This is a genomic window from Kribbella caucasensis (assembly GCF_004361855.1).
Taxonomy (GTDB): domain Bacteria; phylum Actinomycetota; class Actinomycetes; order Propionibacteriales; family Kribbellaceae; genus Kribbella; species Kribbella caucasensis.
Map to the genome: position 1 here is coordinate 1 of NZ_SNWQ01000013.1, position 55,917 is coordinate 55,917.

Annotated in this window: 59 protein-coding genes and 1 riboswitch (1 of these 60 only partly in view); of the genes, 37 read left to right on the forward strand and 22 right to left on the reverse strand. The window is 68.5% G+C overall.

Going from position 1 to position 55,917, the window contains the following annotated elements; translation table 11 throughout:
• The coding region (locus tag EV643_RS25025) for a DUF222 domain-containing protein (protein WP_133802585.1) at positions 1-734 on the reverse strand (734 nt) is incomplete at its 3' end.
• Positions 735-1,070: 336 nt separating this feature from the next.
• On the opposite strand from EV643_RS25025, the gene EV643_RS25030 reads away from it, so the two are divergent.
• The gene (locus EV643_RS25030) at positions 1,071-2,060 is read left to right on the forward strand and encodes an NAD(P)-dependent alcohol dehydrogenase (RefSeq protein WP_133802586.1); all 990 of its coding nucleotides are present in this window, start codon (positions 1,071-1,073) and stop codon (positions 2,058-2,060) included.
• Positions 2,061-2,087: 27 nt separating this feature from the next.
• On the opposite strand, the gene EV643_RS25035 is transcribed toward EV643_RS25030, so the two are convergent.
• Positions 2,088-3,281: an RNA polymerase sigma factor gene (locus EV643_RS25035; RefSeq protein ID WP_133802587.1), complete on the reverse strand. Its 1,194-nt coding sequence runs from the start codon at positions 3,279-3,281 to the stop codon at positions 2,088-2,090.
• A complete protein-coding gene (locus EV643_RS25040) occupies positions 3,278-3,655 on the reverse strand; it encodes a YciI family protein (protein WP_133802588.1) in 378 nt (125 codons plus the stop codon). Before EV643_RS25040 ends, EV643_RS25035 begins: the two co-directional genes overlap by 4 nt.
• Before the next feature lie 189 nt (positions 3,656-3,844).
• Between EV643_RS25040 and EV643_RS25045 the strand changes: the two genes are divergently transcribed.
• From EV643_RS25045 to EV643_RS25145, 21 genes are all read left to right on the forward strand, one after another.
• Positions 3,845-4,195, forward strand: a complete 351-nt coding sequence (locus EV643_RS25045) for an ArsR/SmtB family transcription factor (protein ID WP_133802589.1) — start codon at positions 3,845-3,847, stop codon at positions 4,193-4,195.
• Positions 4,192-4,647 carry an SRPBCC family protein gene (locus tag EV643_RS25050; protein WP_133802590.1) on the forward strand — a complete coding sequence of 152 codons (456 nt, stop codon included), beginning with the start codon at positions 4,192-4,194 and terminating at the stop codon, positions 4,645-4,647. The genes EV643_RS25045 and EV643_RS25050 overlap by 4 nt, the downstream gene beginning before the upstream one ends.
• Before the next feature lie 178 nt (positions 4,648-4,825).
• The gene (gene clsA, locus EV643_RS25055) at positions 4,826-5,422 is read left to right on the forward strand and encodes a cardiolipin synthase ClsA (RefSeq protein WP_133802591.1); all 597 of its coding nucleotides are present in this window, start codon (positions 4,826-4,828) and stop codon (positions 5,420-5,422) included.
• Positions 5,423-5,425: 3 nt separating this feature from the next.
• On the forward strand, positions 5,426-6,259 hold the full coding sequence (locus EV643_RS25060) for a DUF881 domain-containing protein (RefSeq protein WP_238165781.1): 834 nt from the start codon (positions 5,426-5,428) through the stop codon (positions 6,257-6,259).
• Positions 6,256-6,588, forward strand: a complete 333-nt coding sequence (locus EV643_RS25065; protein ID WP_133802592.1) for a small basic family protein — start codon at positions 6,256-6,258, stop codon at positions 6,586-6,588. The genes EV643_RS25060 and EV643_RS25065 overlap by 4 nt, the downstream gene beginning before the upstream one ends.
• A gap of 1 nt (position 6,589) precedes the next feature.
• Entirely contained in the window at positions 6,590-7,510 is a 921-nt protein-coding gene (locus EV643_RS25070; RefSeq protein WP_133802593.1) for a DUF881 domain-containing protein, read from the forward strand.
• Positions 7,511-7,583: 73 nt separating this feature from the next.
• Complete coding sequence (gene gcvH / locus EV643_RS25075; protein WP_133802594.1) at positions 7,584-7,967, forward strand: glycine cleavage system protein GcvH; 384 nt, start codon at positions 7,584-7,586, stop codon at positions 7,965-7,967.
• A 127-nt stretch (positions 7,968-8,094) separates the two neighbouring features.
• The gene (locus EV643_RS25080) at positions 8,095-8,616 is read left to right on the forward strand and encodes a zinc-ribbon and FHA domain-containing protein (RefSeq protein WP_133802595.1); all 522 of its coding nucleotides are present in this window, start codon (positions 8,095-8,097) and stop codon (positions 8,614-8,616) included.
• A complete protein-coding gene (gene ftsR / locus EV643_RS25085; RefSeq protein ID WP_133802596.1) occupies positions 8,603-9,286 on the forward strand; it encodes a transcriptional regulator FtsR in 684 nt (227 codons plus the stop codon). The genes EV643_RS25080 and ftsR overlap by 14 nt, the downstream gene beginning before the upstream one ends.
• A gap of 40 nt (positions 9,287-9,326) precedes the next feature.
• The gene (locus tag EV643_RS25090) at positions 9,327-9,818 is read left to right on the forward strand and encodes a bifunctional nuclease family protein (RefSeq protein WP_133802597.1); all 492 of its coding nucleotides are present in this window, start codon (positions 9,327-9,329) and stop codon (positions 9,816-9,818) included.
• Positions 9,819-10,000: 182 nt separating this feature from the next.
• Positions 10,001-10,621, forward strand: coding sequence for a MerR family transcriptional regulator (locus EV643_RS25095; RefSeq protein ID WP_133802598.1), 621 nt, complete (start codon positions 10,001-10,003; stop codon positions 10,619-10,621).
• 69 nt (positions 10,622-10,690) lie between these two features.
• Positions 10,691-11,587: a dihydrodipicolinate synthase family protein gene (locus EV643_RS25100; protein ID WP_238165782.1), complete on the forward strand. Its 897-nt coding sequence runs from the start codon at positions 10,691-10,693 to the stop codon at positions 11,585-11,587.
• Between the two features lie 16 nt (positions 11,588-11,603).
• Positions 11,604-11,697, forward strand: a riboswitch (glycine riboswitch).
• Positions 11,698-11,783: 86 nt separating this feature from the next.
• The gene (gcvP, locus tag EV643_RS25105) at positions 11,784-14,636 is read left to right on the forward strand and encodes an aminomethyl-transferring glycine dehydrogenase (RefSeq protein ID WP_133802600.1); all 2,853 of its coding nucleotides are present in this window, start codon (positions 11,784-11,786) and stop codon (positions 14,634-14,636) included.
• The gene (locus tag EV643_RS25110; protein ID WP_133802601.1) at positions 14,633-15,931 is read left to right on the forward strand and encodes a serine hydrolase domain-containing protein; all 1,299 of its coding nucleotides are present in this window, start codon (positions 14,633-14,635) and stop codon (positions 15,929-15,931) included. The genes gcvP and EV643_RS25110 overlap by 4 nt, the downstream gene beginning before the upstream one ends.
• A 208-nt stretch (positions 15,932-16,139) precedes the next feature.
• Positions 16,140-17,654, forward strand: coding sequence for a pyridoxal phosphate-dependent decarboxylase family protein (locus tag EV643_RS25115; RefSeq protein ID WP_133802602.1), 1,515 nt, complete (start codon positions 16,140-16,142; stop codon positions 17,652-17,654).
• The gene (locus EV643_RS46740) at positions 17,651-19,297 is read left to right on the forward strand and encodes an IucA/IucC family protein (RefSeq protein ID WP_133802603.1); all 1,647 of its coding nucleotides are present in this window, start codon (positions 17,651-17,653) and stop codon (positions 19,295-19,297) included. Before EV643_RS25115 ends, EV643_RS46740 begins: the two co-directional genes overlap by 4 nt.
• 17 nt (positions 19,298-19,314) lie before the next feature.
• The gene (locus EV643_RS25125; RefSeq protein WP_238165783.1) at positions 19,315-19,839 is read left to right on the forward strand and encodes a GNAT family N-acetyltransferase; all 525 of its coding nucleotides are present in this window, start codon (positions 19,315-19,317) and stop codon (positions 19,837-19,839) included.
• Position 19,840: 1 nt separating this feature from the next.
• A complete protein-coding gene (locus EV643_RS25130) occupies positions 19,841-21,136 on the forward strand; it encodes a lysine N(6)-hydroxylase/L-ornithine N(5)-oxygenase family protein (RefSeq protein ID WP_133802605.1) in 1,296 nt (431 codons plus the stop codon).
• Positions 21,133-22,881, forward strand: coding sequence for an IucA/IucC family protein (locus EV643_RS25135; protein WP_133802606.1), 1,749 nt, complete (start codon positions 21,133-21,135; stop codon positions 22,879-22,881). The genes EV643_RS25130 and EV643_RS25135 overlap by 4 nt, the downstream gene beginning before the upstream one ends.
• A 259-nt stretch (positions 22,882-23,140) precedes the next feature.
• Positions 23,141-23,680 (forward strand): hypothetical protein, encoded by a 540-nt coding sequence (locus EV643_RS25140; RefSeq protein ID WP_133802607.1) that lies wholly within the window; start codon positions 23,141-23,143, stop codon positions 23,678-23,680.
• A 66-nt stretch (positions 23,681-23,746) separates the two neighbouring features.
• A complete protein-coding gene (locus EV643_RS25145) occupies positions 23,747-24,682 on the forward strand; it encodes a Mom family adenine methylcarbamoylation protein (RefSeq protein WP_133802608.1) in 936 nt (311 codons plus the stop codon).
• A gap of 45 nt (positions 24,683-24,727) precedes the next feature.
• Here the strand turns inward: EV643_RS25145 and EV643_RS44275 are convergent, their stop codons facing one another.
• The 4 genes from EV643_RS44275 to EV643_RS25160 form a co-directional block, all read right to left on the reverse strand.
• Positions 24,728-24,886 carry a hypothetical protein gene (locus EV643_RS44275; RefSeq protein WP_166665570.1) on the reverse strand — a complete coding sequence of 53 codons (159 nt, stop codon included), beginning with the start codon at positions 24,884-24,886 and terminating at the stop codon, positions 24,728-24,730.
• Between the two features lie 232 nt (positions 24,887-25,118).
• Positions 25,119-26,618, reverse strand: a complete 1,500-nt coding sequence (locus EV643_RS25150) for a carbohydrate kinase family protein (protein WP_133802609.1) — start codon at positions 26,616-26,618, stop codon at positions 25,119-25,121.
• Between the two features lie 111 nt (positions 26,619-26,729).
• A complete protein-coding gene (locus tag EV643_RS25155) occupies positions 26,730-28,274 on the reverse strand; it encodes a PfkB family carbohydrate kinase (RefSeq protein WP_133802610.1) in 1,545 nt (514 codons plus the stop codon).
• Between the two features lie 93 nt (positions 28,275-28,367).
• Complete coding sequence (locus EV643_RS25160; protein WP_133802611.1) at positions 28,368-30,200, reverse strand: SCO7613 C-terminal domain-containing membrane protein; 1,833 nt, start codon at positions 30,198-30,200, stop codon at positions 28,368-28,370.
• 468 nt (positions 30,201-30,668) lie between these two features.
• Here EV643_RS25160 and EV643_RS25165 point away from each other — a divergent pair, with 468 nt between their 5' ends.
• Entirely contained in the window at positions 30,669-31,334 is a 666-nt protein-coding gene (locus tag EV643_RS25165) for a class I SAM-dependent methyltransferase (RefSeq protein ID WP_133802612.1), read from the forward strand.
• Between the two features lie 113 nt (positions 31,335-31,447).
• On the forward strand, positions 31,448-31,858 hold the full coding sequence (locus EV643_RS25170; RefSeq protein ID WP_133802613.1) for a DUF805 domain-containing protein: 411 nt from the start codon (positions 31,448-31,450) through the stop codon (positions 31,856-31,858).
• A 95-nt stretch (positions 31,859-31,953) separates the two neighbouring features.
• Here EV643_RS25170 and EV643_RS25175 read toward each other — a convergent pair whose 3' ends face one another.
• From EV643_RS25175 to EV643_RS25200, 6 genes are all read right to left on the reverse strand, one after another.
• Positions 31,954-33,363, reverse strand: coding sequence for a metallopeptidase TldD-related protein (locus EV643_RS25175; protein ID WP_133802614.1), 1,410 nt, complete (start codon positions 33,361-33,363; stop codon positions 31,954-31,956).
• Positions 33,360-34,877, reverse strand: a complete 1,518-nt coding sequence (locus EV643_RS25180; protein ID WP_133802615.1) for a TldD/PmbA family protein — start codon at positions 34,875-34,877, stop codon at positions 33,360-33,362. The genes EV643_RS25175 and EV643_RS25180 overlap by 4 nt, the downstream gene beginning before the upstream one ends.
• A gap of 71 nt (positions 34,878-34,948) precedes the next feature.
• Positions 34,949-36,145: an RNA polymerase sigma factor gene (locus tag EV643_RS25185; RefSeq protein ID WP_133802616.1), complete on the reverse strand. Its 1,197-nt coding sequence runs from the start codon at positions 36,143-36,145 to the stop codon at positions 34,949-34,951.
• Complete coding sequence (locus EV643_RS25190) at positions 36,142-36,516, reverse strand: YciI family protein (protein WP_238165784.1); 375 nt, start codon at positions 36,514-36,516, stop codon at positions 36,142-36,144. Before EV643_RS25190 ends, EV643_RS25185 begins: the two co-directional genes overlap by 4 nt.
• Positions 36,517-36,547: 31 nt before the next feature.
• The gene (locus tag EV643_RS25195; RefSeq protein WP_133802617.1) at positions 36,548-36,946 is read right to left on the reverse strand and encodes a VOC family protein; all 399 of its coding nucleotides are present in this window, start codon (positions 36,944-36,946) and stop codon (positions 36,548-36,550) included.
• 32 nt (positions 36,947-36,978) lie between these two features.
• Positions 36,979-37,734 (reverse strand): MerR family transcriptional regulator, encoded by a 756-nt coding sequence (locus EV643_RS25200; RefSeq protein WP_133802618.1) that lies wholly within the window; start codon positions 37,732-37,734, stop codon positions 36,979-36,981.
• Between the two features lie 49 nt (positions 37,735-37,783).
• Between EV643_RS25200 and EV643_RS25205 the strand changes: the two genes are divergently transcribed.
• The 4 genes from EV643_RS25205 to EV643_RS25220 all read left to right on the forward strand — a co-directional run bounded on the left by EV643_RS25205 (position 37,784) and on the right by EV643_RS25220 (position 40,305).
• Positions 37,784-38,071 (forward strand): hypothetical protein, encoded by a 288-nt coding sequence (locus tag EV643_RS25205; protein WP_238165785.1) that lies wholly within the window; start codon positions 37,784-37,786, stop codon positions 38,069-38,071.
• A gap of 146 nt (positions 38,072-38,217) precedes the next feature.
• Positions 38,218-38,688, forward strand: coding sequence for an RNA polymerase sigma factor (locus EV643_RS25210; RefSeq protein WP_238165786.1), 471 nt, complete (start codon positions 38,218-38,220; stop codon positions 38,686-38,688).
• Entirely contained in the window at positions 38,685-39,380 is a 696-nt protein-coding gene (locus EV643_RS25215; RefSeq protein WP_133802619.1) for a hypothetical protein, read from the forward strand. The genes EV643_RS25210 and EV643_RS25215 overlap by 4 nt, the downstream gene beginning before the upstream one ends.
• 100 nt (positions 39,381-39,480) lie before the next feature.
• A complete protein-coding gene (locus EV643_RS25220; RefSeq protein WP_133802620.1) occupies positions 39,481-40,305 on the forward strand; it encodes an SAM-dependent methyltransferase in 825 nt (274 codons plus the stop codon).
• Positions 40,306-40,339: 34 nt separating this feature from the next.
• Here EV643_RS25220 and EV643_RS25225 read toward each other — a convergent pair whose 3' ends face one another.
• Together EV643_RS25225 and EV643_RS25230 are read right to left on the reverse strand one after the other, a co-directional pair.
• Positions 40,340-41,062 (reverse strand): class I SAM-dependent DNA methyltransferase, encoded by a 723-nt coding sequence (locus EV643_RS25225; RefSeq protein WP_166665571.1) that lies wholly within the window; start codon positions 41,060-41,062, stop codon positions 40,340-40,342.
• Positions 41,063-41,110: 48 nt separating this feature from the next.
• The gene (locus tag EV643_RS25230; protein WP_133802622.1) at positions 41,111-41,632 is read right to left on the reverse strand and encodes a GNAT family N-acetyltransferase; all 522 of its coding nucleotides are present in this window, start codon (positions 41,630-41,632) and stop codon (positions 41,111-41,113) included.
• 102 nt (positions 41,633-41,734) lie between these two features.
• On the opposite strand from EV643_RS25230, the gene EV643_RS25235 reads away from it, so the two are divergent.
• The 3 genes from EV643_RS25235 to EV643_RS25245 all read left to right on the forward strand — a co-directional run bounded on the left by EV643_RS25235 (position 41,735) and on the right by EV643_RS25245 (position 43,909).
• Complete coding sequence (locus EV643_RS25235; protein WP_133802623.1) at positions 41,735-42,478, forward strand: hypothetical protein; 744 nt, start codon at positions 41,735-41,737, stop codon at positions 42,476-42,478.
• The gene (locus tag EV643_RS25240; protein ID WP_133802624.1) at positions 42,361-42,843 is read left to right on the forward strand and encodes a substrate-binding domain-containing protein; all 483 of its coding nucleotides are present in this window, start codon (positions 42,361-42,363) and stop codon (positions 42,841-42,843) included. Before EV643_RS25235 ends, EV643_RS25240 begins: the two co-directional genes overlap by 118 nt.
• Positions 42,844-42,916: 73 nt before the next feature.
• On the forward strand, positions 42,917-43,909 hold the full coding sequence (locus EV643_RS25245; RefSeq protein WP_238165787.1) for an ABC transporter ATP-binding protein: 993 nt from the start codon (positions 42,917-42,919) through the stop codon (positions 43,907-43,909).
• Between the two features lies 1 nt (position 43,910).
• On the opposite strand, the gene EV643_RS25250 is transcribed toward EV643_RS25245, so the two are convergent.
• Complete coding sequence (locus EV643_RS25250; RefSeq protein ID WP_133802626.1) at positions 43,911-44,408, reverse strand: phosphatase domain-containing protein; 498 nt, start codon at positions 44,406-44,408, stop codon at positions 43,911-43,913.
• Positions 44,409-44,789: 381 nt separating this feature from the next.
• Here EV643_RS25250 and EV643_RS25255 point away from each other — a divergent pair, with 381 nt between their 5' ends.
• Both EV643_RS25255 and EV643_RS25260 read left to right on the forward strand, forming a co-directional pair.
• On the forward strand, positions 44,790-45,920 hold the full coding sequence (locus tag EV643_RS25255) for a metallophosphoesterase family protein (protein ID WP_133802627.1): 1,131 nt from the start codon (positions 44,790-44,792) through the stop codon (positions 45,918-45,920).
• On the forward strand, positions 45,917-48,694 hold the full coding sequence (locus EV643_RS25260; protein ID WP_133802628.1) for an AAA family ATPase: 2,778 nt from the start codon (positions 45,917-45,919) through the stop codon (positions 48,692-48,694). The genes EV643_RS25255 and EV643_RS25260 overlap by 4 nt, the downstream gene beginning before the upstream one ends.
• A gap of 25 nt (positions 48,695-48,719) precedes the next feature.
• On the opposite strand, the gene fdhD is transcribed toward EV643_RS25260, so the two are convergent.
• From fdhD to EV643_RS46990, 3 genes are read right to left on the reverse strand one after another with little or no spacing between them, the layout of a single operon-like run.
• Positions 48,720-49,547 carry a formate dehydrogenase accessory sulfurtransferase FdhD gene (gene fdhD, locus EV643_RS25265; RefSeq protein WP_133802629.1) on the reverse strand — a complete coding sequence of 276 codons (828 nt, stop codon included), beginning with the start codon at positions 49,545-49,547 and terminating at the stop codon, positions 48,720-48,722.
• 28 nt (positions 49,548-49,575) lie between these two features.
• The gene (locus EV643_RS25270; RefSeq protein ID WP_370452365.1) at positions 49,576-50,148 is read right to left on the reverse strand and encodes a phosphotransferase; all 573 of its coding nucleotides are present in this window, start codon (positions 50,146-50,148) and stop codon (positions 49,576-49,578) included.
• Positions 50,118-50,573, reverse strand: a complete 456-nt coding sequence (locus tag EV643_RS46990; protein WP_370452357.1) for a hypothetical protein — start codon at positions 50,571-50,573, stop codon at positions 50,118-50,120. Before EV643_RS46990 ends, EV643_RS25270 begins: the two co-directional genes overlap by 31 nt.
• 312 nt (positions 50,574-50,885) lie before the next feature.
• Between EV643_RS46990 and EV643_RS25275 the strand changes: the two genes are divergently transcribed.
• Complete coding sequence (locus EV643_RS25275; protein ID WP_238165789.1) at positions 50,886-51,503, forward strand: trimeric intracellular cation channel family protein; 618 nt, start codon at positions 50,886-50,888, stop codon at positions 51,501-51,503.
• 8 nt (positions 51,504-51,511) lie between these two features.
• On the opposite strand, the gene EV643_RS25280 is transcribed toward EV643_RS25275, so the two are convergent.
• The gene (locus tag EV643_RS25280) at positions 51,512-52,711 is read right to left on the reverse strand and encodes an MFS transporter (RefSeq protein ID WP_133802630.1); all 1,200 of its coding nucleotides are present in this window, start codon (positions 52,709-52,711) and stop codon (positions 51,512-51,514) included.
• Between the two features lie 46 nt (positions 52,712-52,757).
• On the opposite strand from EV643_RS25280, the gene EV643_RS25285 reads away from it, so the two are divergent.
• The 3 genes from EV643_RS25285 (at position 52,758) to EV643_RS25295 (ending at position 55,242) form a co-directional block, all read left to right on the forward strand.
• A complete protein-coding gene (locus EV643_RS25285) occupies positions 52,758-53,879 on the forward strand; it encodes a ferrochelatase (RefSeq protein ID WP_133802631.1) in 1,122 nt (373 codons plus the stop codon).
• The gene (locus EV643_RS25290) at positions 53,876-54,676 is read left to right on the forward strand and encodes an inositol monophosphatase family protein (RefSeq protein ID WP_133802632.1); all 801 of its coding nucleotides are present in this window, start codon (positions 53,876-53,878) and stop codon (positions 54,674-54,676) included. Before EV643_RS25285 ends, EV643_RS25290 begins: the two co-directional genes overlap by 4 nt.
• A gap of 266 nt (positions 54,677-54,942) precedes the next feature.
• A complete protein-coding gene (locus EV643_RS25295) occupies positions 54,943-55,242 on the forward strand; it encodes a DUF4193 domain-containing protein (protein WP_132196133.1) in 300 nt (99 codons plus the stop codon).
• A gap of 85 nt (positions 55,243-55,327) precedes the next feature.
• On the opposite strand, the gene EV643_RS25300 is transcribed toward EV643_RS25295, so the two are convergent.
• Together EV643_RS25300 and EV643_RS25305 are read right to left on the reverse strand one after the other, a co-directional pair.
• Complete coding sequence (locus EV643_RS25300; RefSeq protein WP_133802633.1) at positions 55,328-55,627, reverse strand: DUF4235 domain-containing protein; 300 nt, start codon at positions 55,625-55,627, stop codon at positions 55,328-55,330.
• A 31-nt stretch (positions 55,628-55,658) separates the two neighbouring features.
• Positions 55,659-55,917 carry the 3' portion of a DUF3093 domain-containing protein gene (locus EV643_RS25305; protein ID WP_133802634.1) on the reverse strand. The gene runs 197 nt beyond the window's last position, so 259 of the gene's 456 nt are visible here — the last part of the coding sequence; its start codon lies off the right edge, out of view — the gene reads right to left on this strand; its stop codon occupies positions 55,659-55,661.

A 55,917-nucleotide genomic window follows, 5' to 3' on the forward strand; every position in this document is an offset into this window, starting at 1 on the left:
GTCTGACCGGGCGCGCGTTTCAGCACATGCGCCTCGACCGCGCGGGCCGCGGCCTGGGCCAGCGGGCGGGTCGCGATCGAGATCGCGACCGCCTTGGACACACCGATCGCGCCACACCGCAACGCCGACAGGGTCGCGGTCAGCGTCGAGGTCAAATGCAACGCGGTGTCGACCTGGTTGCCGGCCGATTCCTTCGACAGCTTCAACGCGAGCGCGATCTCGGCGACCCAGCTGCGTTCGGGGTCGACCGGGCGGCCGGCGGAGTCGATCTGGCTGGGGCGGGGGATGTCGCCGGACTGGGCCTGGCGCTGCCGGTAGAACGACGCGATCGCCTCGATCCGGATCGACTCCGACCAGGCCGTCTGCCGGGCGGTGGCCTTCATCAACTCGACCAACGCGATCGGCGACAGGGTCGTCGCCCGGACCTGCTCCAACGCGGTCGCCAGGTCGGCGCCCGGGGGCAGGAACACCCACGCCGGGGCGTCGCGTTCCAGCAGGAACCGTTCGGCCTCGTCCTGGTCGGCACCGGCCCACTCCTGCCACTCGAACGCCTCCACCCGCGACATCCGATAGCGGTCGCCGGTGTCGTAGAAGTCGGCCTCGTCGATCAGCACCGGACCGCCTGCGACCTCGGGGTCGTCGGGCGGGACCAGCAGCCCGGCAGCGTCCAGGGCGTCCAGTTCCGCGGCGAGGTCGTGCTCGCCGTAGCCCGAGTTGACCGTGATCGCGTTCATGTGTCTAGATTAGAACGCATGTTCGATCCAATCAAATCGAGAGGCGGCTGTCGTGGGCGGGAATCTGCTGCTCTGGTTGGGGGTTCGAGGCTCTTGGTTGCTCTTGGCAAATGTTGGGAAGGTGAGCTGATAGTGCTGCGGGACGGATCCCTCGTTCACGAAGTGGGTCGGGCGGCGGAGGGAGCTACGGTCAGAACGTGGTCAGCGCTATACGGCGTCGAGGGGGTGGTAGGCCGGGGGTATCCCTGATGGCTGGATCGTCGGTGGTTGGTTAGCGTCGGTAGGGGCATGAGTGGGCGATAGGTGCCGTGGGATCGACGCAGGCGGAGGGGTTCCTTGAAGGCCATAGTTCAGGAGCGGTACGGGCCGCCTGAGGTGCTCGAGGTCGGTGAGGTCGCGAAGCCCGCGCCGGCCGATGACGAGGTGGTGATCCGGGTCCGGGCCGCCTCGGTCAACGCGCGGGACTGGCACGTGATGCGCGGCGATCCGTATGTCGCACGGTTGATGGACCGGTCGACGTTCGGCAACACCGCGCCCCGGGACCGGATTCGTGGCACGGACTTCGCCGGCGAGGTGGATGCGGTCGGTCGTTCGGTGCAAGGGCTCCGGGTGGGGGATGAGGTGTACGGCGAGGCGCCGGGCGCGTTCGCGGAGTACGTGAAGGCACCGGCCCAAGTGGTCGCGCTCAAGCCGTCGAATCTGTCCTTCGAGGAGGCGGCCGCGATGCCACTCGCCGCGAACACCGCGCTGATGTGCCTGCGCGATGCGGCCCAGGTGGAGTCGGGGATGCGGGTCCTGATCAACGGTGCGTCGGGCGGGGTCGGGACGTTCGCCGTACAGCTCGCCGTTGCGTTCGGAGCGGCCGTGACCGGCGTGTGCAGCACGAGGAACGCGGACCTGGTGCGGTCGCTGGGCGCCGACGAAATCGTCGACTACACCAGGGAGGACTTCACCTGGGGCGGAGCGCGGTACGACGTGGTAGTCGACCTGGTGGGGAACAAGTCGCTGAGCCGGCTCCGGCGAGTGCTCGTTCCGGGCGGGACGCTCGTCCTCTCGGGTGGGGGCGTGTCGCGCGGCGGGAGCATGATCGGACCGGTGGGGCTGATGATCCGGGGTCAGGCGATGTCGAAGCTCGCTCGTGGCCACCGCATCACCATCCCGGCGGCGGTCCCGAGCCAGGCGAAGCTGACGACGCTGCGGGAGCTGGCCGAATCCGGCAAGCTCAAGCCCGTCATCGATCGCACCTTCCCGCTGACCCAGGCGGCCGAGGCGGTCCGGTACGTCGAGGACGAACACGCCCGCGCGAAGGTCGTACTCACGGTCTGACGCGGTGCGGTCTGCTGAGGGGTCCGGCTAGAGCGAGGTTGCGCGGGATTCCAAGTAGCGGCGTTCGGGGAGGCTGAGGGTCAGGCGGGCGGCTGCTTCGTACGCCGTGCGGGCGGCGGGTTTGTCGCCGGCGAGTTCGAGGAGGTGAGCCCGTACGGCGGGGATGCGGTGGTGGTTCTTCAGGTCGACGGAGTCCAGCTGGTCGAGGCCGGCTTGCGGGCCGTGGACCATGGCGACGGCGACGATCCGGTTCAGGCTCACCATCGGGCCGGGGGCGACCGAGTCCAGCAGTTCGTACAGCATCAGGATCTCGCGCCAGTCGGTGTCCTCGGCCTCCGCCGCCGCATCGTGGACCGCGGCGATCGCGGCCTGCAGCTGGTACGGGCCGATAGGGGCCGAGCGCAACGTCTTGGTCACGAGTTCGGTGCCCTCGGCAATGAACGGCTGCGTCCAGAGCCGGCGGTCCTGGTCGGGTAACGGGATCAGGGCGCCGTCCGGAGTGGTACGGGCCGGGCGGCGCGCGTCGGTCAGCAACATCAGCGCGAGCAGCCCGGCCACCTCGCCCTCGTCGGGCAGTCGTGATCGGAGTTGCCGGGCCAGCCGGATGGCCTCGGCGGTCAGCTCGACCCGATGCAGGCTGTCGCCCGAACTCGCGGTGTAACCCTCGTTGAAAATCAGGTAGAGAACATGCAGGACCGCGGCCAGCCGATCGGCCAACTCGTCCGCGGGCGGCAGCCGGAACTCCGCGCCGCCGGCCTTGATCGTCGCCTTGGCCCGGCTGATCCGCTGTCCGATGGTCGACTCGGGGACCAGGAACGCGCGGGCGATCTCGGCCGTGGTCAACCCGCCGACGGCCCGCAGAGTGAGGGCGATCTGCGACGGGGGAGTGAGCGAGGGGTGGCAGCACAGCAGCAGCAACGTCAGGGTGTCGTCGACGTCGGGCACCGGATCGGGGTCGGGCGGCTCGGCCGACGCGACGGTCTCCTCGCGCCGCCGGCGAGCCGCTTCACTGCGCAGCATCTCGATCCGCCGGCGCGACGCCACCGTGATGAGCCAGTTGCGCGGGCTGTCCGGCACACCTTCGACCGGCCATTGGATGGCGGCCGCCAGCAACGCTTCCTGGACGGCGTCCTCGCAGGTGTCGAACCCGCCGTACCGGCGGACCAGCGGCCCGAGCACCTGCGGAGCCAGCTCGCGCAGCAGATCCTCGATCGGGGTCATATCCCCAGCGAGCTCAGGTCCATGATCGGTCGGACCTCGACGTAGCCGAAGCCGCTCGCCTCCGGGATCATCGCGGCGTACTCGACCGCCTTGTCGATGGTTTCGCAATCGACCAGGTAGAACCCGGCCAGCTGCTCCTTCACCTCGGCGAACGGCCCGTCCGTGGTGACGATCCGGCCGTCATCGCGGAGGGTGACCTGCTTCGTCTGGTCGGCGTCCGCGAGCGCCTCGTGCACGACTCCTTCGCCCGCCGCGTCGAGTGCCGCGTTCAGTTCGCGGTACCCCTGGACGCCCTCCCGCCGCTGCTCCTCGGTCAGCGACTCCCAGACCTTCCGCGACTCCGGGTTGTCATAGATCAGGATCAGAAACCTCATCACGCCTCCTCCGTCGCCTCACCTTAGAACGCCGACGAACTCGAGCCGAGGGGACTCGAGCCGAGGGGACTCGAGCCGAGGGGACTCGAGCCGAGGGGACTCGTGCCGACGGGACTCGGCCGGGGAAGCTGAGGGGACTCGTGCCGAGGGACTTGATAGGTAGGAAAAAACCTACCTATACTCGGAACCATGACCCCACGCCGCAGTTCTGTTGCCGATGGCACCGAGGACCAGGTGTTCGCGGCGCTCGCCAGCCCGGTACGGCGGGACGTGCTGCGCCTGCTCCGGGAGGGCGGGCCGCAACCCGTGCAGGAGCTGGCCGCGCATTTCGACATGGCCCGGCCGAGTTTCTCCGAACATCTGCGAGTGCTCCGCGAGGCCGGCCTGGTCAGCGAGCGCAAGGACGGGCGGCAGCGGTTCTACCGGCTCGACGCGGTTCCGCTGGCCGAGGTGCAGGACTGGCTGCACCCGTACGAGCGGTTCTGGCGTGAGCGGATGGCCGAACTCGGCAAGGTGCTCGACAACCTGGAGGACGAATGACGACGACGGATCCGACCACCATCGAGGTGGACCAGTTCTACCCGCACGCACCGGCGAAGGTGTGGCGGGCGCTGACCGAACCCGAGCTGATCGCCCAGTGGATGATGCCGGGGGATTTCCGGCTGGAGGTCGGCCATCGGTACACGATGCAGGGCAGGGCGATGCCGGCCACCGGGTTCTCCGGGGTGGTCCAGGCCGAGGTGCTGGACTTCGACCTGGAGAAGCTGTTGCGGATCGCCTGGCGGGATGCGGCCGCGGACTCGCCGGTCGCGGCCGCGGACTGGACGATCACCTGGACCCTGGAACCGGAAGGGACCGGCACTCGGTTGTTCCTGCTGCATGAGGGCTTCGACCCCGACGACCCGCTGCAGCGGCAGGCTCACACGATCATGAGTGGCGGCTGGCGAACCGGTGTCGCCTCGGCCCTGGCCAAAACGCTCGACTCCATCTGAGTACCGCGTCGCGCTTTGGTCTCGATCGGGTCACTGGTCGGTGTCGTGCGTAGCCGCCGCGATCTGGACGCGTTCGAGTAGTCAGGGGTACCCCGGTGTGGCCGGGGCGAAACCGGGTGGTGGGCCCCAGTAGAGTTACCGACGGGACAGGGGCGAAGCAGGGGAAAGGGATGGTCGCGTGCCGGACTTGGAGGTGTCCGACCGGGTACTGACGATCCCGAACGCACTCAGCATCCTGAGATTGCTGGGGGTGCCACTGTTCCTGTGGCTGATCCTGGGTCCGGAGGAGGACGGCTGGGCTCTGCTGGTGCTGGCGATCTCCGGGTTCACCGACTGGGCCGACGGCCAGATCGCCCGCCGGATGAACCAGACCACCCGCCTCGGCCAGATGCTCGACCCGGTGGCCGACCGGCTCTACATCTTCGCCACCGTGATCGGCCTCGCGCTGCGCGACATCATCCCGTGGTGGCTGGCCATCGCCTTGCCACTGCGCGACCTGCTGCTGACCTTCACGCTGCCCGCGTTGCACCGGCGCGGGTTCAACGCGCTGCCCGTGCACTTCCTGGGCAAGTCCGCGACCTTCTGTCTGCTGTACGCGTTCCCGCTGCTGTTGCTCGGCGATGGCGACAGCACCCTCAATCTGCTGGCCCGGGTGTTCGGCTGGGCCTTCGCGATCTGGGGCACCGCGCTCTATTACTGGGCCGGCGTCCTGTACTTCGAACAGCTTCGGCACCTGATGCAGACCGTCAAGCCGATCAGTGGGCGAACCGGGTAGACCGTGACTCAGCAAGCTCCGCCCGGCCAGCGGCGCGTCGATGCGTCGATGTCGCTGCTGAACAACCTGATGGCCCATCCGCTGGACGAGGGGTACGCCGTCGCGGCCCGCACGCGTCCGGCGCAGGGCCGGCCGCACCGGTCGCGGCACAGGATCATGCTGGTCGTCGCGTTCACCGTGCTCGGGTTCCTGCTCGCCATCGCGGCGTCGCAGAACTACCGCAGCGCACCGGCTGCCGAGAAGGAGCGGAACGACCTGATCGCCAGAGTCGAACAAGCGGACGGTCGGCTGACCGAGCTTCGCAACAACCAGACCACCCTGGCGAACGAGGTCCGCGTGCTCCAGGCGAGCGGGCTGAGCAACTCCGGGTCCGGCGCCGCCCTGCAGCAGAAGCTGGACGACCTCGAACTGCAGACCGGCGTCGTCGCCGTCACCGGTCCGGGGTTGAAAGTGGTCGTCGACGATGCCAAGGACGCGGACAAGGAAGGCCGGCTGCTCGATGTGGACCTGCAGCAGCTCGTCAACGGTCTGTGGACCGCCGGGGCGGAGGCGATCTCGGTGAACGGTCATCGGCTCACGTCACTGACCGCGATCCGTGGCGCCGGGAGTGCCATCACGGTCGACTACAGCTCCCTCACCCCGCCGTACACGGTGCTCGCGATCGGGGACACGGCGACCATGCCGGCCCGGTTCGCGCAGAGCTCGGGTGGTCAGTGGGTGCAGTACCTGGTCAGCAATTTCGATGTCCGGATGACGAGTACGACGGAGGATTCCTTGCTGGTGCCAGCCGATGCGACCATCGCGCTGCGGTACGCGAAGGTCGGTGGACCGAAATGATCGCCGTACTCGGTCTGGTGGTCGGCGTGGTGATCGGCCTGCTGGTCGCCCCCGACGTACCGGAATGGGCGCAGCCGTACCTGCCGATCGCCGTGGTGGCCGCGCTCGACGCGGTGTTCGGCGCGCTCCGGGCGTTCCTGGACGGGATCTTCGACGACAAGGTGTTCGTCGTCTCGTTCGTCTCCAACGTCCTGATCGCGGCGCTGATCGTCTACCTCGGCGACCAGCTCGGCGTCGGCTCCCAGTTGTCCACCGGCGTCGTCGTCGTGCTGGGCATCCGTATCTTCACCAACATGGCCGCTATCCGGCGGCACATCTTCCGGGCCTGACATGAGCGACGACGAGCAGCAGCCGAAAGTACCGGCCGAACCGCCGGCGGAGACGCCGACGGTTCATCCACCGGCGGCGTCGACGCCCGGTGAGGCGATCAGCCCACCGCGGCGAACCGACGAGCCGGAACCGGCCCCGCCCACCGACCAGCATCCGCCCGCGCCCACTCCGATGCCGCGGCCGAAGATGCCGAACCTCGCGCTGAGGCGGCTGCGGGCGGGCTTCAAGCCGTCCCGCGGCCAGGCGATCGTCGCGGTCGTGCTCGCGCTGGTCGCCTGTATGGCGGTCGTCCAGGTCCGGGTGAACCGGGCCGACGACGGCTACCAGAACGCCCGGCGGGAGGACCTGATCGCGATCCTGGACGGGCTGAACCAGAACAACCGCCGGCTGGAGAGCGAGATCACCGAACTGGAGGCGCGGAAGAACTCGCTGTCATCCAGCGCGGACAAGGCGCAGACCGCCCGCGAGCAGGCCGAACAACAGGTCCGCACCCTCGGCATCCTGGCCGGCACGCTGCCCGCGGTCGGCCCAGGTGTCCGGATCACCCTGAACGACCCGGACGGCAAGATGACGGCCGGCAACCTGCTGGACGCGATCGAGGAACTCCGCGACGCCGGCGCCGAGGCGATCCAGATCAACGGCTCGGTCCGGGTGGTGGCCAGCACCGATCTCACCGACGACGCCCCGGGGGTCCGGATCGACGGGGAGAAGATCGGCTCGCCGTACGTGATCGAGGCGATCGGGGACTCGAACAACCTGTCCGAGGCGGCCAAGTTCCCCGGCGGTCTGGTCAGCGAGGTGACCGGTCCGCAGATCGGCGGGACGGCCGAGGTGACCCAGCTCGAGCAGGTCAACATCACCGCCTTGCACGCCCCGGAGGAGCATCGTTACGCTCGCCCGGCGCCCAGTCCGACCAAGTGATCGGGCCCAATTGATCAGGCCCAGTCCGACCAAGTAGTCCCCCGACGCAATCCTTGACCGAAAGAGGACCGAGGTGTACCCCGAAGACCTGAAGTACACGGCCGAGCACGAATGGGTGAAGGCCGGCGACGGCGGCCCGGTGCGGGTCGGCATCACCGACTTCGCCCAGGACGCGCTCGGCGACATCGTGTACGTGGAGCTGCCCGAGGTCGGCGCCACCGTGCGCGCCGGCGACTCCTGCGGCGAGCTGGAGTCGACCAAGAGCGTGAGCGACCTGTTCGCGCCGGTGAACGGCACCGTCACCGCCGTCAACGAAGCCCTCAAGGACAGCCCCGACCTGGTCAACACCGACCCGTACGGCGAGGGCTGGCTGCTCGACATCGCGGTGGACGACGACGAGGAGGTGGCGGCGCTGATGGACGCCGACACCTACAAGGGACAGCTCGACCAGAGCTGACTGGCCAGGGCTGGTAGGTTTGGCGGACCTCAACCCTCGGTCGAGGGTTGAGGTCCAGTCCACACTGTCATCACGGGGATCTACGAGAGAACGTCGCCGGACCGCCGGCGATCGGGAGGATCACAGCATGCCGTTCTGCAACCAGTGCGGGCACGAGAACTCCGAGGGCAGCAGGTTCTGCTCCCAGTGCGGAACCCTGCTCCCTGGCGCGGATCGTCCGGCGCCCGCCCCAGGCGTCACCGACACCGCGATGCTGACGCCGATCGGCGCCGAGCCCGAGACCGAGCGCATCGACACCGGTGACCAGCTCTCCCTCGAGGACGAGGCCGCGGTCGGCGCGTTGCCGGCCGGTTCGGCGCTGCTGATCGTGCAGCGCGGGCCGAACGCGGGCAGCAGGTTCCTGCTGGACGTCGACGTGGTCACCGCCGGCCGGCATCCGGACAGCGACATCTTCCTCGACGACGTCACCGTGTCCCGCCGGCACGCGGAGTTCCGCCGCGACCCGGCCGGGGTGAAGGTCCGCGACGTCGGCAGCCTGAACGGCACCTACGTGAACCGGGACCGGATCGACGAGGTCCAGCTGTCCAACGGCGACGAGGTCCAGATCGGCAAGTACCGGTTGGTGTACTACGCCAGTGGCCAGTCCTGAGCCTGGCGTCGGAGGAAGCAGCATCGGCGAGGTGCTGCAGGTCCTGCAGGCCGAGTTCGCCGACGTCACCATCTCCAAGATCCGGTTCCTCGAGGCCGAAGGGCTGGTGACGCCGGCGCGGACCGCGTCCGGCTATCGCAAGTTCAGCGCCGCCGATGTCGAGCGGCTGCGGTACGTGCTGACCGCGCAACGGGACCAGTACCTGCCGCTGAAGGTGATCAAGGAACACCTGGCCGCGATGGACCGCGGTCTGCGCCCTACTCCGGGTGGCAAGCCGGCCGCACCGGCGAACGTGCCGGAGACCTCCGGGCTGCCGATCGGCGAGGACTTCGGTGTCCTCGGCACCGACTTGAAGCTGACCCGGGCCGAGCTCCGGGATGCCGCCGGGATCACCGACGAGTTGCTGGACCAGCTGGAGAGTCACGGCCTGGTGGTGGCCCGGGGCAACCACTACGACGGGGACGCGATCCTGGTCGCGAAGGCGGCCGCCGCGTTCGCGCAGTACGGGGTGGAGCCGCGGCATCTGCGCCCGTTCCGGACGGCGGCCGATCGCGAGGCCGGTCTGATCGAACAGGTCGCCGGCCCGCGGCGTACCGAGAAGACCGAAGACCTGGCGGCTCTGGCCGTCCGGCTGCACGCGGCCCTGGTCCGCTCCAGGCTCCCACGCTGACCCGTGCTCCACTCTGGCTCCCGCAGAGTAGGCTGATGCTGTGCGCGAAGTCGACGTGGTCGGAGTCCGGGTTGAGATGCCCTCGAGTCAGCCGATCGTGCTGTTGCGGGAGGTCGGTGGCGAGCGGTATCTGCCGATCTGGATCGGCGCGGCCGAGGCCAGCGCGATCGCTTTCGCCCAGCAGGGCATGGAGCCACCCCGGCCGTTGACCCACGACCTGTTCGCGGAGACGATCCGGGTGCTCGGTCACCGGCTGAGCCAGGTCCGGATCGTGAATCTGACCGACGGGGTGTTCGAGGCCATCCTGGTGTTCGACGACAAGACCGAGATCTCGGCCCGGCCGTCGGACTCGATCGCGCTCGCGCTGCGGACCGGGACGCCGGTGTTCTGCACCGAGGAGATCCTGGCCGAGGCGGGCATCCCGGTCCCGGACAGCGAGAACGACGCCGACGAGGTGGTGGAGGAAGAAGAGGTCGAGCGCTTCCGTGAGTTCCTCGACCAGGTGACCCCGGAAGACTTCGACAAGAGCTGAGGTTTGACTGTTTCTGGTACAAGGCCGGTCAGGTAACAATTCGGGACGGGGACGCGACACGCTCCCGGCTCGGAGCGGCAGTCGTTGACCGGCCCTGATCGGCGGCCTACCTTGAAGGAGTTGTGGGGTGTTGTAACTCCACGGATGTGATCCGTTCCAGTCGGTTCCAGGGAGGCTCAGGCGTGACACGCACCGGCGACACTGATCTGACGGCGCAGTCGACGTCCGAGGCACACGCAGACGCGGCGGCAGCCGCCGGCGTACAGGGTCTGCTCTTCGACGACGACCTGCGGCCGATGCCGGAGGACGTCGGGTTCCGCGGCCCGACCGCGTGCGCCGCCGCCGGGATCACCTACCGCCAGCTGGACTACTGGGCCCGTACCGGCCTGGTCTCCCCGTCGGTCCGACCCGCCACCGGATCCGGCACCCAGCGGCTCTACGGTTTCCGCGACGTGCTCCTGCTCAAGGTGATCAAGCGGCTGCTTGACGCCGGCATCTCGTTGCAGCAGATCCGCACCGCGATCGCCCACCTGAGCAAGCGTGGCATCGACGACCTGACCCAGATCACGCTGATGAGCGACGGCGCCTCGGTCTACATGTGCACCTCGCCCGACGAGGTGATCGACCTGCTCGCCGGCGGCCAGGGCGTCTTCGGGATCGCGCTCGGCGGCGTCTGGCGCGAGGTGGAGGGCTCGCTGTCCGAGCTCCCGACGGAACGCGCCGACGGCCACGGTGACGCCGACTCCGAGCCGCACGCCAGCGACGAGCTCGCCGCCCGCCGCCGCGCGCGGATGACCGGCTGAGCCGGCAACAACAGGCTGAACCAGCAACGACAGACAGTGCGCCCACTCACCGCCGAAACACTGCGCGGTGTGTGGGCGTCTTTGTTGCTGCCGTTGAACTCCGACGACACCATCGACTTCGCCCGGCTGCGGGATCAGGTCGGCCACCTCACCGGCGCTGGGCTTCACGGTCTGTATGCGCACGGGACGGCGGGGGAGTTCCAGACCCTGACCGAGGGTGAGTTCGACCAGGTCAACGGCCTGCTGGCCGCTGCTTGCGAGACGGCCGACCTGCCGTTCCAGCTCGGGGCGAGCCATCCGTCGGCCCAGGTTCAACTCGAGCGAGTACGCCGGTCCGCCGCGCTCGGGCCATCGGCGATCCAGGTGATCCTGCCGGACTGGTTGCCGCTCAGTGACCGGGAGGCGTTGGCCTTCCTCACCCGCGTTGCGGAGGTGGCCGACGGGGTGCCGCTCGTGCTCTACAACCCACCGCATGCGAAGACGCAAGTCGGGCCCGAGCAACTCGCCGACCTCGCGCGCGCAGTACCGGCACTGGTCGGAGTGAAGTCTGCCGGTGGGGACAAGGAGTGGTTCGATGGGGCGGGCCGGTCGGGGTTGTCGCTCTTCGTGCCCGGGCATTTCCTCGCGAGCATGACGCCGCTCGGGGCGCGGGGGAGTTACTCGAACATCGCCGCGCTGTCGCCGGCTGGTTCCGTCAGGTGGTACGAGCAGATCCAGACCGACCATCCGGCGGCACTCGAGCTGGAGGTCCGAATCGCGGAGTTCTTCGCCACACACATCGCGCCGCTGCAGGCCCAAGGGCTGTCCAACCCTGCGCTGGACAAGTTCCTCGCGGCGGTCGGCGGCTGGGCCGACGCCGGGACCCGGGTGCGCTGGCCGATGACCTCGGCGACAGCGCGCCAGGTTGCCGCCGCGCAGGTGACGGCCAGGCGGCTGATGCCCGAACTCGTGCCCGCTTCCTGGTAACCTCGACCCCAGCCGCACACAGCACGCGGGAGAGTCTCGGGCGTTTGCCCGGGCGCCGAAGGGGCAATTCCTCCCCGGAACCTCTCAGGCCCATGGACCGGGTGCCGCAGGCGACTCTGAAGCATTGCCGCACGACCGCGGTGGGGTGACAGAGGGGGAGGCCACCGGCAGAACTGTCAGCAACGGAGCCTCCTAAATGAGTGAGAACGAAACCCCGCAGATCTCAGCCGTCTTCGCCGATCGGCATATCGGGCCGCGCGCGGACGACATCGCGCGGATGGTGCAGGCCCTCGGGTACGCCGATGTGGACGCGCTGGTGGATGCCGCCGTGCCCGCGTCGATCCGGTCCACCGAGGCGCTCCGGCTGCCCGAGCCGGCCTCAGAGGTCGACGCGCTGACCGAGCTCCGCCAGCTCGCCGCCCGCAACACCGTCGCCACCTCGATGATCGGCCAGGGGTACTACGGCACCTTCACCCCGTCCGTGATCGTCCGTCGCCTGGTCGAGAACCCGGCCTGGTACACCGCCTACACGCCGTACCAGCCGGAGATCTCCCAGGGCCGGCTCGAGGCGCTGCTGAACTTCCAGACCGCGGTGTCCGACCTGACCGGACTACCGACCGCGAACGCCTCGCTGCTCGACGAGGGCACCGCCGCGGCCGAGGCGATGACGCTGGCGCACCGGTCGAACCGGAAGAGTAAGAGCGACCGCTTCCTGGTCGACTCGGACTGTTTCGCGCAGACGATCGCGGTGGTCCAGACGCGGGCCGAGGCGCTCGGGATCGAGGTCGTCCTCGCCGACACCACCGACGGCCTGCCCGAGGGCGACTTCTTCGGCTTCCTGGTCCAGTACCCCGGCTCCGGTGGCGTGGTGCGTGACCTCAAGCCGCTGATCGAAGCGGCCCACGAGCGGGACACCCTGGTCGCCGTCGCGTCGGACCTGCTCGCGCTGACCCTGCTCGAAGCACCCGGTGAGGCCGGGGCCGATATCGTGATCGGCTCGTCCCAGCGATTCGGTGTGCCGCTCTTCTACGGCGGTCCGCACGCGGGCTTCATGTCCGTCCGGGCCGGCTTGGAGCGGTCGTTGCCCGGTCGTCTGGTCGGCGTATCCGTCGACGCGGACGGCGCACCGGCGTACCGGCTGGCGTTGCAGACCCGCGAGCAGCACATCCGTCGCGAGAAGGCGACCTCGAACATCTGTACGGCGCAGGTCCTGCTCGCCGTGGTCGCGTCGATGTACGCGGTGTACCACGGACCGGACGGGCTGAAGGCGATCGCCGAGCGGGTGCACTCGAACGCCGGGAGCCTGGCCGCGTCGTTGCGTGCGGGTGGGGTCGAGGTGGTGCACGACCAGTTCTTCGACACGGTCCTGGCCCGGGTCCCCGGTCGCGCGGCGGATGTGGTCGACGCGGCCCGGCAGAACGGGATCTGGCTCCGGCTGGTGGACGTCGACCACGTCGGCATCTCCTGCGACGAGAAGACCGACGCGACCGCGCTCGGCCGGGTCTGCCAGGCCTTCGGCATCACGTACGACGGGTCGCTGAGCGGCGCTTCCTTGGCAGACAGCGTGCAGCGGACGACGGAGTACCTGACTCACCCGGTGTTCAACACGCACCGGTCCGAGACGGCGATGCTCCGGTACCTGCGCAAGCTGTCCGACTATGACTACGCACTCGACCGCGGCATGATCCCGCTCGGCTCCTGCACGATGAAGCTGAACGCGACCACAGAGATGGAAGCGGTCACCTGGCCCGAGTTCGCCGACCTGCACCCGTTCGCGCCGATCGAGGACGCCGCCGGGTACGTCAAGCTGATCGGTCAACTGGAGCGCTGGCTGGCCGAGGTGACCGGCTACGCGACCGTGTCGATCCAGCCGAACGCGGGTTCGCAGGGTGAGCTGGCCGGCCTGCTGGCGATCCGTGGCTATCACCGGGCCCAGGGCAACGAGGACCGCAACATCTGCCTGATCCCGGCCAGCGCGCACGGCACCAACGCGGCCTCGGCGGTGATGGCCGGGATGAAGGTGGTCGTTGTCAAGGGCAACGATGACGGCACGATCGACCTGGACGACCTGCGCGCCAAAGCTTCCGAGCACGCTGAGAAGCTCGCGGCGATCATGATCACCTACCCGTCCACGCACGGCGTGTACGAGGAGAGCGTGACCGAGGTCTGCAAGATCGTCCATGACCACGGCGGCCAGGTGTACGTCGACGGCGCGAACCTGAACGCGCTGCTCGGGTTGGCGAAGCCCGGTGAGTTCGGTGGCGACGTGAGCCACCTGAACCTGCACAAGACGTTCTGCATCCCGCACGGCGGCGGTGGTCCGGGTGTGGGTCCGGTCGCGGTGGCCGAGCACCTCGCGCCGTACCTGCCGAACCACCCGCTGCTGGACCAGGCCGGTCCGTCGTCGGGGGTCGGGCCGATCAGCGCGGCGCCGTTCGGCTCGGCGGGTGTGCTGGCGATCTCCTGGGCCTACATCCGGATGATGGGCGCCGATGGACTCACGGCCGCCACCAAGGCCGCCGTACTGTCCGCGAACTACGTGGCGAAGCGGCTCGAGAACGTCTTCCCGGTCCTCTACACCGGTGAGAACGGGCTGGTCGCGCACGAGTGCATCCTCGATCTGCGGCCGATGACGAAGGAGACCGGGATCAGCGTCGACGACGTCGCGAAGCGGCTGATCGACTACGGTTTCCACGCGCCGACGATGTCGTTCCCGGTGGCCGGCACGCTGATGGTGGAGCCGACGGAATCCGAGGACCTGGGTGAACTGGATCGCTTCTGCGACGCGATGATCGCGATCAAGCACGAGGTCGACCGGGTCGCGGCGGGGGAGTGGCCGGCCGGCGACAACCCGTTGGTGAACGCGCCGCACACCGCCTCGTCGGTGATCAACGACAAGTGGGACCACGCCTACACCCGCGAGGAGGCCGCCTTCCCGCGGTCGGTCGACCGGACCACGAAGTACTGGCCGCCGGTCCGCCGGATCGACGGCGCGTACGGCGACCGCAACCTGATCTGCTCCTGCCCGTCCCCGGAGGCCTTTGAGTGAGCTTGAGATCTGACACCGCCGCTGCCTTGTACGCCGAGGTGGCGGCGGCCCAGGCCGAGTGGAAGCTGCCCTCGATCAACGCCGGTGTGGTCCGCGACGGTTCGCTGGTTTGGACTGGGTCGCGCGGGCAGTTCGCCACCGCTGACGGTGAGCTGCCCGGGCCGGATGTGCAGTACCGGATCGGGTCGATCTCGAAGACGCTGACCGCTCTTTTGGTGATGCAGTGCCGGGACGATGGGCTGCTGGCGTTGAACGATGCCGTGGGCAAGCACTTGCCGGGGATCGCCTTCGGGGACAGGACAATTCGGCACTTGCTCGCACACTCGAGCGGGATGAACGCCGAGCCCGAAGGGCCGTGGTGGGAGCGGAATCCGGGTGTCTCCTTCGAGGAGCTGGCGGCCGCGATGAACGAGTCGCAGGCGGCCGGTCCGGCGGATCGGCGGCACCACTACTCGAACCTCGGCTACGGACTGCTGGGCGAGATCGTGTCCCGGCTCCGGGGTGGATCGTGGTTCGACCTCGTTCGTGATCGGATCCTGGCGCCACTTGAGATGCGGCGGACGTCGTACTTCCCGGTGCTGCCGGCCGCGCAGGGGTTCTCGGTGCATCCGTTCAGCGGGCGGCTCGCTTCGGAACCGGCGTACGACGCGGGCGCGATGGCACCGGCCGGCCAGCTGTGGAGCACGATCGAGGACCTCGCCCGGTACGCGTGCTTCTTGATCGATCCGGTGCACGAGGTGTTGTGCCGGGACACTGTCGAGGAGATGGCCGCGCCCTCGGCCGCCGATCCCCGTGAAGGTCTGGCGGCGTCGTACGGGCTGGGGCTGCGGTTGCACGCGGACGACCCGCACCTATTCATCGGGCACACCGGTTCGATGCCGGGATTCCTGGCCGGCCTGTTCGTCGACCGGGCCCGGCGGATCGGCGCGGTCACGCTGGCGAACGGGACGTACGGGAAGTGTGCGACGGTCCCACTGGATCTGATGCGGACGCTGGTCGCCCACGAACCGGTGCTGCCGCAGGAGTGGGTGCCGGAGCCCGAACTGGCCCAGGGCGAGGAGCTACTAGGCCTGTGGTACTGGGGCAACACGCCCCTGACCATGGTCGTGTCCGGCGGCATCCTCCAACTGACCGGAGCCATGTCGTCCCGCTTCTCACCCGCCGGCCCAGACCTGTACGTCGGCCGCGACGGCTACTTCGCCGGCGAAAAACTCCGCGTCCTCCGCGACCCTGACGGAGCCCACGAACTAAACCTCGCCACCTTCACCCTCACCCGCACACCGTACGGGGTCTGAAACCTGGTCCGTGAGGCTCGCCACATCGGGTGGTGAGCCTCTTTGGTGTGGGGCCGGGAACCCTTGTGGGACAAGGGGAACGGGTGCTGATCCAAGGGATGGTCACTGATCGCACCCCGGTTGACACGGGGTGACAGGGCGGAAGTAGGTTAGGGCTGCCTTAGTAAGGCTTGCCTTACTCGACAACTTCCCTCCCTGGAGAGCTTGGATGCCGCAGCACGCGCGTCTCACGGCGTTGACCTCGTTCCCGCCTGCCCCGCAGAGTCCGTTCGACCTGACCGCGCCGACTTGGCCGCTTGCCTCGACGGTGGCGGATCCGGACCGGGGTCCGTTGCCGGCCGGACCGCCCGCGGTGGTGCTGCGTCGGACCACGGAACTGCTGGGTGAAGCGCGGGTGCCGTCGACCGGGGTCGGTGAGTCGGCCGCGCTCGACCTGATCGCCGGGCTGCTCAACGAGAACGGGATCGACCTGAGCCACCCGCACGCCGCGGCCCACCTGCAGCCGCCGGTCCTGCAGGTCGCGGTCGACGCGGACGCGCTGGCGTCGGCGAGCAACGCCTCGATGGACACCTACGACTCGGGCCCGGCGACCCTGGCGATCGAGCAGTGGGTGGTTCGCGCGATGGCCGGGCTGGCTGGATTCGGTCCGACCGCCGACGGGGTGCTCACGCCGGGCGGGTCGATCTCGAACCTGCTGGCCGTCCTGATCGCCCGCGACAGCGCTGCCGCGGCGGCCGGGATCGACGCACGGCGACACGGGCTGCGCGGGCTGGAACGGCCGGTGGTGTTCTGCTCCGAGCTGGCCCACTTCTCCGTCCAGCGTGCGTGTGCGGCGCTCGGGCTGGGTGAGGAGGCGGCCGTGACGATCCCGTCGGACGACGACTTCCGGATGCGCCTGGACGTCCTGGCCGACGAGCTCGCGCGACCCGGTCGTACGCCGGTCGCCGTGGTGGCCACAGCTGGTACGACGGACTACGGCTCGGTCGACCCGATCGCGGGGATCGCCGCACTCGCGCGGCAGTACGGCGTCTGGCTGCACGTGGACGCGGCGTACGGGTTCGGGGCGTTGTTCTCGGACCAGCTCGCGCCGTTGCTCGCGGAGCTGCCGTGCGCGGACTCGGTGACGCTGGATCTGCACAAGATCGGCTGGCAGCCGGCCGCGACGAGCATGCTGCTGGTCGCGGACCGGGAGCGGTTCGCCGCGTTCGGCCGGTCGGTGGACTACCTGAACCCGGCCGACGACATCGACTCCGGGCTGGACGGGCTGCTCGGCCGCAGCCTGCAGACCACCCGGCGGCCGGACGCGGTGAAAGTCGCCACCACACTGACGGCATACGGCCGGGCCGGACTGGGCAAGATGCTCGACACCTGTCACGAGCTCGCGCACGCCGCCGCGGCCAGGGTCGTTGCCGACAGCAACCTCGAGTTGCTGGCTCCGGTGACCCTGACCACGGTGTTGTTCCGGGTCGCGGGGCAGGGCCTGGAGCCGGCTGCCGAGCTGGACGCTCTCCAGGGTGAGGTCCGGCGCCGGTTGCTGACGTCCGGGCGGGTGCTGATCGGCCGGACCACGATGCCGGCCAGGGGCAACCGGCCGGCCGCGGTCGCGTTGAAGTTGACGCTGCTGAACCCGAACGCCACCGCGACGGACATCGAGGAACTGCTCGACCTGGTCGTGGCCACCGGTCACGACGTCCTGTCGGCCGGCGGCGAAGGAGCAGCGTGACGTCATCCACCGAAACAGCTACCACGGCCCACCTGAACGCGATTCTCCGCAGCTACACCCGGGAGTCCTCCATCGAGGTCACGCCTGGCCCGTTGAGCTTCGCGGTCGCCGACCGCCAGCTGACTACCGTTGTCGCGCACGCCTCCCCAACGGGCTATCACCTCTTCACTGATGTCCTGGTTGACGGTGAGCCGATGGCGCCCGAGGAGTTGGTTCGGCTGCTGTCGGTCGGCGCGGATGCGGGGGAGATCGACGACCTGGCCGCGCGGACGGCTGAGTCGGTGCGGAATGTCGCGGTGTTCGTGGGGGACTCGTCGGCCGAGCACGGGCCGGGGCGGTTCCTCGAGGCCGAGCAGGCGCTGGCGCTCGGGCATCTGACCCATCCGGCACCGAAGAGCCGCGACGGGGTGAGCGGCGAGGAGCTGGCGGCGTACTCGCCGGAGTTGGGCGGCCGCTTCGCAGTTCACTGGTTCGAGGTCGACGCCGAGCTGGTGTCCTCGGATCAGGTGGCCGGCGCGCCATCACTGCAGGGACTGGACGCCTTGCAGCTGATGGCGGCGCTGGCCGGTATCACTCCCTCGGCGGGGACCGTGCTGATCCCGGCGCACCCGTGGCAGGCGGCCGACGTGCAGAAGCGGCCGCGAGTGGCCGCGCTGATCGGTGACGGCCGGGTCAAGCCGCTGGGTGCGCAGGGCGCCCAGTGGTACCCGACCTCGAGCCTCCGCACGGTCTACCACCCGGACCTGCCGGTGATGCTGAAGCTGTCCCTCGGCCTGCGGATCACCAACTCCCGGCGCGAGTCGACCCCGACTGAGCTCCGTCGCGGGCTGGAGATCAACCGCTTGCTCGACGCGGCCTACAACGCCGGTACCGCGACCGCCCATCCGCGGTTATCCATCGTCCGCGACCCGGCCTGGGTTGCCCTTGACGAAGGTGGACCAACATTGACTGGTCTTGACGTCGCGGTTCGCGAGGTCCCGGCCGATGTCGACAGCTACGCCTGTGTCGCCGGTCTGCTGGCACCCCGGCCGGGTGGGATCAGCCGGCTCAGCGCGCTCCCGGCCGTCGCCGAGAACCCGGCCGCCTGGGTCGCGTCGTACGTCGACGAGGTGCTCGTCCCGATGCTCTGCCTGTACGCCGAGACCGGGATCGGCCTGGAGGCACACCAGCAGAACACCCTCGTCCGGATGGACGGCACCGGCTACGTCACCGGCGGCGCGTACCGGGACAACCAGGGCTACTACCTGGCGTCGTCACATCAACGGGGCCTGCTGGCCGTAACCGGTCTGCGCGACTCGACCCTGGCCGTGGTGGAGGACGCGATCGTCGACGACCGGTTGACCTACTACCTGCTGCACAACCAGGCACTGGGTGTGGTCGGTGCACTGGGCATGGACGGGGTCGCTGACGAGCGGGAGCTACTGGGCGTTGTCCGCGACCGGCTGAGTGCGGCCCTGCCTGGGCTGAAGGCTGCAGGGCCGGACGGTGATCGCCTGGCCCAGCGCTGGCTCGCGGCGGATCAGCTGCCCTGCAAGGCGAACATGCTGACCCGGCTGAAGGGGATCGACGAGGTAGTGGCCCCACTGGACAACCAGTCGGTCTACCTCGACATCCCGAACCCCTTGCGGATCGGCGCCCTGTGAGGTGTGAAGTCGAGCCGATGCTGCATCTGGAGGACGGGTTCGATTTGCGGCCCGCCACGACCGCGGACGCCGTACAGATCGCTGCCTGGATGGCTCAGCCGCACATCCGGAAGTGGTGGCAGCAGGACTGGTCGGTCGAGCGGTGGGCGCAGGCGCTCGACGAGCAGGCGGCGGGCGAGCACTCGATCCCGTGTGTGGCCGCGCTCGACAGTGAGGACCTCGGTTACGTGGAGCTCTACCGGGTCCGGCACGACCGGCTCGCGGAGTACTACGCGGCCGACGAGCACGACTGGGGCGTGCATCTGGCCATCGGCGACAGCGCCCGGACCGGCCGGGGGATCGGCCGCCGGTTGCTCCGGTCGCTGGCGGACGCGGTCCTGCGGGCGGATCCCCGCTGTGACCGGATCGTCGCCGAGCCGGACGCCGGGAACGCCCCGTCGGTGCGCGCGTTCGGCGCGGCCGGCTTCGTCACCCAAGGGGAGCTACAGCTGCCCGAGAAAACCGCACTACTGATGGTTCGGACCCGGACCGTGGAGGCATGACATGACAACCGCCCACTACGACGTGATCGCGATCGGCAGTGGCCCGTTCAATCTAGGGCTGGCCGCACTGGCTCACGGTCTGGACGACGTGACCCTGGCGGTCTTGGACAGCCGGCCCGAGTTCACCTGGCACCGCGGGCTGATGTTCGACGACGCGATGCTGCAGGTGTCGTTCCTCGCCGACCTGGTCAGCCTGGTCGAGCCGGCCCACCCGTTGTCGTTCCTGTCGTACCTACGCGACAACGACCGGCTGTACCAGTTCTACGTGCGGGAGAAGTTCCACCCGACCCGGCGTGAGTACGAGGCCTATCTGCGGTGGTGCGCGGCGCAGCTGGACTCCCTGCACTTCGGGCACGACGTGACGGCCGTGGAGTGGGACGGCGATGTCTACACGCTGACGGTGGAGCGTGCGGGGGAGACGGTCGAGTACAGCGCTCGCCACCTGGTTCTCGGCGTTGGTACGGAGCCCGCGCTCCCCGCTGCGCTGCAGGGCCTGCCGGAGGAGCGCTTCCTGCACTCGGCGGACTACCTGTACCGGCGGGACGACCTGCTGCGTACCGGGAAGGTCACTGTGATCGGGTCGGGGCAGTCCGGTGCCGAATGTGCACTTGACCTGCTGCGTGCGAACGCCTCTGGTGGTCCCGCGGTGAGCTGGCTGACCCGGACACCGTCGTTCGCGCCGCTCGACTACTCCAAGCTGGTGCTGGAGATGACCACTCCGTCGTACGTCGACTACTTCCACGCGCTGGATGAGCCCGCGCGCGACCGGCTCGTCAAGGAGCAGTGGCGGCACTACAAGGGCATCTCCTCCGACACACTCGACGACATCCACGACGTGCTCTACCAGCGCGACCTGGGGACGGCCGCGGTAGCACCGGTCGAGCTGCAGTGCGGTGTGGCCGTCGTGTCGGCCGTCGCTCGCGCGGACGGTCTCGAGCTGACTCTGCAGCACGGTGACAGCGGCCGTACCTTCCAGCACCTCACGGAGGCCGTGGTGGCCGCCACTGGTTACCGCAACCGTCCGCTGCCGTTCCTGAAGCCCTCCGTCGAGTCGCTGGTACGCCGGGACGCCGCCGGCCGCTGGGTGATCAACAGGGACCACAGCGTCGGCGCGGACGAGTCACTGGCCGGCCGGTTGTTCGTCTCCAACGCGGATCTGCACAGTCACGGCGTCGCGGCACCCGACCTCGGGATCGGGGCCATCCGCAACGCGACCATCCTGAACGCCGTCGCCGGGCGGGAGATCTTCCGGCTGCCCAAGTCCACCGCGTTCACGAGCTTCACCCTCCCTGCATGAGCTGGTCGCGCTGCTCGGTCGAGTTGCTGGAGAAGCTGATCTCGCAGTTCTGCACGGAAGACCTGTTGCGGCCCGTCGACGGCCGGCTGGATCTCGGCGGAATCAGCTACGGGTTCGAGTCGACCCGGGGCGCGTTCGGCAGCTACCGCGTGCGTCCGGGCTCGGTCCGCCGCACGATCACGGGCATCCTCGGCAACGACGAGAGCGAGCGCGCGACCGATCCCGTGCAGTTCCTGGTGGACGCCGCTCAGGTGCTCGACATCAGCGGCACCACCGTCGCGGGGTACGTCTCGGAGCTGTCCAACACCCTGGCCGCAGACGCGCGGATGGCCGCAACCGCAGTACTCAACAAGGATCTGGTCGGCCAGGACTACTGGCAGCTCGACGGACACCTGACGGGCCACCCGTTGCTCGTGGCCAACAAGGGCCGAGTCGGATTCTCCGCCGACGACAGTGCCCGCTACACCCCCGAAGCCCGTACGCCGCTCCGCCTGGTCTGGCTCGCCGTGCGCCGAGGGCTCGCCGAGTTCCGGGGTACACCGGATCTGTCGGAGCACTCGGTGGTCGGGCGCGAACTCGGTCCGGTCGTGCTGGAGGAGTTCCGCGCCAAGCTGGTCGACCCGGACTCGTACGTGTGGTTGCCGTGTCATCCGTGGCAGCTGGACCACGTCCTACGGACACAGTGGGCGCGGGAACTCGCCTCCGGGGAGATCGTGGTGCTCGGGGACGGACCGGACGACTACCTGCCGACACAGTCGATTCGCACGATGGTGAACGTGTCGCAGCCGTTGCGGTATCAGGTGAAGCTGCCACTGAAGATCCTGAACACGTCCGTGTACCGGGGGATCCCCGAGCACTGCTCGTTGGCCGCGCCGATGGTGACGCAGTGGTTGCGCGGGCTCTGGTACCGCGACGAGGTGCTCGGGCGACTCGGGACGGAACTGCTGGGCGAGGTGGCGTCCGTGACCGTGCGGCACCCACAGTTGTCGTCGGCGCCCGGAATCCCTTACCAGTGGACGGAAACGCTCGGGTGCATCTGGCGCGATCCACTGCAGCCCCGGTTGCAACCAGGGGAGACGGCCTGGCCGCTGGCCGCCGTACTGCATCGGGACGCGGCTGGTGAGCCACTGGTCGGCGTGTTGATCCAGCAGTCCGGTGCCGATGCCGACGCGTGGGTCGCTGACCTGCTGTCCGCGCTAATCCGCCCACTGCTGCACCTGATGCACCACTACGGGATCACCGTGAATCCGCACGGTGAGAATCTCGCCGTCGTCTGCGGACCGGAAGGGATGCCGGCCCGCATCGTCATCAAGGACATCGTCGACGACGTCAACCTCTCTACCGACCCCGTCTCCGCCCGAGGACTGGAGCCCGACTCTCATGACCGCGTGCTACCCCGCAAGCCGTGGTACGTCCTGAGGCAGTACCTGGTGGACGCCCTCTATCTGGGTGTGCTGAGCCCGCTGGCCGACCTCCTGTCCGACTCCGGTCTGCTCGACCCCGACCGCCTGTGGGGCCGCCTCCGCGGCGAACTCGAGCTCTACGCCAGCACCTTCCCCGAACACGCCGACCGTCTCGCCGCGACCGCCCTGCTCGGCGAAACCTTCGCTCGGTACCCCCTCAACGGCTACCGCCTAACCCTCGGCTACACGGACCTAGATACCCGCCCCCCGATCCCCACCACCGGCCGCATGCCGAACCCGCTCCACAAAGCCGACGCCATTCCGGCGAGAAGCTGGGCGTAACCCGGCTCCGTGACGTATCGTTACTGCGGGTGTAGGAGGCGTTACCGGCGCTCCAAACCCAAATTAGACAACAGTCTGGAGACAATCGTCCGGATCACGGGCAGGATGGCGTCTAGGGCGAGATGATCGACCGTCAATTGTCGAGCATGGCGCCACAGGGGGCGTTCTGGAGGGGATCAGTGCCCGCGAACCGGGCCTGGTACCGCGGTGCATCGCCATGGACGACTACGAACAAATCGTCAGATAAGGACGCTTGCCAGTGTCGGTGACCGACATCTCGTCTGTCTCGTGCCCGTTGAGTCGCTCCGAGCGGGATGCGTTGTTCGACGCTCTCCGCTACTACCGGAACCAGTTACAGGACGCCTGGTCGGACGAGACCATCCATGAGAGCTTCCGTAGCGCCTCGGGCGAGCAGGCACCGGCATCGCGTGGTCAATGTGGCGTGAGTTCGGCGTGGTTGGTGGAAAGACTCCGTGCGGATGACCGGAGTTTAAAGCTGTCCTACTGCTACGGCGATGTGCTGTCGACCGTTGACGACACCCCGGTGCTTCCTCGGCATTGCTGGGTAGAGATCGGTGACGAGGACGATCCAGGACGCCTGGTCGTCGACCTCACCGGCGATCAAGCGGAGAGTCTGCGGGACTATCCGGTGCTCTGTCTACCGCACGACGAGCTGAGGCGTGACCTGCGGACCGAGTACCGGGTGACGTACGTCCGGCTGGACCCGGAGGGGCTGCGAAACGACCTGGTTCAGCCCCGGCTCGGCATCCTGAAGCGGCGGCTGCGGGCCGGGATCTGACCGTCCCCGCGGGTAACATCTATCTCAGGGTGTCTTCGACATCACAGTAAGACAGGAGGCGCGATTATGCGTGCCCTTGCCGCTGGGGCGGAATTCGATGCCATCGCCCCCCTTCAACCGCCGGCCAAGTTCATGCTGGACGACTGCCGTGTCGGTGACCCGGCCTTCGCCGCCCAGGTGCTTGCGTCCGCGACACGGCACAAGGTGGAAGCGCGGGCGCTCGCAGTTCGCACTCTGCTGCATCTCCCGCGGGTTGCCGCGCACAACGGCCGGATCGGACTGCGCCAGCTGGAGGCCGAGCTGCGCAACTGCGCGGTCGGTCTGCGTGCCGATCAGCAGAAGGTCGAGGATCTGATCCCGACCCGTTCCTTCCCGCTGGCGGATCTGCGGTTCGTCGAATGTGCGGGTGACGGGGAGGTCGTCGAGATCTTCAACCATCTGCACTATCTGCGCAGCGCTCGTCCGGGCTCGCGGAATTTCGCCCTGGTGGACCCGGTGGACGGCCGCCCGGTCACCTTGTGCAGCGTCACGCCGCTCGAATGGCCGGTGGTCGGCAAGCAACTCGGCAAGCAGTTCGGAATTCCGCTGGACCGGATCTGGGACGTATCCCGGGTCTATTCCTTCGACGTTGCCCCGAGCAACGCCATTTCGTACATGCTGTCCCGGGTTCGGGCCGTACTGCGTGGGCCGGAGGTCGAGCTGTTGACGACCGCCGTCGACCCGAATCTCGGCTTCACCGGGTCGAGCTATCGGGCGGCCAACTGGCAGCATTGGTTGTCGGTCAAGCCCCGGCCCTACCTGTACGTCGACGGGTCGTACCTCAGCCCCCGTCAACTGCGACTGAGGTACGGAACCGCCAATCTGTCCGAGGTGCGAGCCCAGTCGGGTGCCCTGGTCCAGCACAGCCGGGCAAGGCTGGTCGAGTCGAAGATCTTCTGCTGCCGGGTGCGTGGCGAGACCGAAAGCCTGACCCCGGGTGAGGCCAGGCTGGTCCGCCGTTGAGGTCAGGGCACCCGGGGTTTCCGGATGCCCTGACTGGGGTCGGGCTCAGCCCGACATGCTGTAGGCGACGACGCTGTACAGCCCGAAGCAGAAGATCGTCAGTACTCCCAGCAGCAGGAGGACGAGAACCTGCTTCCAGAACGAATACAAAAGGGCTGCTGCGATCACCATCAGAATCAATACCAGAGCGCTGTTCTCAGTCATCGGGATCCCTCACTTCCATGGCTGACTCGGGTTTGCATTCCTGGCGGTGTGCGCTAGATTGGGTCCCCTTCACCGCTTGACTTTGCTGGTTTCAGTGAACAGCACGGCAATTGGGTGTCAACGCCGTTTATTTGGCAGCGATACCGATCGCCGACCGGTCGCCGGCTTGCCAAATTGGCGCCGGAGTTGCCAATTGGCGACGACCCCGACGGCTGCGGCGGCGTACTGGCAGTCAGCTTGGGTTGCGGAGCTTTCGCTCGATCCGATCGCGGTCCGGCATCATCGACGACTCGGTGTAGTCCTCGGCGGCACACTCCATCGCGGCCGTGGCCCAGGCGGCGACGCCGACGCTGAACTGGCCGTCGTCGATCAGCTTGGCCGCGAGGGCGGCGCAGAAGGCGTCACGGGTGATCGCCGAGACCTTGGAGAACGACGAAGTGGTCGGCAGCCGGCGCAGTTCGGGCACCGTCTGCGAGTAGACCAGCCCGCTCCCGTTCTCGAGCAGGCAGAGCGTGCCCAGCCCGCGGTCCAGCAGATGTTCGGCCAGCCTGCCAGGGTCGAACCTGGTCTCGTCCGGCGGCAGGTACCGCTTCAACTCCCAGGTGTGGCCGACCAGGAAATCGATCATTCCCAGGTGCTGCCGGGAGAGCCGGTCGTTCCGATAGGGCTGGCCGGGGGTGACGATCACGGTCGGGTGGTGACCGGTGCCCGAGCGGGCCAGTTCGAGCGTGCGATGCAGAGTCTCCAGCGGCACCTCGAAGGTGGCGAGGACGGCATCGGCGTCGGTGATCTGGCGAGACAGCAGCTCGATATCGCGAATGCCGAGGTTGATCGCGCTCTTGTTCCGCCATACGGCCGCAATGCTGTCGCCCAGCGACAGTTCCATCACGCCGGTCAGCGGGGTCCGCGCGCCGGGCACGATCTTCAGCAGCGACGTGTCGACGTTCTCGTCGCGAAGGTGGTCGACGATCATCTGGCCGAACCAGTCGTCGCCCAGGGCGGCCACCAGACTGACCTTCAGTCCGAGGCGCGCCGCGGCGACGGCCTGGCTGACGCCCTTGCCGCCCGGGAGCAGCAGGCAGTCGTCGGCCAAGGTCGAGGTCTCGTGCTGGGGAATGACGTTCGTCCGCCAGACGAAGTCGAACACCGCGCCGCCCACGACGATGACCCGGCCGGCGGGCCGGGGCCGACGAGCGGATGCCGGGAACGGTTGTTTGTCGGGCTCGTCTGGTTCCAGCGGGTCGGGCAGGATCAGCCGGCGGGCCAACTGCCGGAACACCTCTGGCTCGATGGTTCCGCGCAGGGTCCGATCGCTGGGCGCGACCGGCGCCGAGATGCCGATCGCCAGATGTAGCTGACGCCAGTTCGCGAGCAACGTCGTGCGGCGCTGCATGAGCGAGGTGGCCCGAAGGGATCGGACCACCCGGTCATCGAACCCGTGCTCGACATAGGCATCCGCAAGAAGACCGGCACCAAGGACGGAGTCGGCGACGATCCGGTGCGTTCCGTTGGCGAGTTCCCTGATCGCCTTGCTGATGACCTGTAATGCGGCCTCCGGCGGCTCGACCTCATGCCGGGCCGCGTGCTCCAGCACCGATGGCAGGCGAAGGAGTGAGCCGTCTCCGGCATCACGCAGCCGGGACGCGACCAATCCGCCGCGCATCCGGAGCTTCTGCAACGCAAGCGCCACCACCACGGCTTCGGACGTGTCCGGTTCCTCGCGGTTGGCCATTCGCACCCCGGCGCCTGCGACTGTCGGTCACCAGCAAGTATGGACGATCCCCCGCAAACCCGCAGGGCCCGCCGGAGTGTTCGGGCAGCCTGAGGGTGGGCAGCTTTCGGATCAGCGGACTGAGACCGTGAACTTCGACCTGGTGAGCAGCGCTTCGATGCGTTTGCGGTCAGGCATCGAATTGGACAGCGGGAAATCGGCGGTCGCACAGGACATCGCTGCGGCCGCCCACAGTGCGACCTGTTCGGAGAACACGCGGTCATTGTCGATCAGTTTCGCGGCCAGCGCGGCGCAGAAGGCGTCCCGTGAGGCCGAGGACCCCTTGTAGATCGACGGAAACGTCGGTACCAGGAAGGCCTCGTGCGCAGATTCGGAGTAGATCGTGCAGCCGCCGTTCACCAGCAGGCACAGGGTCTCGACGCCATACGCCAGCAAGTTCCGGGCGACCGGGTCCGGGTCGAATCGCTCCTGGCTGGTCGAGGCGTACCGCCCGAGCTCCCAGGCCTGTGCGACCAGGTAATCGATGTGAGTCAGCGAGTGCCGCGAGATGGTCTCGTCCGGATACGGCTGCCCTGGGGTCACGATGACCATCGGCCTGTCATCGTCGTCGGTGTGCACCAGAGCCAACGTTTGCTGAACCGTCTCGCGTGGGATCTCGAACGTGACCAGGACGGCGTCGCAGTTGGTCAGCTCTTGCGACCGCTGATCGACATCCCGTACGTCGAGTCGGACCTCGACCTGATTGCGCCAGTTCACCGCGATGCTGTCACCGAGCTCCATCTCGATCACGCCGGTGAATGGCGTCCGCGCATCGTGCACGACCTTGATCAGCGAGGTGTCGACGCCCTCGTCGCGCAGATAGTGGATGATCTCCTGCCCGAACCGGTCATCGGCAACCGCGGCGATCAGGGCCACGTCCAGGCCGAGCCGTGCCGCCGCGACCGCCTGGGTGAGGCCCTTGCCGCCAGGGGAGAGGTCGAAGCCGTACGCCTCGCTGGAGGTTTCCCTGGCCGGCATGTTCTTGGTCCGGAAGGTCGCGTCCATCACTGCGCCGCCTACCACGATCACCTTGCCCCGCCGCGCTACCGGAGTACTGGCCGACGTGATCTCTCCAGGTGCGGGCGTGACCACGCTCTTGGAGCCGACCGAGTACACCTCCCGGCGGATCAGCTGGCGCGCGAGTTCGTGGAGTACGTCGCGTTCCGTCGTACCCCGCAGGACTCGGTCGCTCGGTGGTTCGCCGGGGGCGTACCCGAGGGATTCGTGCAGGCGGCGCCAGTTGCCGAGCAGGGCGCTACGACGGCGCCCGAGCGCGTCGGCGGACAGCGACTGGATCGCCCGTGAGTCCACGTTGTGGCGGGCGTACTCGTCGGCGAACAGACCGAGCGCGAGGATCGCGTCGGCGACGATCTGGTCGGTGCCGGTCATCGTGTGCCGCACACACTGGCCCACGACATCGAGCGCGGCCGGGGCGAGCTCGATGTCGTGCACGGTCGCGTACCGCCGGGTCGCGGCCAGTCCGAGCAGGGGAGCGGCGACTCCGTTGCGGCCGTCCTGAAGCCGGGCAAGGGTTAGCCCGTCGCGCGCCCTCAGCTTCTCCAGAACGCTGATCAGCACAAGCGCATCTGGCGAGTCCCAGTCGCTGCGTTCGGCCATTCGCTCCCCGTACTCGTCGTTGTCCGGGAAAGCCCAGTATGCGGCGTTCCGTGGCTCAGCAACAGCTCTCCTCTTACTCGCCGGGTCCGGGTGTCAGCGGAGGGAGGTCAGCCAGCGGGCGGCTTGTTTGGCTTGGTGGAGGCGGCGTTCGTAGGTGGCTCCTACGGTGAGGAGGATGAGGCCGGCCAGGGCGAGGGTGATCCAGCGGGGGATGAGGGGGGCGACCTCGAGGAACTGCCAGAGGCCGATCTTGGTGAGGACGGCGGCGCCGACGACGAAGGGGGCCTGGAGGGAGAAGCGGGTGCCGGCCAGGATGACGGCGACGGCGGCGGTGATCACCAGGGTGGTCCGGAGGATGTCGTTGCCGTCGGCAAGTAGGGCGGAGGGGACCAGGCCGAGTAGCAGGCCGGGACCGAGGAACAGCCAGCTGGGCTGGTCGCGCCAGCGAAGGATGCCGAGGGCGAGCATGATCACGGCCGGCGGGACGGTGAACCACTCGACGGTGGTGGTGTCCGTGCCGAGGACGAAGCCTGTGTTGGCGAAGATCAGTAGGAGGCCGGCGACGAGGAGGGCGTCTCGGCGACCGGGCTGCATGCCGTACGCGACCAGCGGGGCGGCCGCGATGGTGAGGACGACTCCGGTGCCGGTGCCGGGCGAGACCAGCAGGATCACGATCTCGGCGAGGAGGGCGGCGGTCGCTCCGGAGATCAGCAGAGCGCGCTCCGGCGGGCGGCCGACGTACCGGGTGGCGGCGGCGATCGAGCAGGCGGCGACGACGGCCAGGGCGATTCCGCCGGTCCAGAGGGTGATGAACTCGTCGATGACGGCGAGCACGATGGCGAGTTGGGCGGCGAATCCGGCGGTCGCCGCGGTGGTGGTCGCCTCGAGGCGCTTGCGCCAACCGGCGACGAGGGCGAGGGCGGCCACGAGTGCGGCGATCAGGCTGAGTTGCCGGACATCGGAGGAGAAGGTGCTGACCAGTACTGCGACGGTGGCTGAGGTCGTCGTTGCCGTGAGCAACATAGTTGTCAGGCGGCCGGTACGGCGGGGTCGGAGGAGTTCGACGAGAACCAGGACGGTCGCGAGGGCGGTGGTCAGCCAGCGGCCGGCCTCGGGGATCTGGGGGAGGAACGTTGCGACGGTGAACGCGGCGGTAGCGGTGCAGAGGATTTCGCCCGGAGTGGGGGTGAGACCGCCGGGAAGCGTTCGCTTGTTGAGCAGGAGGATCCCGGTGGCGGCGGTGAGGCAGACGATCGCGGTGGTTGCCGCGAGGGGGACGAACGCGGTGGCCGAGAGGCCGAACATGTCGGCGATGAAGTCGGCGAAGTTGGGGTCGCGGTCGGCGACCAGGGCAATGAGGACTCGGGTCGATCCGGTGAGCAGGATGCCCGCGAAGACTGTTGCGGAGCAGATAGCGCCGGTGATGCGGACTGTGCGGGTGCCTTGTGCGGACCAGTAGAGGGTGATGACGAGTTGGATGAGGAGGCCGAGCAGCAGGGCCGCCAGGTCGACTCGGTCGGCCAGGAAGAGGGGTAGGGGGAGTTGCCCGACGATGACGGCGGCCAGGCCGAAGGTCTTGACGGTGGGCGCGAGGCGGTTCATCAGCAGGTTGACGGCGGCAACTATCGCGGCGGCGGCCGCGGTGTAGGTGAGGGCGTCGGAGGCGGTGATCAGGCCCAGGGCGCGGATGCCGTAGAGGTCGACGATCAGCAGACCGCAGCCGAGGATGGCGAGGGCTTCGGCGGTGCCGGCGAGTTTGTGCTTGGCCATCGGGATGGCGCCGATCAGGGCGATGGTGGCGAGGGTGCCCATGATGGCGGCCTGGGCGGCGACCGGGAGGCTGTCCCAGGTGACGGCGAGGAACGTGACACCCGCGGCGAGCAGGAGGAGGACGCCCAGGGCGAGGAGGGTCGCTTGTGGGCTCAAGCGCCGTCGAGGTCTGCTCGGCGGCCGCTGCTGACGCTGCGGCGGGGCAGGAGGCGGGGGAAGGTGACGCGCGGTGGCCGCTGGTACCGGTTGCGGGGTCGAGGGTGGGGCCGGCGGTTGGACGCCGCGCGGCGGGGGCGCGGGGAAGCTGCGACCCGGGAAGGTTTGGGGCGGGAAGTCGGGTGGTGCCGGCGGGAGGGCTTGCGGCGGCATGGGTGCGGGGTACGCCGGGAGCGGGGGTAGCGGGCTGGGGGCAACGAATGGGGTGACTGTGAGTGTCAGGGGACTGCTGCAGGTGGGGCAGCGGAACTGGGTCGACTGGGGGTTCATCCTGGCTCCTCGGGCGATGGTGATCCCACTGTCCCGCCACGGTTCGGCACACCGCTTGAGTACGTCTACTCAAATCGTCGCGTAGGCTGCTGCGGTCTGCCGGTCGTCCAGACCGGCGAGGACACCACGGGGAGCAGGATGAAGACTGGACAAGAGCTCGCACGGGCTCAGCAGGACAGATGGCAGGCGGCGTACGAGCAGAACCCGCGACTGAACGGGCGGGAGCCGTCCGCGGCGGCGCGCTGGACCGCCGCGCTGTTCGGTGCCGAGGGCATCGATGACGTGCTGGAGCTGGGCGCCGGCCACGGCCGGGACGCGTTTTACCTTGCCGGCCAGGGTTTCAGCGTGCACGCGACCGACTTCAGCGAAGCGGCGCTCGACCAGTTGCGGCTGGACGCGCAGCGGGAAGGGCTCGACGATCGCGTCACCGCGGCGTTGCACGACGTACGCGATCCGTTACCGCCTGCTGATGCGACGGTCGGCGCGGTGTACGCGAATCTGTTGCTGAACATGGCTTTCTCGCGCGCCGAGCTGCGGTCGCTGATGCACGAGATCCGTCGCGTCCTGCGACCGGGCGGGCTTTTCGTCTACAGCGTTTGGTCCACCGAGGACCCTTGCCATGATAATGGCGACGAACTCGGTGACGGACTGTTGGACAAACAAGGCTTCGCCTGCCGGTTCTTCGATCGGGAATTGATTCACGAGCTGGCCGATCGGTGGGAGTTGCGCGACGTCGCGCCGTACCGCGAAGGACAGCGCCGGCTCTGGCGAATCACCCAAGCCAAAGGCGGAACCGCGGCCTGACCGACGGCGTCGTAGGTTGCGGTGTGGTCACCAAAGCGAAAAGTTGCATTGACGAACTGGACCGGTTCCGACAGAGTCGGTCCGCGTCTCACCTTCGACCAACGGAGTAAGCAATGCAGTGGTACACAGAGGTCCTGAAGAAGTACGCCGTATTCAGCGGCCGCGCGCGGCGCAAAGAGTACTGGATGTTCTTCCTGTTCAACCTGGTCATCTCGGTGATCCTGAGCATCGTCGACAGCGTCGCCGGCACCAACGGCAGCGGCGTCGGGATCATCAGCACGATCTACTCGCTGGCCGTCCTGCTCCCGAGCATCGCGGTGCTGGTCCGGCGGCTGCACGACACTGGCAAGTCCGGTTTCTGGGTGTTCATCGGCCTGGTCCCGCTGATCGGCGCCATCGTGCTGATCGTCTTCGCGGCGACCGAGGGCAACCCCGGCGACAACCAGTACGGCCCGGACCCGAAGGCCGCCGAGCGTTTCGGCGCCGGCGCTGGGAACGCCGAGCCGGGTTACCCGACGGTCTGATCCGTCCACACAGCGCAGGTCCCGCGAACCAGAGGCGGTTCGCGGGACCTTGGCTTGTCCAGAGCCGGTACTGCGGGATCGCGGGCCTCGCGTGGTCAGCTGGCCTGGCTGACCGTGGACATGTTGAAGTCCGGTACCAGCAGCGGCGGAGTCGCGGTACGGGAGAAGCCGTCACCCCATTCGCGGGAGAACGACGGCACCGTCGCCCCGGCCGCAGTGAAGCGGGAGAGCAGGTCGACCGGGCTCTCGTTGAAGCGGAAGTTGTTGACCGCGCCCGTGACCTCGCCGTTCTCGACCAGGTAGACCCCGTCGCGGGTCAGACCGGTCAGCAGCAGGGTCTGCGGATCGACGGTGCGGATGTACCACAGGCAGGTCAGCAGCAGCCCTCGATCGAGCCCCGCGACCAGGTCGTCCACAGATCCGGTCGCGCCGTCGACGGAGAGCACGTAGTTGCCGATCGGTGGGGTCACGGCCGGCGCACTGGTCAGGTCGGCGGTGAACCGGCTCTGGAAGAGGTTCTCCAGCTTGCCACCACGGATCCAGTCGGTCGGTGAGAGCGTGAGGCCGTTGTCGAAAACGCTCGACGCACCGCTGGACGACTCCGCCACCACGAACGGGAACGACTCCAGCCCGGCCTGATTCGGATCCGACCGGAGCCGGACCGGCCGCTCCGACAGCGCCTCGCCGATCCGCGTGCCGCCGCCCGACTTGGAGAACACCGAGCGGCCTTCGTGCGCATCCCGCCCGTCGAGGAACCAGTACAGGTACGTCGTGAGATCGGCGACCGCAGTTGGTGGGAGCACCGTCGCGTGCCGGCCGGCCTCCACCGAGACGGTCCGGGTGGCCCAGCCGAGGCGCCGTGTCAGTTCCGCGTCGAGGGCGTGCGCGTCGATGTCGGTGAAGTCGCGCGTCGCCGTACCGACCCAGGCCGACTGGCTGAGGTCACCCGTCTTGCCGGTGGAGCTGACGTGTCCCCGTGGAAGCGTGTGCCGCAATCGCAGGCCGGCCGACGACCCGGCGTACAGGGTGACCACCTGGTGGTCGGCGAACCCGTACAGCCAGCGGTTCTCCTGGCCGGCCCGGGTGAGGACCTCGCCGAGCGCAGGGGCGAACTTCTCGTACACGGAGACCGAGGTTTCGTCGGGCTCCTCGTCCCAGTCGGGGCTGACGGTGCCCTGGACGAGTGGGCGCGCGTCCTCGGCCGGGCTCGACGCGCGGGCCGCGGCGACGGCCGCCGAGACGATATCGCGCAACGTCAGGTCGGTGACGGACGAGCGGGTGACGACGCCGGCCGCAGTACCCTCGCCTGCTCCGACGGTCGCGATCACCGTGACGCTCGAACCACGCATGGCGCCGTTCGTGGTCAGGGTGTTGTTGGCCCAGCGCAGGTTCACGCTCGAGGTCTCGGAGACCAGCACGACACAGCTCTCGGCGCCATCGGCCGCGGCCAGGTCGAGAGCCCGCTCGATCGTGTCCTGCGGGGTGAGCTGAATGGCGGTCGTCACCGGCCGGCCTCCTGCGTGGTGTTGAGAATGTTGACGCCGCGGAACAGCGCCGACGGGCAGCCGTGGGTGACGGCGCCGGACTGGGAGGGCTGGGCCTTGCCGCAGTTGAGCGCGCCGCCGAGGACGTAGGTCTGCGGTCCGCCGACGGCCTCCATCGAACCCCAGAAGTCGGTCGTGGTCGCCTGGTAGGCCACGTCGCGCAGTTGGCCGTCGAGCTTGCCGTCGGTGATCTTGTAGAACCGCTGGCCGGTGAACTGGAAGTTGTACCGCTGCATGTCGATCGACCAGGACTTGTCGCCGACGATGTAGATCCCGTTCTTCACCCGGCTGATCAGCTCCTCGGTCGAGGGTCCCCCGGGGTCGGGCTGGAGGGATACGTTCGCCATCCGCTGGATCGGGATGTGCCCGGACGAGTCGGCGTACGCGCATCCGTTGGACCTGGGCGTGCCGAGGACGTCCTCGTTGACCTTGGCCATCCGGCGGTCCACCTGGTACCCGACCAGGATCCCGTCCTTCACCAGGTCCCACTGCTGCCCGGCGACGCCCTCGTCGTCGTACCCGACGGTGGACAGGCCGTTCTCCGCGGTCCGGTCGCCGGTGACGTGCATGATCGGGGAGCCGTACTGGAGTTTGTTGAGCTTGTCCAGGGTGGCGAAGCTGGTGCCGGCGTAGTTCGCCTCGTAGCCGAGGGCGCGATCCAGCTCGGTGGCGTGGCCGATCGACTCGTGGATCGTCAGCCAGAGGTTGGTCGGGTCGATGACCAGGTCGTACACGCCCGCCTCGACGGTCGGCGCGGCCATCTTCTCGGCGAGCCAGCCGGGGATCCGGGCGAGCTCGTCGTCCCAGTCCCAGCCGGTGCCGGTCAGATACTCCCAGCCGCGTCCGGCCGGTGGCGCGCAACTGGCCATCGAGTCGAACCGGCCCGACTCGGCGTCCACCGCGACCGCCTCGACCTCCGGCCCGATCCGGACCCGCTGCTGCGTGTACGACGTACCTTCGGAGTTCGCGTAGAACTTGCATTCGTTGACAGAGGCCACATACACGTTCACGTGCGAGACTCCGTCCGCATTGAGCAGCCGGTCGCTGTAGTCGGTCAGCAGTGCGATCTTGTCCGCCCGCGGCACACTCAGCGGGTCCACCTCGTACGACGAGACCCACGTGAGGTCGTCGTACACGGGCTCGCCGGCCAGCTCGATCGTGTCCGTGTTGATCGGCCGGGACACCTGGGCCATGTTGACCGCCTGCTCCGCGACCCGGACCGCCTCGTCGGTGGTCAGCGCGACACCCGCCGCGAACCCCCAGGTCCCGTCGTGGATCACCCGGACCGCCAGCCCGAGATCCTCGTCGTCGACGGCGCTCTGGAGCACGCTGTCCCGCAACGAGATCGCTTCGGACCGGATCCGCTCCAACCGGAACTCGGCGAACGTGGCCCCCAGGTCCCGTGCCCGCTGCAACGCGGCACCGGCCAACTCATGACGGGGAAGACGCAGGAACGAGGCATCGACATCGGGCACAGCCCCGACCTTATACAGCCCCGGCCTTTTTTGCGGCCGATCGACGGTCCACGCATCATTTGACGCAGTTCTCAGTAAGTGGTGAGGCGATCGTGGAGGAGGCTTTGCTGGGCTGGATTGGTGGTGAGAATCAGGGCTCGTTGGTCGGCGGCGCGGGCTTCGGCGGGGTGGTCGGCGGCTCGGAGTAGTTCGGCCCGGGTGGCGTGGAAGAGGGGGTAGTGCTGGAGATCGGGTTCTAGCGCGTCCAACTCGGTCAGGGCTGCGTGGACGCCATCGACGTACCGGACGGCGACCGTGCGGTGGAGGCGGGTGACGGGGTTGGGCTGGAGGTGGAGCAGCATGTCGTACAGGACGAGGATCTGCTGCCAGTCGGTGTCGGCCCAGGTGGGTGCTTCGCAGTGGCAGGCGGCGATGGCGGCCTGCAGTTGATACGGACCGGGTGAGCGGTGGCGTCGGGCCGCTCGGGTGAGCGTGGTTATGGCCTCGGCGATCGCGGTGTGGTCCCACCGGGCGCGGTCTTGGTCCTGGAGGAGGATCAGGTCTCCCTTGGCGGTGAAGCGGGCCGTCGTACGGGCGCGGTGGAGCCGGATCAGGGCTAGCAGGCCGGCGACCTCGGGTTCGTTGGGTAGCAGGCCGGCGAGTAGTGCGGTGAGCCATTCGGCGTCGTCGACGAGGTCGCGGGAGTGCGCGCGGTCCGCAGTACTGGACAGGTAGCCCTCGTTGAACAGTAGATAGATGACGGTCAGGACCTCGTCGAGCCGTTCGGGGAGCTCGTCGTCTTGCGGGATCCGGTACGGGATTCCGGCGTCGGCGATCTTCCGCTTCGCCCGGGTGATGCGCCGCGCGACGGTCGCCTCGGGGACGAGGAACGCCGCGGCGATCTGGGCCGTGGTGAGACCACAGACCACGCGCAGGGTGAGCGCGATCTGGGCCTCACGGGCGAGGGCGGGGTGGCAGCAGGTGAAGATCAACCGCAGCCGGTCGTCGGGCGGCGGCTGCTCGGGGGTTTCCAGTTGAGTGAGCTTCGCGCGGTAGTTGGCTTGCCGGCGCAGTACGTCGAGACCGCGCCGCCGGGCGACGGTGAACAGCCACGCGTCCGGGCGCTCGGGGATGCCCTCCTCGGGCCAGCGCCGCAGCGCCGCCTCGACGGCGTCCTGGACCAGATCCTCGGCGGCGGAGAAGTCACCGAGCAACGACACCAGCGACGCGGCGAGCCGGCCGGCGTGATCCCGGACCACGCTAGCCAACTCGTCGGAGGCTTTGGTCATGGCTCCATGGGGCGGATTTCGACTTCCACGGGGCGGATTTCGATCAGCGGGCAGGCGGGCCAGGTTCGTACCATCCGGAGCGCCTCGTCCAGATCCTCGACCTCGATCTCGGTGAAGCCGGAGATGACCTCCTTGCCCTCCATGAACGGCCCGTCGGTGGCGAAGATCCGCCCGCCGTCCAGCCGCACCGTGGTCGCCGCCCGGGCGCCTTGGAGCTTGCCGGTGGTGGCCCGGATCTTGTCAGCGTGATCCGCGAACCACTGTCGGACCCGCCGATGGACCTCCGCCACTTCCGGTGGGCTCATCGCCGCGATCTCTTTCTCGTACTCCTCGGTGTCGACGAACATCAGCACATACTTCACTTTCGGCACACCTCCTCTGGTCAGTCTGTCCGATCGTGGGTCAGCCGGCGGGGAGGTTGGCGTACAGATCGATCCCGTTCCCGGCCGGGTCGGCCACGGTGGCGTACCGCATCCCCCAGAACGCGTCGAAGGGCTCCTGCAGGCTGGTGACGCCGGTTGCCACCAGTTCGGCGTACTTCGCGTCGACGTCGGCGGGGGTCGGGAACTCGAACGCGAGGAACGTGCGGCCGCTCGTCGGCGGAGTCCAGTTCGCGGTGCTCTTGGCGCGCAGGTCGTCGGTGTCGAGCATGAGATGGAACCCGTTGGGCAGGTCGCATCCCGCGTGATCGGTCGGCACGTGCGGATCCGGGATGAACTCGAGGCCGAGCTGCCGGTAGAAGGCGATCGCCGCGCCGAGATCGGTAACCGCGATATCGAGCACGTTCGCAGTGGGGTTCATGGTTGATCTCCCGTCGTCGTGAGGTGGTTACATCAGGGAGACGATCGGGAGCCCGCGCGATCCGACAGACGCAGGTCGTGGCGGATGAGGGAGTCGAGTTGTTGCCAGGCGGGGGACAAGGCGTTGACGGCGCCCTGGACCAGCTGGGAGATGTCGGTCGCTTGTCCGGGGAGGTCGCCCGGTCCGTAGCGCTGTCTTGTCGCTTGGACGATGCGCCGGGCGAGATCGGTGAGGAACGGGTCGCGCGGGTCGAGGTCGTGCGCGTGGTCGTAGTCGAGGTAGAGCTGCCGGAGGTCCGGGTCGGTCAGGGCGTCGGCCTGGTCTTTGAAGAGCTCGGGGGCCGTCTCGGGGTGGGTGGCGAACACGAGGATCCACAGGTCGCGCTCCATCGCGACCCATCGCGCGCTGAACCCGAGCTCAGCCAGTCCCTGCAGGTGGTGGTCGACCTCGGCGGGAAGCAGTCGGGTGGCGCCCTCGGCGAGTTCGCGCAGTCGCCGCTGGGTTTGGCGCAGGCTTCGGATGCGTACTCCGAGATCGTCGTCGATCTGGGCGATGGCACCTCGGAAGATCTCGTCCGGTGCTGCCTTGAGTTCGCGGATCCTGGCCAGCGGTACGCCGGCCTCGGCCAGCGTCCGGATCTTGATCAGCTCGACCACATCGTGGGCGGTGTAACGCCGGTAGCCGGACGAGTCCCGCTCGGGCTCGGGGAGCAGTCCCTTGTTGTGGTAGACGCGGACGGTCTTGGTCGACACGCCGACGTACCGAGCGAGCTGTCCGATGGTGAGCACGTCCCCATGATCGCGCACTTGACCTTGCCCTTAAGGTAAAGGTTGAACCATGGCTGGTATGACGAACCTCGACCGGGAGACCCTGCGCGCACTGGCCGACGAGGGCAACGAAAAGGCCCTGGACCGCCTGGCCGACCTCGCCGACGAACGCGGCGACCTCGCCGAACTGAACGATTTACTCGACGAAGGCAGCGAACGCGCCGGCACGTTCCTGACCCGCCGCGCCGTAGCCGCAGGCGACCTCCGAGAACTCCAACGCCTCTCCGACGCCGGCGCCGAAGAAGCAACCGAAGAACTCGACCGCCTACTCGACACCCCTGGCGCCGATCGAGACTGAGATCCCGTCGGCGCGGCCGGGAACCGCACCTCTCGCGGCGGTGTAGAGAGGGGGAGCGGATAGGAGGCGGCATTAGCTCGGTTGATGAGGGTGCGGTTGTTGAGCGGGTCCGTGGGGGTGATTCGGGCGCCTACGCGGAACTGGTGGTGGCGCATGCCCCGGTGGCGCAGCGGATGGCGGTGTTGCTGGGGGCGGGGGCGGATGCGGACGACGTGGTGCAGGAGTCGTTCGTGAAGGCGTACCGGGCGCTCGGGAGCTTCCGGAAGGGGTCGGCGTTCCGGCCGTGGTTGTTGCGGATCGTGGCGAACGAGACGCGCAATCTGCAGAGGTCGCGGAGTCGTCGTGCGCGTCGGGAGGAACTGGCGAGCGTTCCGGAGGACGTGCTCGATCCGGCGGTCGAGGTGCTGTCCGCTGAGCGGCGTCGGGAGTTGCTGGACGCGTTGCGGGCGCTACCGGAGCAGTACCGGCTGGTCGTCACCTGCAGGTATCTGCTGGAGCTGGACGAACAGGAGACCGCGACCGTGCTGGGTTGGCCGCGCGGCACGGTCAAGTCGCGGCTCCACCGTGCGCTGGAACGACTGCGCAGTCAGTTACCCGACAAGGAGGTGCAGCGATGACCGACGAGCAGCTTGCTGACGAACTGCGCTCGCTCGGGCGTTCCGTCGTACCGCCCGTTGCCGAGGGGCTGACCACGGCCGTGCTGGAGCGAGTGGCGGATCAACCGGTACGCCGTACGCCGCTTGACGTGATCCGGAGCAAGTGGCGCGCGTTGTTGGCTCTGTTCGCAGTACTGGTTGCCGGTCTTGCGTTGACGCCTCCCGTCCGGGCTGCCGTGGCGGAGTGGTTGAGCATCGGGGGAGTGGAGGCGCGACCGGTACCGAGTGGCCCGAGTACTGCGCCGGCTCCGCCGGTCGTCACTGGACGGTTGTCGTTGGAGGACGCCGGGCGGCGCGCGGGATTCGTGCCGGTCGTGCCGAAGGTGCTCGGTACTCCGACCGGTGTGGAGGCCTCGACCGGCATGATCGCGATGGGCTGGCAGACGGGGCAAAGACTGGAGCAGTTCGCCGCCGAGTTGTCCCCGCTCTACGTGAAGAAGTACCACTCCAGCCTCGAACCGGTCGACGGCGTCGAGGGCTATTGGTTCCCCACCCCGCACGACTTGGTACTGCTGGACAAGGACGGCAACGAGCGGGTCGAACGGGTCGCCGGGGCGACGCTGGTCTGGGTGTACGACGGACTGACCTTCCGGCTCGAAGGCGTTGCGGACAAGGCCCGCGCGACCGAGATCGCTGTATCCGCAACGAGGTAGGCGGACGCAATCGTCGGCACTCCGGGTCGGCGCGACGGGTGCACTCCGCATCGCATAGAGTGACCGAGGTCGCACAACCCGGACGGGAAGGAACGCCGCGATGGCCGCAGAAGGCGCGCAGGGCCGTGAAGAGACGGTGATCCCCGGCATCGACGCGACGAAGCCGAGTATCGCTCGCACCTATGACTACCTTCTTGGTGGCAAGGACAACTACGCGGTCGACCGGGCCCTCGCGGACAAGTTCATCAACGACCTGCCGGGTTCGCGGGCGATTGCTTTCGACAACCGCGGTGTGCTGACCCGCGCGGTCAAGGAGATCGTGGTCAACACGCCGGTGCGGCAGTTCCTCGATCTGGGCAGCGGGCTGCCGACTGCGGACAACGTGCACCAGGTCGCCCAGCGGCACGCACCCGGGTCCAAGGTCGTGTACGTCGACAACGACCCCGTCGTACTGGCGCACGGCCGGGCACTGCTCGCCGAGAACAAGGACACGACCGTCTTCCAGGCCGATCTCCGTGACTCCACCGGGATCTACGAGAGCCAGGAGACCCGGGACTTCATCGACTTCGAGCAGCCGGTCGCGATCATCCTCAGCGCGATCCTGCACCACCTGAACGACGACGAGGACCCGGCGGCGCTGGTCAAGTTCTGGGTCGACCGGATCCCGGCCGGCAGCTACGTGTTCATCAGCCACTTCCGCAGCGAGAACGATCCGCGCAGCGCCCAAATGCAAGAGCTGCTGCAGGGTTCGCTGGGTCGCGGCCGCTGGCGGACCGACGAGGAGATCATCGCCCTCTTCGGTGACGAGCTGACGATTCTCGAGCCCGGCCTGGTCCCCGCGGCCGAGTGGCGTCCGACCGAGCCGCCGGAAGAACTCACCGCCTGGGAGCGCCTCATCGCAGCCGCCCTCGCCGTCAAACCCTGAGCAGCCCCAACCCTCGCCTCAGCGGCCCTAGCCCTCAGCGGCCGTAGACCGAGACGTGCTTGCCTTCGCCGGTGTACGGCTCGTGGTTCCAGCCACCCCAGCGGTCCACGAGGCGTAGGCCGGCGATCCGGGCCATCAGGTCGAGTTCGGTCGGCCATGCCAGGCGGCAGGAGATCGGCGACAACCGGACGCCGCCGGCGTCGAGGCGGACGTGGTTCTCGTCCAGGATCTGGGTCGCCGGGTCGTAGCGGCAGACGTCGAGTACGACGGCCGAGGCCCCGACGTGTTCGGCGTTGACATAGGAGTTGCTCGGCAGCCACGCACTCGGTACGGCGGCCTCGACCAGGAACACGCCCTCGTCGTCGAGATGCCGGGCAGCGTTCTCGAAGCAGCGGACCTGGTCGTCCTGCGTGAGCAGGTTGAAGATCGTGTTGAAGACCAGATACACGAGCGGGTACGTCCGGCCCGTCGTGGTCGTCGTCATGTCGCCGACCAGGACCTCCAGCAAGGCCCCACCCGGCTTGCTCCGCAACTGCTCGACCATGTCCGGCGACAGTTCGATCCCGTCGACCCGGATCCCGCGTGCCGACAACGGCAGCCCGATCCGGCCCGTCCCGATCGCGAACTCGAGCGCCGAGTCCCCCTTCGCCAACTCGGCCAGCTTCGCGACCGCCGCGTCCTCGTCGCCGCGCGCCGAATTGTCGTAACTGGCCGCGACCTCGGGCCCGAAGCTGTTCGCCGGTTCAAATCCACGCATGCGCGCCATTCTGTCGACGCCCCCACAGCCCAGCAACGGAATTAGCCGCTATTGACCCGACAGGCTGCTGGATGTCCTTGGCGCAAGTTCGCGCCAATAGATCAGGGCGCCCTCGTTGCCCTGGACGTTGGGGATGGAGCCGATCACCTTGAAGCCGACGCTCTCGTAGAGGCGACGGGAAGGATTGCTCTCCATCACGAGGTTGAACATCATCGCGGTGTAGCCATCGGCGGTCGCCTGGTGGAGCGAATGCTCGACAAGTTTGCGCCCGATGCCCCGACGCCGCACCGAGCGAGCTACGAGGTAGCCCCCTTGCGCGATGTGTGCCGCAAAGGCGGGGAAGTTGGGACGGAGAAAATAGCCGCCGGCCATGACCCCGTCCAGATGCGCGGCATAGACGGCTCGGTCCCGGACCCACCCCTCGTTGAAGGTCTGCCTCAGCGGCTTTCCGTGCTGAGGCTCGGCCCCACCGTCGGCCGCCATTTCGGCATAGATACCAAAGAGCGCGTCGATGTCGCTCGGCCCCGCGGGCACGATCCGAAGGCTGCTGAGGTCCTTGCTCGGCTCCATCCCGGCAGCCTACGCGGACATCTTCAACCCAACCCGCCGCTTGACGGAACCGGTGGGGGAGGGGCGGTGTAGATGGGGTAACTGGACTTGATGGAGGGCGTCATGGGGCGTTGGGTGCGTCGGGTGGTTCTGCTGATGGTGCTGGTGGTCGCGTCGGCCGGGTTTGCGGGGCCGGCTCAGGCGGGTGGGCCGACCAGTGTGTTGTTGAGTGCGCCTCCGAAGGTGGTTGCCGTCGGCTACGACGATCCGGCGTACACCAATCTGATGCAGGTGGTGACGGCCGCGAGCAGTACGGCGTCGTCCGGAGGTGAGGAGCACGCGGTCGGGCGGTTCGTCCGGGCGACCTGGCTGATCCACGACATGTCGGTCTGGCGGCTCGACGTCATCTATCTCGACGCGCCGGGCGGGCCGTGGGTCGCGACGTCCGAGGACCACACCGGTCGGGGGATGCCAGAGCAGCTGAGCTGGCATCGCGTGAGCAATCCCAAGAAGCTGCTCGATGTGCTCGGCAGCCTTGGACTGCTGGGCAAGGGATCGTACGGCGGACCCACGGGTGCGCCTGGCACCATCACGGACGACGCGACCAACTCGAACGGCGACGGGGCGACGACCGGCAACGGTTCGACGAACGGTGACGGTACGACGAACGGTGACGGTACGACGAGCAACGCCGCCGCGCCGGCATCGACTGAGACCCAAGCGGCGACCGACTCGTCGATCATGACCGGATGGCGCTGGGTGATCCCCGGATTCCTGCTCGGCGCGATCATCGCCTTCGTCGCCACCCGGCTGATCCCGAAACGCCGGGACTGGGAGCTCATCGACGCCGAGGAGACGTCAACCTGACCCGAGCCGCCAGACCCGTACCGCTGAACTCCGGCTACGACCTCACCCGCAAGGTCTTCAAGACCGCCCGCCCGACGGCTCTTGTGATGGGCAACGAGCGGATGGCCACCGCCGCCCTACTGGCCCTCCACGAGATGTCCCTCCGGGTCCCCGACGACGTCAGCCTGGTCGGGTACGACGACCAGCCGGACCTGGCCGACAACCTCCACCCGCGCCTCACCACCGTCGTACTCCCGCACTACGAAATGGGCCGAGCCGCCGGCCGCATCATCACCAGCCCGGAAGACCCCGACCTATCCGGCCCGTTGATGGTCGACTGTCCGCTGGTGGAGCGAGACTCGGTCGGCCCACCTCGGGAGAACTAGTGCAACAGGACCCGGTTGGTGGGAGACTCTGGCCGACCGTCCGGCTGGTGTTGCGTTCATGTCAGGAGTGTTCGTGGGGTCCGCGGTTGTACTCGAGGTCCACGACCTCCAGGTGACGTTCCGGACCGGAGGCGGGCTGGCTCCGGTCGTGTCCGGTGTCGACTTCTCCGTTGCGCCCGGCAAGACGCTGGCGATCGTGGGGGAGTCTGGTTCGGGGAAGAGTGTGTGCTCGGCCGCGGTGATGGGCCTGCTTCCGTCCAACGCTGACGTCAAAGGCGAAATACTGCTGAGCGGCCGGGAGCTGAACGGGCTGGCCGAGGACGAGTTGCGGCGGATCCGCGGCAAAGACATCGCGGTCTTCCAGGACGCGTTGTCCGCACTCAACCCGTACTACAGCGTCGGCTGGCAGATCGCCGAGGCGTACCGGCTGCACAAGAACGTGTCGAAGAAGGAGGCTTGGAAGCGCGCGATCGAGACGCTCTACCTCGTCGGTATCCCCTCGGCCGCCACCTGTGCGAAGTCGTATCCACACGAGTTCTCCGGGGGAATGCGGCTGCGGGTCGTCATCGCCATGGCGCTGGTGAACAACCCGAAGGTGCTGATCGCGGACGAACCGACGAAGGCCCTCGACGTCACGGTCCAGGCTCAGATCCTGCGGCTTCTCGAGGACGTGCAGGCCGAGTTCGGTACGGCGCTCGTGCTGCTCTCGCGCGATCTCGGCGTCGTGGCCGAAGTGGCCGACGACATCCTGGTCATGTACGCCGGCCACGCGACCGAGGTGGGTACGGTCCGGGATCTCTTCCACCGCGCCGCCCATCCGTACAGCCTCGGCCTGCTCGGCGCGACGCCGCGAGCCGACGTACCGCGGCGGGGTCGGCTGGCCACGATCCCGGGCGAGTTGCCGTCAGCTGGTTCGATCGAGACGGCCTGCCCGTTCCAGCCGCGCTGCGCGTACACCGATCGGGTGGGGGAGCGCTGCATCACCGAGCGGCCCGCGCTAACCCCGCGCCCGGGCGAAGGCGATCACGAGGCCGCCTGCCATCTCGGCCGCCGGCCGGAGATGTAGCTCAGGTCCTGCCTTCTTTCTCCTGCGCTTCGAACAAGGTCGGCTGGGTCTCCGCATCGAGTCCCCAGTCAGCCCTCATCACGGTGTACCCGGCCTTCTCAGCGGCGTCGCACACCTTGACGTCGTCGTCAACCAGTACGGCGACCGGCCGCTCCCGACTGAGCTCCTTCAACCGGTACAACTTCACCGCCACGGACGGACGCCGGTCGGTGTTGCTCCGCATGTACATCCGGCCCTCGGGAAACCCGTTGTCCTTCAACCACTTCACCGTGTCCCGCCGGAGCCGCTCGGGCCGCCCGGTCAGATAGACGATCTCGTGATCCGCGGCCAGCGTGGTCGCGACCGCCAGGCCTTCGTCGAGCACCGCGTCCTCCTTCGCATGGGCGAAGAACGAGTCCCAGTCCTTCGGCTTCCGCTCGATGAAGTGGATCCGCTTGCTCGTATCGGACAAGGTCGCGTCAACATCCAGCACGGCGTACGGCCGATTCTCTTCAGACACGGTGTCCAGCTAACCAGGCGTCGCGGTCGATCGCGTACTCGACCAACCACCCCACGAACCGCCCCGGTCACCGCTCCGGCCCCGGCACCGGCCCCGGTCACCGCCCACGGCACCCGGATTCCGTCCGCCCGCACGCGAGAAACCCGCGACCTTGAACAACAACCCGGGACCGTGAACAGGCCATTTTCATGTTCAAGCCCCCCACTTCCTGACCGAGGTCCCCAGCGACGGCCCCGACCCCGTTCTGCCGTACCCACCTGCCCCCGGCGGTCGCGGCCTGGTCTGCGGTGGGCGTTGACCTGTTCGGATGGCGGGCAAGGTGGGGGTTGTGGGTGTGTTGGTTGGGTGGTTGTCGGTGGGGCGGGTTAGCGTTCTCGGGCGATGGATGAGTCGATCACTTTTCTGCACAGTTCGGACTGGCAGCTGGGGATGATGCGCCGGTTCCTTGGGCCGGACGGTCAGGCCCGGTGGGGTCAGGCGCGGCTGGATGCCGTCGTGCGGATCGGTGAGGTCGCCCGGCGGACCGGGGCGCGGTTCGTGGTGGTCGCCGGAGATGTGTTCGAGCACAACCAGGTCGAGCGGCAGACGATTCTGCGCGCTTGTGAAGCGTTGAAGCGGATCGAGGTGCCGGTGGTCCTCCTGCCGGGCAACCACGACGCGCTCGAGCCGGGTTCGTTGTGGACGTCGGCGCAGTGGACCGCGCACAAACCCGAGCACGTGACTGTGCTGACCGGCACGGAACCCCTGGAGATCGTGCCCGGCGTGGAGATCGTCGGGGCGCCGTGGCGTTCGCGGCGGCCGGTGTCGGATCCGGCTGCTCCTGGGTACGCCGAGCTCGGGCCGGCGCCGGCGGGCACGCGCCGGATCCTGCTGGCTCACGGGCAGCTGACCAGCCTGAGCGGCGGCATGTCCGAGGTACCGACGATCGATCAGGCCGCCCTCGAGGCCGCCGTCGCGGACCAGAGGCTGCATTACGTCGGGCTGGGTGACCGGCACTCGACGACCGAGGTGACCGAGCGGATCTGGTTCTCCGGGACGCAGGAGGTCACCGCTCCCGAGGAGACGCATCCGGGCAACGTCCTGGCGGTGACGTTCACGGCTGACGACATCGCGGTGGAGCCGGTGCAGGTCGGCGCCTGGCACATGGTCGAGCACCACGTCGAGCTGTACGACGAGGGCTCGCTGATCGCGTTGGAGGATTGGTTCGCCGAGTTGCCGGACAAGGAGCGGACGTACGTCCGGCTCGCCGCCGACGGGTCGTTGCCGTTGCCGTTGTTGAGCCGGCTGGACGCGATGGTGGACGCGCAAGGCGAGGTGTTCGCGAGTGTCGAGCGTTGGGCGAAGTTCTGGACGGTCCGCCCGGCTCCGGACGCGGCCGACCTGGATTCGCTGCAGTTGAGCGGTCCGGCGCGGGCGGCGATGGAGGAGTTGCGGCAGGCGCTGGCGGCCGGTGACGAGGAGGCCGGTGCGGCGCTGACCTTGATGCACAGACTGGCGCGGGACGCGGGATGAGGCTGCACAGTCTGACGCTGCGGGACTTCCGCGGCGTCAAGGACCGTACCGTTCAGCTGCCCGCGATGGGGACCACTGTGGTGGTCGGCGACAACGAGGTCGGCAAGTCCAGCCTGGTCGAGGCGTTCGCGCTGGTCTTCGAGCTGCCCGACGACTCGAAGTCCAAACGGATCGCCGACATCCAGCCGGTCGGCCACGACGTCGGCCCCGAGGTGACGGTCGAGCTGACCCTCGGCGGTCGCGAGCTCACCTATACCAAGCGCTGGCTGAAGAACCGTTCCACCGAGCTGTCCGTGATCGAACCCGACGGCCGCCGCCAGACCTGGACCGGTCGCGAAGCGCACAACGAGGCCGAGCGGCTCTTCAACGAGAACGTCGATCCCGTGCTCTGGCAGACGTTGATGGTCAGCCAGGGCCAGTCGCTCATCTTGCCGACCCCCGCGGACGCGGAGCCGCTGATCAGCGCGGTCACAGCCGAGTCCGGTACGCCGGTCGACGGGGCGTCCATGCCGTTGGTGAGCGCGGTGGAGCACGAGTACCTCCGCTACTGGACGCCGCGGGGCCGGTCGACCGGGGAGTTCGCCAAATCCGCTCAGGCCGTGGCGTCGGCCGAACTGCGATCCGCGCAGGCGTCGAAGGCGATGGAGGAGGTCGTCGCAGACATCCGCCGGGCCGAGCGACTCGCGCTGGACCTCGACGATCTGAGTGCGCGGCTGAAGGATCACCTCGTCTCGGTCGAGGAGCTCCGCGAACGCAAGCAGGCGACCGACGAGATCCTGCTCCGCCGGGATTCCGTCCGCGCCCGGGCCGAGACCGCGCGGGCCAGGTTGGAGAACCACACCCGCACGAGACTCGACCGGGAACGCCTGCTCGCCGATGTCGAGCGGTTCAGCCAGACCGCCACCGAGCTGGCCGAGCTCCGGACCGAGGCCGACACCGTCGCGAAGAAGGCGGCCGAGACCGTCCACGCGGCCGAGGCTGCGTTGGCCGAAGTCGTTGAGCTGAAGGACGATCGGCGTACGGATGTCCAGCGGGCGGAGCAGTGGGTCTCCGAGTTGATGGATCGCGCCGAGCTCGACCGGTTGACGGGTCAGCAGGCCGAGCTGGCCGACGTACGGGCTCGCATCGCCGCCGCGTCCGCCGTACTCGACGGGATCAAGGTCACGGACGAGTTGGCCGCCTCGCTTGAGGATGCGCGGGCCCATGTCGTCGAGGCACGTGCCGCGCTCGCGGCCGGCGTACCGGAGGTGCTGGTACGACGGGTCGGTGCGGACGTGGTGTCGTTGTCCGGGACTGGTCTGGATGCCGGGGGATCACCGGTGCCGGCGGAGTTGGCCGAGGACGCCGAGGTGTCGGTCCTGGTCTCGGGCGAACTCGTGGTCGGCGTACCGGGGCAGGTCGAAGTCACGGTTCGCGCGGGTGGTGAGGCGGCCACGTTGCGGGCTCGGGTCGATGAGTCGGTCCGGCGGGAGAAGGATCTGCTGAAGCGGGCCGGAGTACGGAATCTGGCGGCCGCGCGCGAGTTGTTGCGCAAGCGGGACACGGCATCGGCGGAGTTGCAGGAGGCGCGGCGAACCGAGCGGTCGTTGACGGCCGGGGGTGATCCGGGGGAGCGGATCGCCTTGTTGTGCGCGCGTTTGGGGATCACGTCGTCGGACGAAGCAGCCGCGGAAGAGGACGTGCCGACGGCGAAGAACAAGCAGCCGATCATCGAAGACGTACCGGGCCAGATGTCGTTGTTCGAGGAGTTCGAGGAGGACACCTTCGACTTCGAACTCGTGTTGCCCGAGCCGGCCGTGCCGGGGGATCTGGCCGGGGCGCAGCGGGCGTTGGAGAACGCCCGGGCAGAGTTGGCCGCGGCCGAGCGGTTGCTGACCGACGCGGAGTTCGCGGCGGCGCAGGCGCGGAAGGCGGCAGACGAGGATCGGTCGGAGGCGCAGAACGCGCGGGCGCGGGCCGAGTTGGCTACCGAGCGGCTCGCGGCGGCGGTTGCCGAGTTGGAGGCTGCTCGTGCGGTCCTGGCAGACGAGGGCGTCGAGGCCGAGGAGTCGACTGCGACCGCGGAGGTCGAGGCCGTGCTCGAGGAGCTGACAGCGGTCCAGGAGCAGGCCGACGCGGCTGGGGCCGATGAGGTCGCGGGGGAGTTGGCCGATTCTCTGGCGGTCGCTCAGCGGTTGCAGGGGGAGCGCGACACTCTGCGGGATTCGTTGCGGACGACCGAGGGACGGTTGGAGCAGTCCGGCCGCGACGGTCTGGCCACCCGGCAGGACGCGGCCGAGTTGGAGCTGGCCGCGGTACGGGCCGAGCATGACAACCTCAAACGTCGCGCCGACGCCGCGCGCCGGGTCTACGAGACCCTCGGCCGGCATCGCGCGGAAGCCCAGACGAAGTACTCAGAACCGTTGCAAACAAGGATCGAGGCCCTTGGCCGCAGCGTATACGGCCCGAGCTTCCGCGTCTGGCTGGACGACGACCTGGCCGTGGCCGAGCGCGAACTCGACGGTTCGCGGCTCCGCGTCGAGTCGCTGTCCACCGGCGCCCAGGAACAGCTCGCGATCATCACCCGGCTGGCGATCAGTCACCTGGTCAGTACCGGCGAAGGCAGCGTCCCGGTGATCTTCGACGACGCCCTCGGCTGGTCCGACAAGGCCCGCCTCCGGGATATGGGAGCACTACTCGGCCGGGCCGGCGATCACGGTCAGATCATCATCCTGACCTGCATGCCGGAGCGCTACGAATACGTTCCCCGCGCCAACTTCATCAAGCTGCAGTAGGTGCTTCAGAGGTTGGCTGGTGGGGTCAGCGGAGGATGCGGGTGGGGGTGCTGTAGAGGACGCAGCGGTTGCCTCGGGTGAAGCCGGCGAGGGTGATGCCGAACTGGCGGGCCAGGTCGACCGCCAGGCTGGAGGGGGCGCCGACGGCGACGACCATGCCGAGGCCGGCTGCGGCCGCCTTCTGGATGATTTCGTAACCGGCTCGGCCGCTGACAACCAGGACCAGGCCCTTGCGGCTGTGGTGGTTGAGGACGGTCCAGCCGACCACCTTGTCGACGGCGTTGTGGCGGCCGACGTCCTCCTTCACGATCACCTTGTCGCCCGTGGCCGTGAACAGGCCGGCCGCGTGCAGTCCGCCCGTTCGTCCGAAGGTGGGCTGGGCGTCCCGGAGGAGGTCCGGCAGGCGCAGTACTACGTCCAGCGGGACCTCCACGGGATCCACTGGGGCGTAGTCGCGGTCGGCGAGTTCGTCGAGGCTCTGCTGGCCGCAGACTCCACAGGCGGCCGACGTCACGCCGTACCGCTGCGGGGGTTCGCGATCGGGCTGGCCGTCGAAGGTGACGGTGACGGTGTTGAACTGCTGTTCCCGGGTCAGCTTGACGTCGGTGCAGTAGGCAACGGTCTGGATCGCGTCGGGCCGGACCGCGAACCCCTCGCCGAGGCAGAACCCGGCGGCCAGCTCGAAGTCCGATCCGGGCGTGCGCATCGTCACGACCAGGGGCTCGGGTGGCCGGCCGGGCCATTCGAGGCGGAGTTCGAGGGGCTCTTCGGTGACGACCACGTCCTCGCGCCGGGACGTCCTGTCGCCGTCGAGCACTTCGACCTTGAACCTGGTGACCGGGCCTTTGCTCATACCTCCAAGTTATGCCAACCGGCGCGGATCAGTAGCGGTCGTACCAGCCGCGCCGGATCGCGAGCCAGTCGAGGAAGGTCCACGCGAAGAGCCGCTGGTGCCGGCGGATCTCCGGAGTACACCCGGGCGGGGGAGGCGCGTCGAGGTTGGTGAGCATGTACGCCGCGACCACGGCGGCGAAGCAGTCGAGGTGATCAGCTGGTACGTCGGCGGTCAGTGGGCTCCGTTGGATCGCGGCGGCCGTGTCGATGCCCTGGTACTGCGCGATGGGGAGGAGGCCGACCCAGTCGAACCAGGGCGGAGCGAGCGACAACCAGTTCCAGTCGACTGTCCAGCACTGGCTCGCGGTGTCGATCAGCAGGTTGTCGGGCCGTAGATCGTTGTGTGCGGCGGAGTCGCCTCGCAGCGCTTCGGGGTACCAGCTCATGACCTCGGCGAGCTCGGGGAGCGCGGCCTCGAACCAGGGCTGGAATCCGCTCGGCATCGGTCGCTCGCCGGACATGATCTGGTCAGGCTGCAGCATCGGGAAGTCACCGGTCTGGACGTCTTCCGCGAAGCTGCCCAGACCGCTCAACGGGCTCGGGGTGAGGGCGGCGGCCATCGTTTCGCAGTTCGCCGTGACCAGCGCGAAGTCGTCGGCCGTCCAGGGCGTCCCCGCATCCGAGCGTCGATCTTCGCCGAGGCGATCGCGAACCACTTGGCATCCTTGTCCGTCGCATGCGCCGTCGTGATGATCTCCGGGACTCGTACTGCGGGCGGTAGCTGCGGCACGATCTCGGCTTCCCGCTGGTACGCGCGGTACGGGTGCATCGAGTCGTCTGCCGCCTTCACGAAGACCTCACGCCCGTCGGCCAGCTTGAGCGGCGCCGCGAACCCGCCGGTGAACCCCGACCCGACCGACGGCCCCGCCTCGGCGATCTCGGTGCCAAGGGCAACGGCCAGCGCGTGCTGGAGCGATCCTGGCAGCGAATCCCACCCCGGCCGCGCCGAGGTCGCACCGTAATCGACAAGAGGAGGTCCACCCATCCCGGCACCCTACTTCCGTGCGGCACTCGCCCGCCCGCATTTTCCGAACCGTGCGCATCCCACGTCCGTGCGCACCTTGCGTCCGCCGGCCCGCGGCTCGCGCCTGTCCGCATTTCAGGGGTTGACCTCTGAGCTGCATGGTTGCCCGGTCAGATTCCGAGGGGGCAACCATGCAGCTGGAAGGTCAGCCTCTGAGATTTCGGCGGTCGCTGGCAAGCGGTTGGCACCGTGGTTCGGTTGGCGCCGTGGTTCGGGTGGGGGTTGCTGGTGAGTCTCGATAGGTGGGGCGGGAGTGGCGGTTAACGTGCGGGGGTGGATGGATCGGTGGTTCTCACTGTGCTGGATCTGGTCGGGATCTTCGTGTTCGGGATCACCGGGGCGCTGGTCGGGGTGCGGAAGCAGTTGGACGTGTTCGGGATCCAGGTGCTCGCGCTCGTCACCGGTCTGGGTGGCGGCTTCCTCCGCGACGTACTGATCGGGGCGACTCCGCTGGCGGCGCTGCAGGACTGGTGGTATCTCGCCGTACCGGTCGCGGCCGGGCTGATCACCTTCTTCCTGCACCCGAAGATCGGCCGGGTCGAACGACTGGTGAACATCTTCGACGCCGCCGGCCTCGCCCTGTTCTGCGTCATCGGCGCGCGCAAGGCCCTCGATTACGGCCTCTCACCACTGTCGGCCGCCCTGCTCGGCACCATCTCCGGCATCGGCGGCGGCGTCATCCGCGACATCCTCTCCGGCCGGGTCCCCGTCGTCCTCCGGTCCGAGATCTACGCCACCCCCGCGTTCCTCGGCGCCGGCATCGTCGTCCTCGCGGCCGCCCTCGAGTACCACGCCCTCTGGGTCCCGATAGCCGCCGCAATCGTCCGCTTCGTCATCCGCCTCCTAGCCATCCGCCGAGGCTGGAACGCTCCACTACCCCGCCACCCCTGAGCCGACGGTCAGTTGTGGGCGAAGCGAGTTTTGGGGCGGGCGAAGGTTACGGCGATGCTGGCGACCACGGCGCAGACGATTCCGATCACCACGGGCACCCAGTAGGCGGACGACGCGCCCCAGTCGTCGACCGCGCGGCCCGCGGCGGCGTTGCCGGGGGCGACGCCGAGGAGGATGCCGGTGACGGTCCAGGTGATCGCCTCGGTCAGGCGCTGCGGCGGGACCCACTCCTCGACGCACGCGGTGACGGCGACCATCGTCGGGGCGATCGTCAGACCGGCGCAGAAGAGCACGATGGCGAGGACGAGGACGCTGCCCACCCACGGCAGCGGAGCCAGCGAGATCGCGAGCAGCACGCACCCGATCAGCAGTCGGCGCTCCACTGGCGCGCGCCAGTGGATCGAGCCGTACCAGAGCCCGGCCAACAGTGACCCAAATGCCCACACGGCCAGTACGACGCCCGACATGCCGGGCTGTCCCTCGGCGGCGGTAAACGCGACCGTGACGACCTCCGCACTCCCGAGAGCCGCGCCCAGACCAAGACCGATCAGGCTGAGCAGCATGAGCGAGAGCCAGGGGAGTGGGGCCCGTCCGACACCGTCGGCGTGACCACGGCCCGGCGGATCGGAGGCTCGCAACAGGGCCAACCAGATTCCGCCTGCGACTCCGAGAGCCCCAGCCGCGGCCAGAGCGGCGTACGGGCTGACCTGGGTGGCGAGGAGTGTGACCAGGACGGGACCGACGATGAAGACGACCTCGTCGCCGACCGCCTCCAGCGCGAACGCGGTCTGCAGGGCCCGGCCGCGACCGAGCAGATGCGTCCAGCGGGCGCGGACGAACGATCCCACCTGCGGACGGGTGCCGCCGGCAACGAACGAGATCGCGTACAGCGCCCAGTTCGGAGCGTCGGCGCGGACGGCGACCAGCAGGCCACCGAGGGCGATGGTGCAGACCACGCTGCCGATGAGGATCAGCATGCGCTGACCGAAGCGGTCGACCAGCCGGCCCTGGATCGGACCCGTGAGCGCACCGGCGATCACGCCGACCCCGGAGACCGCGCCGGCCAGGCCGTACGAGCCGCTCTCCTGGGCGATCAGGATGACGATGCCCAGACCGGTCATCGAGATCGGCATACGCCCGAGGATCCCGGCGGCGCAGAACGCGGCAGCACCGGGGCGGCGCATGAGTCGGACGTAGGGCTTCAGCATGGGGGACCGTGCACACCGTATCTGCCCGGCCTGAGAACATCAGTACATGCCCCACGCTGTGTCGCCCGATCCGACTCCCTACGACGCCGTGCTGCTGCTGTCCTTCGGAGGCCCGGAGAAACCCGAGGACGTGCTGCCCTTCCTGCAGAACGTGACCCGCGGCCGCGGCATCCCGGACGAACGGCTGAAGGAGGTCGGCGAGCACTACTACAAGTTCGGCGGCCGCAGCCCGATCAACGACCAGAATCGCGCGTTGCTCGCGGCCCTGACGGAGTCGTTCGCCGAGATCGGCCTGGAGTTGCCGATCTACTGGGGCAACCGCAACTGGGCGCCGTTCCTGACCGACACCGTGCGGGAGATGACCGAGGACGGCGTACGGCGGGCGGTGGTGATCGTGACCAGCGCGTACCCGTCGTACTCCGGGTGCCGGCAGTACCGGGAGAACCTCGAGGACGCGGTCGCCGCGATCGAGAACGTGCCGGTGTTCGACAAGTTGCGGCACTACGCGAACCACCCCGGCTTCGTCGGGTCGTTCGTCGAGTCGACGGCTGAAGCGTTGAGTCGGCTGCCCGAGGGATCCGCGATCACCTACGTGACGCACTCGATCCCGACCGCGATGAACGCCAGCAGCGGTCCCGACGGCAACGGGTACGTCGACTGGCACGTGGACGTGGCGGCCGAGATCACCGCCGAGCTCGAGCGCCGGACCGGGGTCACCCGGCGGACGGATCTGGTCTACTGCTCCCGGTCCGGGCCGCCGCACGTCCCGTGGCTGGAGCCGGACGTCAACGACCACCTCGAGGAACTGTCCGAGGCCGGGGTCCCCGGGGTCGCCGTCGTACCGATCGGGTTCGTCAGCGACCACATGGAGGTCATCTACGACCTCGACACCGAGGCGGCCGAGACCGCCGGCAAGCTCGGTCTGCCGATGGCCCGGGCGGCGACGCCGGGGACCGATCCGCGGTTCGTCACGATGCTGCGCGACCTGGTGGTGGAGCGGGCCGCCGCCGAGCGCGGCGAGCAACCGGATCGCCCCTGCGTCGGCAAGCTCGGCCCCGCCTGGGACGACTGCCGCCACGACTGCTGCCCCGCCCTCCGCCGCCCCACCGCGGCGGCCGCCATTCCAACAGCCCCCGAAGCCGCGCCGGCACCGAAGGAATCCGTATGAGCTCCGAGAACCCGCAGGACCTGCTCAAGCTGGCCGTCGAGGTGGCCACCGAGGCGGCCCAGCTGATCGTCGAGCGCCGCCGCGGCACGATCACAGTGGCCGACACCAAGAGCACCGCGACCGACATCGTCACCGCGGTCGACCGGGAGTCCGAGGAGCTGATCCGGGCCCGGATCCTCCAAGCTCGGCCGGACGACTCGTTCCAAGGCGAGGAAGGCCACGACGTCAACGGCTCCAGCGGGGTCCGCTGGGTGGTCGACCCGATCGACGGCACGGTGAACTACCTCTACGACATCCCGACGTACGCCGTGTCGATCGCAGTCGAGGACGACGGGCGGACGGTCGCCGGTGTGGTCGTCGACGCGCCGAAGGGTGAGGTCTTCACCGCGACCCTGGGTGGCGGCGCGTTCCTGGACGGCAGGCCGATCCAGGTCTCCGGCTGCACCGATCTCGGCAAGGCCCTGGTCGGCACCGGCTTCGGGTACGACGCGACCCGTCGGCAGGTGCAGGCCGAAGTCGTCCAGCAGTTGATCACCCGGGTCCGCGACATCCGGCGGATCGGCGTCGGCGCGATCGACCTCTGCTACGTCGGCTGCGGCCGGCTCGACGCGGTCTACGAGCGCGGGCTGAACCCGTGGGACTACGGCGCCGGCGCCCTGATCGCGGCCGAGGCGGGTGCGACCGTCGGCGGGCTGAACGGCGCCCCGGTGTCGCCCGAGATGTCGATCGCCGCCACTCCGGGGGTGTTCGGCGCCCTGCACGACGTGCTCGCCGCGACGGATCCACTCAGATCCTAAAATTGCTCATTAGTGCGCATTCCCGCGCACTAATGAGCAAGTCACTGTTCGGTCCTGACAGATTCCGCGACACGCGGGTCATTAGGTGGACCCCGACGCGCGCGAAGGCGGGTTCATGAGGCACAATCTCGGCCTCGGGAGCGGTATTGAGACCAATCCCAGCCTCGCTGTCAAGGGTTTCGCAGGACGGGGAATTTCTCGGCCGCTCTACCCGTTCATGGGCTCAGCAAGGCAACACCACGGGTACGAAGAGGGCAGGGAACACCATGGCGACTGATTACGACGCCCCGCGCAAGACGGACGAGGACTCCAGCGAGGAGTCGATCGAGGAACTGAAGACTCGCCGTCACGACAAGAACTCCGGCAAGGTCGACGAGGATGAGGCCGAGGCCGCCGAGAGCTTCGAGCTGCCCGGCGCCGACCTGAGCCACGAAGAGCTGGCGGTGCGGGTGCTCCCGCGCCAGGCCGACGAGTTCACCTGTTCGAGCTGCTTCCTGGTTCACCACCGCAGCCAGCTCGCGAACACCAAGAACGGCCAGCTGATCTGCCGCGACTGCGCTGCCTGACGACAGCACTCGCGCCCTGCTCGGCTGAGTCGTACCGCTCGGGACCGTCTCCTCACCGCGAGGGGACGGTCCCTTTTGTCGTCTCTCAGGCCTTGACGACGCTCTTGTCGGCCTCGTCCTGCTCGTAGCCGGGCGGCGGCGTCCCGGTCGACTTCAGCCAGTACTGCGCCGCCCGCTGCTCGGCGAACCGCTTGGCGGCCGCGGCGGCGGCGCCACTCGCGACGGCCCAGCTGACCACCTCGACGTAACCGGCCTGGTTCCCCTTCGGCGGCGCACCGCCGGACCCGAGCTTCCACGCCGTCGTGACCGCCTTGTTGGCGACCAGCCCGACCACCATCGTGAACACGGCCAGCACGAGCTTCCAGCCGATCTTGGCTCCGATCACCACTGCCTCCTCGCTGCAAGTACCCCGCTATTCAGGATCTTGCCACGCTGTTCTCGGTCAGGGCCGCAGCCAGCCGTTCCGGGTCGCGCGTTCCGATCAGCCAGTACGGCGCGGGGTCGTTGGTGTCCGTGATCTCCACCCGCACCGCACCGCGAAGGTAGCTCCGCAGCACGAGGTACGCGGCCGGGTCGCAATCACGACCGAAGGCGTGCCGGACCGCCTCGCCGGTCAGCGGTTCGACCTTGCCCAGGTACACCCGGTCGATCGTGGCCCGACCGGCGCGCAACTGC

Bases quoted from the DNA above. Each gene is read 5' to 3' on its own strand.
- EV643_RS25155 (WP_133802610.1), bottom strand. From the start codon at position 28,274: ATGGCCGAACGCAGCGACTGGGACTCGCCAGATGCGCTTGTGCTGATC.
- EV643_RS25290 (WP_133802632.1), top strand. From the start codon at position 53,876: ATGAGCTCCGAGAACCCGCAGGACCTGCTCAAGCTGGCCGTCGAGGTG.
- EV643_RS25035 (WP_133802587.1), bottom strand. From the start codon at position 3,281: ATGACCCCGATCGAGGATCTGCTGCGCGAGCTGGCTCCGCAGGTGCTC.
- EV643_RS25145 (WP_133802608.1), top strand. From the start codon at position 23,747: ATGCGTGCCCTTGCCGCTGGGGCGGAATTCGATGCCATCGCCCCCCTT.
- EV643_RS25040 (WP_133802588.1), bottom strand. From the start codon at position 3,655: ATGAGGTTTCTGATCCTGATCTATGACAACCCGGAGTCGCGGAAGGTC.
- EV643_RS25080 (WP_133802595.1), top strand. From the start codon at position 8,095: ATGCCGTTCTGCAACCAGTGCGGGCACGAGAACTCCGAGGGCAGCAGG.
- fdhD (WP_133802629.1), bottom strand. From the start codon at position 49,547: ATGAGCAAAGGCCCGGTCACCAGGTTCAAGGTCGAAGTGCTCGACGGC.
- EV643_RS25165 (WP_133802612.1), top strand. From the start codon at position 30,669: ATGAAGACTGGACAAGAGCTCGCACGGGCTCAGCAGGACAGATGGCAG.
- EV643_RS25235 (WP_133802623.1), top strand. From the start codon at position 41,735: ATGGGGCGTTGGGTGCGTCGGGTGGTTCTGCTGATGGTGCTGGTGGTC.
- EV643_RS25185 (WP_133802616.1), bottom strand. From the start codon at position 36,145: ATGACCAAAGCCTCCGACGAGTTGGCTAGCGTGGTCCGGGATCACGCC.
- EV643_RS25220 (WP_133802620.1), top strand. From the start codon at position 39,481: ATGGCCGCAGAAGGCGCGCAGGGCCGTGAAGAGACGGTGATCCCCGGC.
- EV643_RS25285 (WP_133802631.1), top strand. From the start codon at position 52,758: ATGCCCCACGCTGTGTCGCCCGATCCGACTCCCTACGACGCCGTGCTG.
- EV643_RS25115 (WP_133802602.1), top strand. From the start codon at position 16,140: ATGCCGCAGCACGCGCGTCTCACGGCGTTGACCTCGTTCCCGCCTGCC.
- EV643_RS25065 (WP_133802592.1), top strand. From the start codon at position 6,256: ATGATCGCCGTACTCGGTCTGGTGGTCGGCGTGGTGATCGGCCTGCTG.
- EV643_RS25135 (WP_133802606.1), top strand. From the start codon at position 21,133: ATGAGCTGGTCGCGCTGCTCGGTCGAGTTGCTGGAGAAGCTGATCTCG.
- EV643_RS25295 (WP_132196133.1), top strand. From the start codon at position 54,943: ATGGCGACTGATTACGACGCCCCGCGCAAGACGGACGAGGACTCCAGC.
- EV643_RS44275 (WP_166665570.1), bottom strand. From the start codon at position 24,886: ATGACTGAGAACAGCGCTCTGGTATTGATTCTGATGGTGATCGCAGCA.
- gcvP (WP_133802600.1), top strand. From the start codon at position 11,784: ATGAGTGAGAACGAAACCCCGCAGATCTCAGCCGTCTTCGCCGATCGG.
- EV643_RS25255 (WP_133802627.1), top strand. From the start codon at position 44,790: ATGGATGAGTCGATCACTTTTCTGCACAGTTCGGACTGGCAGCTGGGG.
- EV643_RS25260 (WP_133802628.1), top strand. From the start codon at position 45,917: ATGAGGCTGCACAGTCTGACGCTGCGGGACTTCCGCGGCGTCAAGGAC.
- EV643_RS25150 (WP_133802609.1), bottom strand. From the start codon at position 26,618: ATGGCCAACCGCGAGGAACCGGACACGTCCGAAGCCGTGGTGGTGGCG.
- EV643_RS25125 (WP_238165783.1), top strand. From the start codon at position 19,315: ATGCTGCATCTGGAGGACGGGTTCGATTTGCGGCCCGCCACGACCGCG.
- EV643_RS25045 (WP_133802589.1), top strand. From the start codon at position 3,845: ATGACCCCACGCCGCAGTTCTGTTGCCGATGGCACCGAGGACCAGGTG.
- EV643_RS25130 (WP_133802605.1), top strand. From the start codon at position 19,841: ATGACAACCGCCCACTACGACGTGATCGCGATCGGCAGTGGCCCGTTC.
- EV643_RS25170 (WP_133802613.1), top strand. From the start codon at position 31,448: ATGCAGTGGTACACAGAGGTCCTGAAGAAGTACGCCGTATTCAGCGGC.
- EV643_RS25215 (WP_133802619.1), top strand. From the start codon at position 38,685: ATGACCGACGAGCAGCTTGCTGACGAACTGCGCTCGCTCGGGCGTTCC.
- EV643_RS25195 (WP_133802617.1), bottom strand. From the start codon at position 36,946: ATGAACCCCACTGCGAACGTGCTCGATATCGCGGTTACCGATCTCGGC.
- EV643_RS25225 (WP_166665571.1), bottom strand. From the start codon at position 41,062: ATGCGTGGATTTGAACCGGCGAACAGCTTCGGGCCCGAGGTCGCGGCC.
- EV643_RS25205 (WP_238165785.1), top strand. From the start codon at position 37,784: ATGGCTGGTATGACGAACCTCGACCGGGAGACCCTGCGCGCACTGGCC.
- EV643_RS25230 (WP_133802622.1), bottom strand. From the start codon at position 41,632: ATGGAGCCGAGCAAGGACCTCAGCAGCCTTCGGATCGTGCCCGCGGGG.
- EV643_RS25070 (WP_133802593.1), top strand. From the start codon at position 6,590: ATGAGCGACGACGAGCAGCAGCCGAAAGTACCGGCCGAACCGCCGGCG.
- EV643_RS46990 (WP_370452357.1), bottom strand. From the start codon at position 50,573: ATGGGTGGACCTCCTCTTGTCGATTACGGTGCGACCTCGGCGCGGCCG.
- EV643_RS25270 (WP_370452365.1), bottom strand. From the start codon at position 50,148: ATGGCCGCCGCCCTCACCCCGAGCCCGTTGAGCGGTCTGGGCAGCTTC.
- EV643_RS25280 (WP_133802630.1), bottom strand. From the start codon at position 52,711: ATGCTGAAGCCCTACGTCCGACTCATGCGCCGCCCCGGTGCTGCCGCG.
- EV643_RS25050 (WP_133802590.1), top strand. From the start codon at position 4,192: ATGACGACGACGGATCCGACCACCATCGAGGTGGACCAGTTCTACCCG.
- EV643_RS25240 (WP_133802624.1), top strand. From the start codon at position 42,361: ATGGCGCTGGGTGATCCCCGGATTCCTGCTCGGCGCGATCATCGCCTT.